Annotated in this window: 43 protein-coding genes, 1 tRNA gene, 1 other RNA gene and 2 pseudogenes (2 of these 47 only partly in view); 30 read left to right on the plus strand and 17 right to left on the minus strand. The window is 72.5% G+C overall.

The window, feature by feature from the left end; genetic code table 11:
- Together ACE4Q9_RS20525 and ACE4Q9_RS20530 are read right to left on the minus strand one after the other, a co-directional pair.
- On the minus strand, positions 1–1,575 hold the 5' portion of the coding sequence (locus ACE4Q9_RS20525) for a glycosyltransferase family 2 protein (protein ID WP_397987275.1). It extends 66 nt beyond the left edge of the window; only the first 1,575 of its 1,641 coding nucleotides appear in the window; it begins with the start codon at positions 1,573–1,575; its stop codon lies off the left edge, out of view.
- 44 nt (positions 1,576–1,619) lie between these two features.
- A complete protein-coding gene (locus ACE4Q9_RS20530) occupies positions 1,620–2,891 on the minus strand; it encodes a glycosyltransferase 87 family protein (protein ID WP_397985684.1) in 1,272 nt (423 codons plus the stop codon).
- Positions 2,892–3,071: 180 nt separating this feature from the next.
- Here ACE4Q9_RS20530 and ACE4Q9_RS20535 point away from each other — a divergent pair, with 180 nt between their 5' ends.
- Complete coding sequence (locus ACE4Q9_RS20535) at positions 3,072–4,910, plus strand: glycosyltransferase family 39 protein (protein ID WP_397985685.1); 1,839 nt, start codon at positions 3,072–3,074, stop codon at positions 4,908–4,910.
- Here ACE4Q9_RS20535 and ACE4Q9_RS20540 read toward each other — a convergent pair.
- On the minus strand, positions 4,855–5,340 hold the full coding sequence (locus ACE4Q9_RS20540) for a MarR family winged helix-turn-helix transcriptional regulator (RefSeq protein ID WP_397985686.1): 486 nt from the start codon (positions 5,338–5,340) through the stop codon (positions 4,855–4,857). The two genes, ACE4Q9_RS20535 and ACE4Q9_RS20540, sit on opposite strands and share 56 nt — an antisense overlap.
- Before the next feature lie 122 nt (positions 5,341–5,462).
- Between ACE4Q9_RS20540 and ACE4Q9_RS20545 the strand changes: the two genes are divergently transcribed.
- The gene (locus ACE4Q9_RS20545; protein ID WP_397985687.1) at positions 5,463–5,876 is read left to right on the plus strand and encodes an organic hydroperoxide resistance protein; all 414 of its coding nucleotides are present in this window, start codon (positions 5,463–5,465) and stop codon (positions 5,874–5,876) included.
- 76 nt (positions 5,877–5,952) lie between these two features.
- On the opposite strand, the gene ACE4Q9_RS20550 is transcribed toward ACE4Q9_RS20545, so the two are convergent.
- The 5 genes and pseudogenes from ACE4Q9_RS20550 to ACE4Q9_RS20570 all read right to left on the minus strand — a co-directional run bounded on the left by ACE4Q9_RS20550 (position 5,953) and on the right by ACE4Q9_RS20570 (position 13,896).
- Positions 5,953–8,157 (minus strand): CDP-glycerol glycerophosphotransferase family protein, encoded by a 2,205-nt coding sequence (locus tag ACE4Q9_RS20550; protein WP_397985688.1) that lies wholly within the window; start codon positions 8,155–8,157, stop codon positions 5,953–5,955.
- A 2-nt stretch (positions 8,158–8,159) separates the two neighbouring features.
- Positions 8,160–10,361 carry a CDP-glycerol glycerophosphotransferase family protein gene (locus ACE4Q9_RS20555; protein ID WP_397985689.1) on the minus strand — a complete coding sequence of 734 codons (2,202 nt, stop codon included), beginning with the start codon at positions 10,359–10,361 and terminating at the stop codon, positions 8,160–8,162.
- A gap of 179 nt (positions 10,362–10,540) precedes the next feature.
- A complete protein-coding gene (locus ACE4Q9_RS20560) occupies positions 10,541–12,790 on the minus strand; it encodes a CDP-glycerol glycerophosphotransferase family protein (protein ID WP_397985690.1) in 2,250 nt (749 codons plus the stop codon).
- Positions 12,791–13,137: 347 nt separating this feature from the next.
- A complete protein-coding gene (locus tag ACE4Q9_RS20565; protein ID WP_397985691.1) occupies positions 13,138–13,578 on the minus strand; it encodes a hypothetical protein in 441 nt (146 codons plus the stop codon).
- Between the two features lie 83 nt (positions 13,579–13,661).
- Positions 13,662–13,896 (minus strand): annotated as a pseudogene (locus ACE4Q9_RS20570) (DUF397 domain-containing protein).
- Positions 13,897–14,405: 509 nt separating this feature from the next.
- Here ACE4Q9_RS20570 and ACE4Q9_RS20575 point away from each other — a divergent pair.
- From ACE4Q9_RS20575 to ACE4Q9_RS20585, 3 genes are read left to right on the plus strand one after another with little or no spacing between them, the layout of a single operon-like run.
- Positions 14,406–14,660 carry a hypothetical protein gene (locus ACE4Q9_RS20575; protein WP_397985692.1) on the plus strand — a complete coding sequence of 85 codons (255 nt, stop codon included), beginning with the start codon at positions 14,406–14,408 and terminating at the stop codon, positions 14,658–14,660.
- The gene (locus tag ACE4Q9_RS20580) at positions 14,632–15,147 is read left to right on the plus strand and encodes a DUF6879 family protein (protein ID WP_397985693.1); all 516 of its coding nucleotides are present in this window, start codon (positions 14,632–14,634) and stop codon (positions 15,145–15,147) included. The genes ACE4Q9_RS20575 and ACE4Q9_RS20580 overlap by 29 nt, the downstream gene beginning before the upstream one ends.
- Before the next feature lie 14 nt (positions 15,148–15,161).
- Complete coding sequence (locus ACE4Q9_RS20585; RefSeq protein ID WP_397985694.1) at positions 15,162–16,010, plus strand: helix-turn-helix domain-containing protein; 849 nt, start codon at positions 15,162–15,164, stop codon at positions 16,008–16,010.
- A 67-nt stretch (positions 16,011–16,077) separates the two neighbouring features.
- On the opposite strand, the gene ACE4Q9_RS20590 is transcribed toward ACE4Q9_RS20585, so the two are convergent.
- Entirely contained in the window at positions 16,078–16,293 is a 216-nt protein-coding gene (locus tag ACE4Q9_RS20590) for a DUF397 domain-containing protein (protein WP_397985695.1), read from the minus strand.
- Positions 16,293–17,150, minus strand: a complete 858-nt coding sequence (locus ACE4Q9_RS20595; protein ID WP_397985696.1) for a helix-turn-helix domain-containing protein — start codon at positions 17,148–17,150, stop codon at positions 16,293–16,295. Before ACE4Q9_RS20595 ends, ACE4Q9_RS20590 begins: the two co-directional genes overlap by 1 nt.
- 244 nt (positions 17,151–17,394) lie before the next feature.
- Here ACE4Q9_RS20595 and ACE4Q9_RS20600 point away from each other — a divergent pair, with 244 nt between their 5' ends.
- Entirely contained in the window at positions 17,395–17,808 is a 414-nt protein-coding gene (locus ACE4Q9_RS20600; protein WP_397985697.1) for an ATP-binding protein, read from the plus strand.
- Positions 17,805–18,230, plus strand: a complete 426-nt coding sequence (locus tag ACE4Q9_RS20605) for a hypothetical protein (protein WP_397985698.1) — start codon at positions 17,805–17,807, stop codon at positions 18,228–18,230. The genes ACE4Q9_RS20600 and ACE4Q9_RS20605 overlap by 4 nt, the downstream gene beginning before the upstream one ends.
- A gap of 642 nt (positions 18,231–18,872) precedes the next feature.
- On the opposite strand, the gene ACE4Q9_RS20610 is transcribed toward ACE4Q9_RS20605, so the two are convergent.
- The 4 genes from ACE4Q9_RS20610 to ACE4Q9_RS20625 form a co-directional block, all read right to left on the minus strand.
- Positions 18,873–19,775 (minus strand): carbohydrate ABC transporter permease, encoded by a 903-nt coding sequence (locus tag ACE4Q9_RS20610; RefSeq protein WP_397985699.1) that lies wholly within the window; start codon positions 19,773–19,775, stop codon positions 18,873–18,875.
- Positions 19,772–21,115 (minus strand): carbohydrate ABC transporter permease, encoded by a 1,344-nt coding sequence (locus tag ACE4Q9_RS20615; RefSeq protein ID WP_397985700.1) that lies wholly within the window; start codon positions 21,113–21,115, stop codon positions 19,772–19,774. The genes ACE4Q9_RS20610 and ACE4Q9_RS20615 overlap by 4 nt, the downstream gene beginning before the upstream one ends.
- 7 nt (positions 21,116–21,122) lie before the next feature.
- Positions 21,123–22,499, minus strand: coding sequence for an ABC transporter substrate-binding protein (locus tag ACE4Q9_RS20620; RefSeq protein ID WP_397985701.1), 1,377 nt, complete (start codon positions 22,497–22,499; stop codon positions 21,123–21,125).
- 196 nt (positions 22,500–22,695) lie between these two features.
- On the minus strand, positions 22,696–26,133 hold the full coding sequence (locus ACE4Q9_RS20625) for an FtsK/SpoIIIE domain-containing protein (RefSeq protein WP_397985702.1): 3,438 nt from the start codon (positions 26,131–26,133) through the stop codon (positions 22,696–22,698).
- Positions 26,134–26,559: 426 nt separating this feature from the next.
- Here ACE4Q9_RS20625 and ACE4Q9_RS20630 point away from each other — a divergent pair, with 426 nt between their 5' ends.
- The 4 genes from ACE4Q9_RS20630 to ACE4Q9_RS20645 all read left to right on the plus strand — a co-directional run bounded on the left by ACE4Q9_RS20630 (position 26,560) and on the right by ACE4Q9_RS20645 (position 32,167).
- The gene (locus ACE4Q9_RS20630; RefSeq protein ID WP_397985703.1) at positions 26,560–28,278 is read left to right on the plus strand and encodes a serine/threonine-protein kinase; all 1,719 of its coding nucleotides are present in this window, start codon (positions 26,560–26,562) and stop codon (positions 28,276–28,278) included.
- Between the two features lie 112 nt (positions 28,279–28,390).
- Positions 28,391–29,632, plus strand: a complete 1,242-nt coding sequence (locus ACE4Q9_RS20635; protein WP_397985704.1) for a serine/threonine-protein kinase — start codon at positions 28,391–28,393, stop codon at positions 29,630–29,632.
- A 228-nt stretch (positions 29,633–29,860) separates the two neighbouring features.
- Positions 29,861–30,967, plus strand: coding sequence for a peptide chain release factor 2 (gene prfB, locus ACE4Q9_RS20640; RefSeq protein WP_397985705.1), 1,107 nt, complete (start codon positions 29,861–29,863; stop codon positions 30,965–30,967).
- 306 nt (positions 30,968–31,273) lie between these two features.
- Positions 31,274–32,167: a hypothetical protein gene (locus ACE4Q9_RS20645; protein ID WP_397985706.1), complete on the plus strand. Its 894-nt coding sequence runs from the start codon at positions 31,274–31,276 to the stop codon at positions 32,165–32,167.
- 110 nt (positions 32,168–32,277) lie between these two features.
- Here the strand turns inward: ACE4Q9_RS20645 and ACE4Q9_RS20650 are convergent, their stop codons facing one another.
- Positions 32,278–32,469: a hypothetical protein gene (locus tag ACE4Q9_RS20650; RefSeq protein ID WP_397985707.1), complete on the minus strand. Its 192-nt coding sequence runs from the start codon at positions 32,467–32,469 to the stop codon at positions 32,278–32,280.
- Positions 32,470–32,741: 272 nt separating this feature from the next.
- On the opposite strand from ACE4Q9_RS20650, the gene ftsE reads away from it, so the two are divergent.
- The 11 genes and pseudogenes from ftsE (at position 32,742) to ACE4Q9_RS20705 (ending at position 44,565) form a co-directional block, all read left to right on the plus strand.
- A complete protein-coding gene (gene ftsE / locus ACE4Q9_RS20655; protein WP_070022695.1) occupies positions 32,742–33,431 on the plus strand; it encodes a cell division ATP-binding protein FtsE in 690 nt (229 codons plus the stop codon).
- Between the two features lie 43 nt (positions 33,432–33,474).
- Positions 33,475–34,392, plus strand: a complete 918-nt coding sequence (gene ftsX, locus ACE4Q9_RS20660; protein ID WP_397985708.1) for a permease-like cell division protein FtsX — start codon at positions 33,475–33,477, stop codon at positions 34,390–34,392.
- Positions 34,393–34,459: 67 nt separating this feature from the next.
- Positions 34,460–35,629: a S41 family peptidase gene (locus tag ACE4Q9_RS20665; protein ID WP_397985709.1), complete on the plus strand. Its 1,170-nt coding sequence runs from the start codon at positions 34,460–34,462 to the stop codon at positions 35,627–35,629.
- A gap of 57 nt (positions 35,630–35,686) precedes the next feature.
- Complete coding sequence (smpB, locus tag ACE4Q9_RS20670; RefSeq protein ID WP_397987276.1) at positions 35,687–36,229, plus strand: SsrA-binding protein SmpB; 543 nt, start codon at positions 35,687–35,689, stop codon at positions 36,227–36,229.
- Positions 36,230–36,326: 97 nt separating this feature from the next.
- Positions 36,327–36,695, plus strand: a transfer-messenger RNA (tmRNA) gene (gene ssrA / locus ACE4Q9_RS20675).
- Between the two features lie 190 nt (positions 36,696–36,885).
- Complete coding sequence (locus tag ACE4Q9_RS20680; RefSeq protein WP_397985710.1) at positions 36,886–37,098, plus strand: hypothetical protein; 213 nt, start codon at positions 36,886–36,888, stop codon at positions 37,096–37,098.
- Between the two features lie 268 nt (positions 37,099–37,366).
- A pseudogene (locus ACE4Q9_RS20685) lies at positions 37,367–38,796 on the plus strand (FAD-binding oxidoreductase).
- Between the two features lie 105 nt (positions 38,797–38,901).
- A complete protein-coding gene (locus ACE4Q9_RS20690; RefSeq protein ID WP_397985711.1) occupies positions 38,902–39,462 on the plus strand; it encodes a CGNR zinc finger domain-containing protein in 561 nt (186 codons plus the stop codon).
- A gap of 373 nt (positions 39,463–39,835) precedes the next feature.
- The gene (locus tag ACE4Q9_RS20695; RefSeq protein ID WP_397985712.1) at positions 39,836–42,190 is read left to right on the plus strand and encodes a HelD family protein; all 2,355 of its coding nucleotides are present in this window, start codon (positions 39,836–39,838) and stop codon (positions 42,188–42,190) included.
- A gap of 368 nt (positions 42,191–42,558) precedes the next feature.
- Complete coding sequence (locus ACE4Q9_RS20700; RefSeq protein ID WP_397985713.1) at positions 42,559–43,974, plus strand: NAD-dependent malic enzyme; 1,416 nt, start codon at positions 42,559–42,561, stop codon at positions 43,972–43,974.
- A 309-nt stretch (positions 43,975–44,283) separates the two neighbouring features.
- Positions 44,284–44,565, plus strand: coding sequence for an HU family DNA-binding protein (locus tag ACE4Q9_RS20705; protein ID WP_014673024.1), 282 nt, complete (start codon positions 44,284–44,286; stop codon positions 44,563–44,565).
- 212 nt (positions 44,566–44,777) lie between these two features.
- Here ACE4Q9_RS20705 and murA read toward each other — a convergent pair whose 3' ends face one another.
- Entirely contained in the window at positions 44,778–46,118 is a 1,341-nt protein-coding gene (gene murA, locus ACE4Q9_RS20710; RefSeq protein ID WP_397985714.1) for a UDP-N-acetylglucosamine 1-carboxyvinyltransferase, read from the minus strand.
- Between the two features lie 271 nt (positions 46,119–46,389).
- Here murA and ACE4Q9_RS20715 point away from each other — a divergent pair, with 271 nt between their 5' ends.
- From ACE4Q9_RS20715 to ACE4Q9_RS20745, 7 genes are all read left to right on the plus strand, one after another.
- Entirely contained in the window at positions 46,390–46,962 is a 573-nt protein-coding gene (locus ACE4Q9_RS20715) for a YqgE/AlgH family protein (RefSeq protein ID WP_397985715.1), read from the plus strand.
- Positions 46,963–46,991: 29 nt separating this feature from the next.
- Positions 46,992–47,279, plus strand: a complete 288-nt coding sequence (locus tag ACE4Q9_RS20720) for a DUF3039 domain-containing protein (protein WP_397985716.1) — start codon at positions 46,992–46,994, stop codon at positions 47,277–47,279.
- Between the two features lie 189 nt (positions 47,280–47,468).
- A complete protein-coding gene (locus ACE4Q9_RS20725; RefSeq protein ID WP_397985717.1) occupies positions 47,469–49,136 on the plus strand; it encodes a beta-N-acetylhexosaminidase in 1,668 nt (555 codons plus the stop codon).
- Positions 49,137–49,414: 278 nt separating this feature from the next.
- Positions 49,415–50,308, plus strand: coding sequence for a xanthine dehydrogenase family protein subunit M (locus tag ACE4Q9_RS20730; protein WP_285562353.1), 894 nt, complete (start codon positions 49,415–49,417; stop codon positions 50,306–50,308).
- Positions 50,305–53,112: a 2Fe-2S iron-sulfur cluster-binding protein gene (locus ACE4Q9_RS20735; RefSeq protein ID WP_397985718.1), complete on the plus strand. Its 2,808-nt coding sequence runs from the start codon at positions 50,305–50,307 to the stop codon at positions 53,110–53,112. Before ACE4Q9_RS20730 ends, ACE4Q9_RS20735 begins: the two co-directional genes overlap by 4 nt.
- Positions 53,109–55,412 carry a xanthine dehydrogenase family protein molybdopterin-binding subunit gene (locus ACE4Q9_RS20740; protein WP_397985719.1) on the plus strand — a complete coding sequence of 768 codons (2,304 nt, stop codon included), beginning with the start codon at positions 53,109–53,111 and terminating at the stop codon, positions 55,410–55,412. The genes ACE4Q9_RS20735 and ACE4Q9_RS20740 overlap by 4 nt, the downstream gene beginning before the upstream one ends.
- 148 nt (positions 55,413–55,560) lie before the next feature.
- A complete protein-coding gene (locus ACE4Q9_RS20745) occupies positions 55,561–56,718 on the plus strand; it encodes an SUKH-4 family immunity protein (RefSeq protein WP_397985720.1) in 1,158 nt (385 codons plus the stop codon).
- Positions 56,719–56,739: 21 nt separating this feature from the next.
- Here ACE4Q9_RS20745 and ACE4Q9_RS20750 read toward each other — a convergent pair.
- Positions 56,740–56,811 (minus strand) — tRNA-Cys (locus tag ACE4Q9_RS20750).
- Between the two features lie 174 nt (positions 56,812–56,985).
- Here ACE4Q9_RS20750 and ACE4Q9_RS20755 point away from each other — a divergent pair.
- On the plus strand, positions 56,986–57,671 hold the start of the coding sequence (locus ACE4Q9_RS20755; protein ID WP_397985721.1) for an MFS transporter. 748 nt of this gene lie beyond the right edge of the window; 686 of the gene's 1,434 nt are visible here — the first part of the coding sequence; the start codon lies at positions 56,986–56,988; its stop codon lies beyond the right edge, outside the window.

Here is a 57,671-nt window from a genome sequence, read left to right on the forward strand (position 1 = left end):
GCGCAGCGCCAGCGCGCCGGAGTGCGTCGCGTACGGCTGTACGAGCAGCACGCCGTGCCGCAGGTCGGGCACGACACGCCGGCGCAGCCGCCCCGCGCCCGCGCGGGCGGCCGCCGTGACCTCGCGCTCCGCGCCGTCCGCGAAGCGCACGGTCAGCCGCAGGTCCCAGACGCCCTCGCCGAGCGCGCCGACATCGAAGGGCAGCTCGGCCGACCAGAGGTCCGGACCCGCGGGGACGAGTGCGGCCGTCGCGCGCCGCCGGGTCCGCGCGTCGTCCCGCGCGTCCCAGCGCACGTCCAGCTCGCGTGGCCCCGCCTCGGCCACCCTGCCGTACAGCTCGTGCAGGCGCAGCGTGAGGGTGCCGGTGCCCGCCCGCGGCCGCACCTCCGCGTCCAGCGCGAGCGGGAGCGCCTCGACGGGGCTGGTCAGAAAGGCGGCGAGGGAGACCTCGGGGAGGTCCTGCGACCAGACCGGGATGCCGTCCGGGGTACGGGCGTACGGCGGCAGCAGCCGGCCCGGACGCGCGGCGAGGTCCCGCAGCCGGGGCAGGTCGCGCGGCTCGGCCGACGCCAGGAGCAGCCGGCCCAGCAGCCGGCCGGGGGCGGCCGGGTCCTGCTCCCAGTCGGCGGCGTCGTAGCGCCCGAGGTAAGCGCGGGTGTGCGTCCACCACGCGCGCCGGTACTCCGCGTCGCGCAAGTCCAGCTCCCGCGCGTACATCCGCACGTCGTGGTCGAGGAACTTGGCCCGCGCCGCCCGCGCGAGCTCCTTCTGGCCGGCGGCCAGCAGAATGTCGTACGCCAGCGCGCACGCCCGCGTGCGCGCCTGCCAGTTGTCGATGTGCCCCCGGTCCAGGGAGAGCGACAGCCGCTCGGCGGCGCGGCGCACATGCCAGACGTAGACCCGGTCCGGCACCAGCGCGATGCGCGGGTCCGCGGCCAGGACGCGGGCGGTGAAGACGAAGTCCTCGTAGAGGAAGCGGCCTTCGGGGAAGCGGATGCCGTGCTCGCGCAGGAAGTCGGTGCGGTACAGCTTGTTGACGCACAGCGTGTCGTGGACCAGGCTCAGGCGCTCGGCGGGGCGCGCGAGGACGGAGTGCGCCGCGTAAAGGGGCTCCTGCCAGGGCTGTTCACGCCCCGAGGGCAGTTCCCGGCGCACGCACAGCCCGCTCGCCACCGCGGCCCCCGCCCCCTCGGCGGCGGCCAGCAGCGCGTCCACCGCACCCGGCGGCAGCACGTCGTCGCTGTCCAGGAACATCACGTACGGCGCCGTCACCGCGTCGATCCCGGTGTTGCGCGGACTGCCGCAGCCACCGCTGGTCTCGTCCCGCCGGATCACCCGGAGCCGGTCGTCGTCGGCGGCCAGCCGGTCGAGCAACTCGGCGCTGCCGTCCGTGGAATGGTCGTCGACCGCGACGACCTCCGCGACCGCGGGTCCCTGCGCGAGCGCCGAACGCACCGCGTCGGCCACATGGGCACGGTCGTTGTAGCCGATCACGACGACACCGACAGAGCCGGTGCGCCGTGCGCTCTGTGGGGTCTGTGTGTTCGCTGACTGGGCGGGCACGTCGGGAAGCATGGAGTCCACAGGCCGGGAGCGTAGAAATATTCGGTAATACCCCGTTAAGAGAGGCTTAGTGTTCGGTCTGGTAGACGGTCGGAATCGAGGCGGGGTTGTGCTCTTTGCTCATCCTTTACCTTCGTCGCGCCGGTGGCCCGCCACAGCCGGACGAAGGACAGCACCGCCGCGGCGGTCAGCAGCCCGTCGCGTCCCAGCATCAGCAGACAGCCGGCCCAACTGCCCCCGATCACCTGCCCGTAGCACAGCGGATACACCACCGTGCTCAGCGCGGACGCCGCCAGCACCAGCACCGCCACCGGGCGCTGGCCGGTGTGCCGCGAGGCCAGGCACACCGCGGCCAGGCCGAGCAGCCAGACCATGTACTGCGGGCTGATCACCCGGCTGGTCACCGTGAACAGCAGCACCGCGCACAGCGCCGCGTCGGCCGGTGTCGCCCCGGTCCAGCGCCGCGCCCGCACCCGCCACAGCACCAGCAGCCCGAAGGCGAGTGCCGTCAGCGCGAGGGACACGGCGGCGACGACGGGCACGTACGGGCCCACCAGCTCGATGGCGCCGTACTGGTAGTGGGGCCGCCCGGACCAGCCCGCGTGCCGGGCGAGGTTGAGCGCCGTACCGCCCAGCGACTCGATCTGCACCCCGCGCCCGCCCTGCTCAGCCAGGAAGGACAGCGGATGCCGGAACGCGACGGACAGCAGCCCCAGGACGACGGTCCCGGCAGCCGCCGCCCACGTCCACGCGCTGCGCGTCGCCGCCCCGCGGGGCGTGCCCAGCAGCACCAGCGCGGGCCAGCCCTTCACCAGCGCGCCGAGCGCCCCGAGCACCCCGCCCGCGCGCGGGGAGCGCGCCAGCGCCAGCAGGGAGAGCACGGCGAGGGCGGTGACCTGGACGTCGTAGCGCGCGAGCGGCAGATGCAGCAGCAGCGGCAGGCCGCCCGTCCACAGCGCCGCGCCGAGCAGGCTGCGCCCCGGCCCGCGCCCCGCGCGCACCAGCGCCCCCGCGATCAGCGCGTCCGCGAGCAGCGTGAGCGTCACGAACGCCTGGACGTACGACAGCCCCGGCAGCAGCCCCGGCGCCAGCAGCACCGCGCCCGCGCCCGGCGGGTACTGCCACAGCGTGTCGTGCACCGGGTAGGACCCCTGTTCGAGCACGCCGTACCAGTGGACGTACAACCGGCCCACCTCGCGCGCCACCGAACCGCCGCTGAGCAGCGGTGAACTGTCGTGCGCGAGCAGCCACAGCATTGACGCACGGGTGGCGAGCCAGCAGGCGGTGAGCCCGGGGACTGGGCCGGGGGTGACACGGAGACGCTTCATCGCGTTGGAGCCTAAGCCGGGTGGATGGAGTATCAGCGGCGATACGCCGCAATCACCCGCAAACATGGTGTCATCGCAAAAGATCGGGCCGTGGTGAACGTCGGGCTCCCTGTGGATGCTGTGGAAACCGTGCCAGCGCCGTCGCGGAAGCCGCCCGGAGCGTGGGGGCGGCGCGGGGTCGTGGTCGGGGTACCCGCGGCGGTGATGCTGACGCTCGGCCTGTGGGGGCTGGACCGGGGCGGCATATGGCGGGACGAGGCGGTCACCTTCCAGGTCGCGCGACGGACGGTGCCGCAGATCTGGCGGCTCGTGCACGGCGTCGACGCGGTGCACGGGCTGTACTACGTGCTCATGCACGCGGTGCTCGCCGTGCACGCCGACGAGGTGACGCTGCGCCTGCCGTCGGTGGCCGGGGCGGTGGTGGCGGCGGCCCTGGTGGCCGAGGTGGGGGCGCGGCTGGCGGGGCCGCGGGCGGGCCTGTGGGCGGGGCTGCTATACGCCGTGAACCCGATGGTCGGCCACTACGCGCAGGAGGGCCGCTCCTACGCGCTGGTCGCGGCCGGGGTGATGGGGGCGACGCTGCTGCTCCTGCGGGGGGTGGAGCGCGGCGGGTGGTGGGGGTACGGCCTCGTCCTCGGCGTCACCTGCTGGCTGCACGAGTTCGCGGTGCTGGTGGTGCCGGCCCACGCCGTGACGCTGGCGCTGGCCCGTGTGCGGGGGCGGGTGTGGCGGGGGTGGGGGTGCGCGGCCGGGGCGGTCCTGGTCTGTCTGCTGCCGATGGTGGCGGAGTCGCGGGCGCAGGCGGCGCAGGTGGCGTGGCTGCGCAGGCCGACGGCGGAGACGGTGGCGGGGCTGGCGCGGCAGTTCTTCGGCGTCTCGGAGGGGGTCTACTGGGTCTGCCTGGGGCTCGCGGTGACGGGCCTGCTGGCGGGGGCGGCGGGGGTGGTCGGGCGGAGGGAGAGGGGGGTGCTCGCGGGGGTGGCCGGGCGGAGGGGGAAGGTGGCGCTCGCGGGGGTGGCGGCGCCGCTGGCGGTGGTGCCGCCGGCCGTGCTGATGCTGGTCTCGCAGTCCTCGCCGCCGCTGTACGTCGACCGGTACGTGCTGTACGCGCTGGCGGGAGCGCCGCTGCTGGTGGCCGGCGGTGCGGAGTGGGTGGCGGGAGGGGTGGCCCGCCTGGTCGCCGCCGCCCGGTCACGAAGCCGCCGCCCGGTGGTGGGAGGTGTGGGTTACCTGCTGCCCGCCGGCCGGTTGCTAAGCCGCCGCCTGTCGGCGGGAGGCGTTGGCCGCCTGCTCACCGTCGCCCGGTCACGAAGCCGCCGCCCGGTGGCCGGAGGAGTGGGCTGCCTGGTCCCCGCCGCCCGGTCGCGAAGCCGCCGCCCGGTGGTGGGAGGGGCGGTCCGCCTGGTCCCCGCCTCTTGGTCGCGAAGCCGTCGCCCCGAGCACCGGCCCGAGCCGCACCCGGCGCACCTCTCGGCGCCCGCCCCCGCCACCCTCCTCGGCGTACTCGGCCTTCTCGCCCTCGCCCTCGTCCCCCTCCAGCAGTTCTCCCTCCTCCGGCAGGACCGGGACCCCGCCCGGCGCCCGGACGACCTCGCGGCGATCGCGCGGGCGGCGGCGCACGGGGTACGGAAGGGGGACGCGGTGCTGTACCTGCCGGCGTACACGCGCAACACCGAGCTGGCGTACCCGGCGGCGTTCCGCGGGACGCGGGATCTCGCGCTCGCGCGGGCCGGGGACGTGTCCGGGACCCTGTACGGGGTGGAGGTCCCCGCCGCGCGGGTGCGGCAGCGGGCGGCCGGGGTCCAGCGGGTGTGGGTCGTCGCCGACCGGGCTGTGCTGGCGGGGCGGTGGACCCCGCGCAACCCCGGTGAGCGGGCCAAACTCGCCGTGCTCCAGCAGGAGTTCACGGTGCGCGGCGAGGCCGTGCGCGGACGGACCGTCGTACGGCTCTATGTACGCCCCGTCAGTCTCGCGGGCTCCCGGCCTCCGTCGCCGCCGCGGCGTCCAGTGCGCTGGTGAGCCGGTCGAGGCGGGCGCGCAGGTCGGCGATCTCGGCGCGGTCGAAGCCGGTGGAGCGCATGACGCGGCGCGGTACCGCGAGGGCCCGCTCACGCAGGGCCGTGCCCTCCTCGGTGAGCAGGACCCGCACCGAGCGCTCGTCCTCGACGCTGCGCTCCCGGCGTACGAGGCCCGCCGCCTCCAGTCGCTTGACCAGCGGGGACAGGGTGCCGGAGTCGAGCCGCAGCTGTTCGCCGAGCTTCTTGACCGGCAGGTCGCCCTGCTCCCACAGCACCAGCATCACCAGGTACTGCGGGTAGGTGAGGCCGAGGTCCTTGAGGATCACGCGGTAGACGCCGTTGAAGGCGCGGGACGCGGCGTGCAGCGAGAAGCAGATCTGGTTGTCCAGGCGGAGCCAGTCGGTCTCGGTCCCGGCGGGAGAAGCGGTCATGGGTCCAGGGTAGCCCCTCGCCCGGCATTTGGTTGTGGGCAACTTAATTGTGTGCTTCACTTATGGGCGGGAACGCAAGCAAGCCCCACCCACGCAGGACACATCGAGAGGGATGGTTCGTCATGGACGCGCTCTACACCGCCGTCGCCACCGCCACCCACGGCCGTGAGGGCCGTGCCGTCTCCTCCGACGGCAAGGTCGACGTCAAGCTGGCCCCGCCGGTGGAGCTGGGCGGCAACGGCGAGGGCACCAACCCCGAGCAGCTGTTCGCCGCCGGTTACGCCGCCTGCTTCGGCGGCGCCCTCGGTGTCGTCGGCCGCCGGGAGAAGGTGGACGTCACCGATGCCGCCGTCACCGCCGAGGTCGGCATCGGCAAGGAGGGCGAGGGCTTCGGCCTGAAGGTCACCCTGCGCGTCGAGCTGCCGGAGACCGTGGACCGCGAGACCGGCCGCAAGCTGGTCGAGGCCGCCCACCAGGTCTGCCCCTACTCCAACGCCACCCGCGGCAACATCGAGGTCGACCTCGTCGTCGAGTAAGCCGGGCAGCCGCCGTGCCGGCCAGTGGCTCCCCGCCACCGGCCGGCACGGCGTTTCCCCTCCGGCCGTACGACGCTCACGCCGACGTCAGCGCATCCCGTCCCGTCGTCGCCTGTCCCGGCAGTCGGACCGGGTCCGGTAGTGGTTCGTTCAGCAGGAGGGTGTGGACGACGCGGGCGGCGGCTCGGCCGTCCTCGAATTCGCAGTAGCGGGCGCGGAAGCGGGAGCGGAGGTGGGCCGACTCCTCGTTCCGCCAGTCGCCCGAGGTGAACAGACGGGTCAACTCGTCGTACGAGTGAGCGACATGGCCAGGGGGGTCGGCCGGCAGGTCGAAGTAGGTGCCGCGTGTCTGGCGGAAGACCTCCCAGTCGTCGGCGTGGATCACGATCGGCCGGTCCAGGTTGGCGTAGTCGAACATCACGGACGAGTAGTCGGTGATCAGCGCGTCCGCCGCGAGCAGCACGTCCGGCAGATGGGGCTCGTCCGTCGCGTCGACCACGACACCGCGCCGGGCCAGCTCCGTGAGGCCCAGACCGCGGGCGAAGCCGGTCGCCAGCGCGGGATGCAGCCGGACCACCAGCGTGCGGCCCTCGCCGAGGTCGGCCGCGAGGCGGGCCAGGTCGATCCGGTCCACGTGCCCGCCCCTGCGGTAGTCCCGGCGGGTCGGCGCGTACAGCACCACCGTGTGGTCCCCGGGGATGCCGTGCCGTGCCCGGAAGTCGCTCGAACCGCCGTTGACCAGCACGTCGTTGCGCGGGCTGCCGGTGCGCGCCGAGGCGAAGTGGCAGGGGTAGGCCCGCTCGTACACCAGCTCCGCGTAGCGGCTCGCGACCAGGCTGTGGTCCCAGCGGTCGGCCCGGCGCAGCAGCTGCGGGACGTCCACGCCGAGCCGGGCGCCCGGCTTGTCCAGCAGATCGGCGCCGAGGTACTTCAGCGGGGTGCCCTGATGGGTGTGGATGTGCACGCTGCCGGGCCGCTTGGCCGGGACGCCGGTCCACGGCACGTCGTTCACCAGGTACGCGGCCCGCGCCAGGACCTCCGCGCAGCGCCGGGTGCCCGCGATCACATGCTCCACGTCCGGCGGCAGCCCCGCCGCCGTCTCCGCGTCCCGCACCACCCACACCCCGCGCAGCTGCGGAGCGATCCGCTGGGCCGCGCGGTAGACGGCCGCCGGGTCGCCGAGCAGGCCCCGGTGCGCGGACGACGAGTACACCACCAGCTCGGGGTCCAGCGGGCGGCGGGCGTGCAGCGTGGCCCAGCCGGTGCGGGCTCGCCCGGCCGCCGCGCGCCGTGCCGCGCCCGCCCGCCGGGCCGCCTCCCGCGCGGCCCGGCCCGCCTGCCGCCGCAGCCGGTAGGCCGCCCAGCTTCCCTCCAACGCGGATACCTCACCGCTCACTTGGGCGCCCTCCGGCTTCAGCCGGCGGAACAGGGCCGCCGTGCGGCGGAAGAACTCGGCCTTGTCGGCGGGCGGCAGCCGGTCCGGCTTGGCCAGGATGTCCAGGCAGTGCTCGCCCATCTTGCGGTGCAAGTAGGGCCGCCAGGCGTCGAGTTCGGGATGCTCGTCCAGGAAGGCGAAGACACGCTCGTACTGGTCGTGAACGTCGAAGTGCTTGCGGCTGGTGGTGGACAGGATGTTGCCCTGCCTGCGCTGGCGGTAGTTGAGGCAGATCCGGTCCAGCGCGGCGATCCGCCCGGCGCTGAGCATGACCGGGAAGGTCCAGGGGGTGTCCTCGTAGTAGCCGGGCGGGAAGGCGAAGCCCCGCGCCGCGACGAACTCCCGCCGGTAGACCTTGTTCCACACCACCATCAGCAGGTCCAGGATCCGCGGGTACCCGGCCGCCGTGAAGGTGTCCGGGCCGGCCCCGGCGAGCACCTCCGCGAGCGCGTTGCGCCGGGTGCCGCCCCACCAGTAGGTACGCGCGTAGTCGAACACCAGCACGTCCGGGTCGCCGCTCTCCGCCAGCCGCCCGGCGATCGCCGCGAGCCCGCCCGGAGTGAGGGTGTCGTCGCTGTCCAGGAAGAACAGGTAGTCCCCGGTGGCGTGCGGCAGCCCGGCGTTGCGGGCCCGCCCGAGGCCCACGTTCTCCGGCAGGTGCAGCACCTTCACTCGCCGGTCGCGGGCGGCGTACTCGTCGAGGATCGCCCCGCAGTCGTCCGGCGAGCGGTCGTCCACGGCGATCACCTCCAAGTCCCGGTACGACTGCCCCAGCACCGAGTCCAGGCACTCGCGCAGGTACGCCTGCACCTTGAAGCAGGGCACGATCACACTGAAGCGGGGCACGGTCAGCTCCTCACGAGGGTCACGGCGGCGGAGGCGGGGACGCGCTCGCCGAGCGGCAGCACCGGCGGCAGCGCCTGCGGCGGCTCGCCCAGCAGTACCCGCCGTACGACGCGCTCGGCGGCCCGCCCGTCGTCGAACTCGCAGAACTTCTCCCGGAACGCGGCCCGCAGCGCGGTCGACCCGGCGCCCGCGTAGGTGCCCTCGCGGAAGACGGCGGCCAGTTCCCCGGGGGTGCGGGCGACCGGCCCCGGCGGCTCGGCCATCAGGTCGAAGTAGACGCCCCGCGACTGCCGGTAGACGTCCCAGTCGTTGGCGTAGATCACGATCGGCCGGTCCAGGTTGGCGTAGTCGAACATGATGGAGGAGTAGTCGGTGATCAGCGCGTCCGCGGCCAGGCACACGTCCTCGGCACTGCGGTGCGCGGTGACGTCGATGATCCGGTCCGAGTTGCGGGTGCGGCCCTGGTCGTAGAAGTAGTGGGCGCGCAGCAGCACGACGACGTCCTCGCCGGCCGCCGCGCAGAACTCCTCCAGATCCAGGCCGGGTTCGAAGCCGCAGTGGTGGTCGCGGTGGGTGGGCGCGTAGAGCACGGCGAGCCGGTTCTCGGGGATGCCCAGCTCCCGGCGGACGCGGGCCACATCGGCGGCGGTCGCCGTGTAGTAGACGTCGTTGCGCGGATAGCCGTACTCCAGCGCCTCCCAGGAGCCGGGGAAGGCGCGCTCCCACATGCGGGTCGAGTGCCGGTTGGAGGAGAGGTTGAAGTCCCAGCGGTCCACCCGGCCCAGCAGCTTGGTGAAGCTGCCGGAGCGCGCGGCCACCACCGGGTACGTCGACTGGTCCACGCCCATCGTCTTCAGCGGGGTGCCGTGCTGGGTCTGGAGATGCACGCTGCCGGGCCGTTTCACCACGCCCTCCGCGAAGTTGGCGTTGTTGACCAGGTAGGTGGCGCGGGCCAGCAGCTCCCAGGCGCGGTGCGAGCCGAGCACCGCGTACTCCACGTCCTCCGGCAGGGTGTGCTCCTGCCCGGCCTCCACCAGGAACACCTGGCGCAGCCGCGGGGCGAGTTCGCGGGCCTTGGCGTGGATCGCGGCCGGGTTGCAGGCGTAGCCGCGGCCCCAGTAGGCGCAGTACACGGCGAGGTCGGGGTCGAGCGGGCGGCGCAGGGCGGCGCGGTAGCGCAGCCGGGTGCGGACCGCGTGCGGGCGCGGGACGCTCTCGGCGGCCCGGCCCGCGAGCCGGTTGGCGTCGCGCAGGGCGCGGAAGGCGTCGTACGCGCCGACCGCGAGCAGCCGGTGCTGCACCCCGAGGCTGCCGCGCGGCATCCGGTGCCCGTCCGGCCGGAACCGGCGGTACAGACGGGCCGCGCGGCGGAAGAACGCCCGGTGCCCGCGGGCCAGCCGCTCCGGCCGGGCCGCGGTCTTCAGCACCAGCGCGAACAGCTGGTCGAAGAGGGGCCCGGTGCGCTCGGCGGGCAGAGCGTGCTCGGCGGCCCGCGCGAGGACCAGCTCCACCTGGTCGAGCAGGGCGTGCTGGTGTTCGCCGGGCAGGTTCAGCCGGCTGCCCTGCCGGCGCAGCCGGTGCCGGACGACCACCCGGCGCAGTACGGCGATCCGCCGGGCGGCGACCGTGGTCAGGCCGCCCCAGCCGAGGTCCGTGAAGTGGCCCTCCGGGAAGGCGAGTTCATGCCCGGTGAGAAACGCGCGGCGGTACACCGCGCTCCACGCCGGGAGCGCGGCGCCGGTCAGCCGCGGCAGCGCGGCGGGGGCGAAGGCGCCCTGCGGGGCCCCGGCGAACAGCGGTGCGACCGGGTTCACCGGATCGCCCTCCCACCAGGGGGTCCGCTCGTGCTCCACGTACAGCACGTCCACCCCGCCGGTCCCGGTCAGCCGGGCGTCCACGGCCGCCAGCGCGCCCGGCAGCAGCAGATCGTCGCCGTCCAGGAACAGCACGTACGCGCCGTTCGCCGCCCGCATCCCGGCATTGCGCGCCCCGCCGAGCCCGGCGGACGGCGGTGAGTGGACCGGCATCACCCGTGGGTCCCGCCCGGCGTACCCGGCGGCCACCTCGGCGGCCGGGGCGTCGGGCGCGTCGCAGACCGGGATCAGCTCCAGGTCGCCGAAGGACTGGCCGAGGACCGAGTCCAGCGCCTGGGACAGCCGGCCGGCGACCCCATGGGTGGGGACGATAATGCTGAAGCGGGGCATTCTGCTCTTTCTGTCGTTCTTCCTGTCGTCCTGCGGATGCGGCGCTACGGCTGTCGTCCTGCGGACGTGGCTCTACGGCGTCGTGCGCATCCGCCCCGGCCGGCCCGCCGGGCGCCAGGTGGGCGGCCGGCTCGGGGCGGGCCGCGTCGAGCCGAGGGGCAAGGGAACTCCCGGTGATGTCAACGGTGTTCGGCGATCCTGGTGACGGGTCGGTGGCCGGCCGGGTGCGGCACGGTGGCCAACGGGGTCCGTGCCGGGTGCGGGGTGCCCGCCGTGGCCGGGCGGACCGGGTGGCGCGCGCTGAGCGGCACCACCGGGGACGGCTCGGTGCGGCCCAGCACGATGTGCCGTACGACGCGTTCGGCGGCGCGCCCGTCGTCCCAGGGGCAGAACCGCTCCCGGAACGCGGCCCGCAGCAGCGCGGCCCGCGCGCCGTCCCAGTGGCCCTCGGTGAACACGCCGATCAGTTCGTCCTCGTCGCGCCCCACCGCGCCGGGCGGGGCACCGGGCAGATCGACATAGGCGCCGCGGACGGCCTGGTACGTCGCCCAGTCCCCGGTGTGCAGCACGATCGGCCGGTCGAGCCCGGCGTAGTCGAACATGAGCGGCGACTGGTCGGTGAGCAGCGCGTCCGCGGCCAGGCACAGGCTCGCGGGGCAGGGGTGCGCGGAGACGTCGATGACGCGGGCGCCCTCGACCGGCGCGTCCCCGTGGGTGCGGGCGAGCAGCACGAAGCGCGGGCCGAGTCCGTGCGCGAGCCTCGGCAGGTCCAGCGGGAGGTGCTGGGTGCGGCGGTGGTCGCGGCGGGCGGGGGCGTAGAGGATCGCGACGGCGCCCGCGGGGATGCCGAGGGTGGCGCGCAGCCGGGCCACGTCGTCCGGGGTGGCCCGCTGGAAGACGTCGGTGCGCGGGCTGCCGTACTCCAGGGCGGTCCAGCGGCCCGGATGGACGCGCTGCCAGGTCAGGGTGGAGTGCCGGTTGCCGCAGACCACGTGGTCCCACTGGTCGACGTCCCGCAGCAGTGCCGCGGGGTCGGTGTCCGCGGCGGCCGCCGGACGCTCCACGAGGTCGAGTCCCGTGTGTCCGAGGGGGGTTCCGCCGAGGGTGCGCACGAGGATCTGCCCGTCCCGCTTGCGCAGCCCGCGGGTGAGGTGGGCGTCGCCGAACAGGTACGTGGAGCGGGCGAGCGCCGTCCAGTGGGCGGCCGTGCCGGGAGCGACGAGGCGCGGTCCGGCGGGAAGCGGGTGCGGGTGCGCCGGGTCGGCGATCCAGGTGGTGCGCACATGCGGGGCGTACCGGCGCATCGCCTCTTCCAGCGCGGCCGGGTCGCCGCCGTACCCGCCCTGGGCGGCGAACACCGCGCGCTCGGGGCGCAGCGGCAGCCGCCGCTGGACGCGGTAGTGCAGCCGCAGCGCGCCGGAGCGCACGGCGCGCGCCGGGCCCAGCACGAGCGCCCGCAGGCGGCGGCGGGCGGCGGCGGCGTACCGCAGGGCCCGGAAGGTGCGGTGCAGCCCGAACCGGATCAGCAGATGCCGCCGCCGCAGCCGCGCCTTCGGCACCCGGTAGCGGCGGTAGTGGTCGCGGGCCCGGCGCAGGAACTCCCCGTGGCTGCCGCGCGGCAGCCGTCCGGGGCGGGTGAAGACCACGCCGTAGTGGTCGATCATCCGGCGGAACAACTCGGGCTTCCAGAAGGCCAGTTCAGGGTGGTCGGCGACATAGGCGAAGACCCGCTCGTACTGGTCGAACAGATCGAAGTGCTTGCGGCTGGTGGTGGACAGGATGCTGCCCTGGCGGCGCTGCCGGTAGTGCACGCACACCCGGTCCAGCGTCGCGATCGAACCGGCCGCCATCAGCACCGGGAAGGTCCAGGGTGTGTCCTCGTAGTAGCCCGGCGGGAAGGCGAAGCCCTGCTCCGCGACGAACTCCCGCCGGTACGCCTTGTTCCAGGCCACCATCAGCACCCGCAGCAGCCCCGGCCGGTCGGTGAGCCGGAAGGGCGCCCGGCCCCACTCGCTCAGCTCGGCCGCGAGATGGTTGCGCACCCGCCGGCCGTCCCAGTACGTGCGCTCGTAGTCGTACACCAGCACATCCGGTCCGCCGGTCGCCTCGATCCGCTCGGCGATGGCCGCGAGCGCGCCCGGCGTGAGGGTGTCGTCGCTGTCCAGGAAGATCAGGTACTCGCCGGTGGCCTGCGCGATCCCGGCGTTCCGGGCCCGCCCGAGCCCCCGGTTCTCGGTCAGGTGTAACGGCTTGACCCGCGGGTCCCGGACCGCGTACTCGTCGATGATCTCCCCGCACGCGTCCGGCGAACGGTCGTCCACGGCGATCACTTCGAGATCCGGGTACGACTGCGACAGCACGGAGTCCAGGCACTCGGAGAGATACGCCTGGACCTGGTACACGGGGACGATGACACTGAACCTGGGCACGGGACATCCATGGGTCTCTCGGCGCGGGCGTTCTGCCCGGCAACGGCCGAAGGAGTGACGGGGTTACGGCCCGTACGGCATTCGGGGGACATCCGGTGAACGGAGAGGGGCGGTACGGTCTCGGTCGACGTCGGTCCAACGCGCTTTCTGAGTGGCTGCGTTCATCTCTCGCCCGCCACACGACGACGCCCCCGCGCGGACAGAGCCGGCGGGAGCTGTCGTGTCGGTGCCGGCGGCGCTGCGCCTGCTACGGATCGGGGCCGCTCCGGGAAGGAGAGGTCGCGTTTCGTGTGCGGACTACCCCGCTTCGGTGTAACGAACTACCTTATTGGACACCGGAGTTCGGGCTACGAGCGATTCGGACAGCACGTCACCGCGGCCAGGGACAGGTAGGAGGGGCGTTCGAGGTAGAAGCCGTACGACACATCGGCACCTGAGCGCAGTCGTTCGGCGGCCGTGTTCATCAGCCGGGCGAGACGATCAGCGTCTCGATCTCCCTCGGTGGCGAAACGGGGGGAGTGGGCGGCCAGTTGCTCACCAAGCCAAGAGGCCGCCGCGTACGCCTCGCCCCATGTGCCCCTGACCATCGAGGGTGGCTTGATGAGCCAGTACGCCGTTTCCAGGGGCGGGAGGCTGGACGCCGGGAACTCCATGGCCACCTCGCGGTACCGCTGGATCAGCTCCGGCTTGCTTCCGGCAGGGGGCGACTCGGGGTGTGGAGGACGCCGTAGAGCCTCGTGGTCGAACTGCTCTTTGGGACCCGTCCACAGGTAGCCGTGGTGATGCAACGATTGTTCCCGTTCCAAGAGGTGCCGACCGGATCGGGCCCTGGAAGAGGGGGTGGCCCCGGTCCGGCCGGCATGAAGGGGGATCAGACGTTCAGGCCGAAGCGCGCGGGGTCGATACCGGCGGCGTCCAACTCCTTTGCGGTGAAACGCAGCGGCTGTGTGTCCGGCCGCTTGCTGTCCCCCAGGGCCCAGGCGCCGTCACCGATCCGGGCCAGGGTCACGCAGGCTTCACCGTCCGGGTGAGTGTTCCCCCCCGCACGCCTTCACGAATGAGGCCCCGCTGATGTCGAGCGCGTACAGATCACTTCCGTCCAGCATCACTGCACCTTCCTGCCCAACTGTTCGCGGCCATGGCTGACCGCCGCCGCCCACTTCGGGCGGGAGTTCAGGTGGCCCCTCGGCCAAGGTCCGTCGAAGGGCGTCGTGAGTCCGGGCACTTGAGAGTTCCGCGCCGGCACCGGGGCCAGTCCAGTGCAGAACCGGGGGCCATGTCGGCACCCTCCGGGCCGGGAGAACTCTTCTGCACCATGACCGCGCCGCCCACGCCGAACGCTTCGGATAGACGGGAGAGGAACTGCCTGGCCTCGCTCCCACCCGAGCGGAAGGCCGATTCGGTTTTCTGAGTGCTGCCCTCGTCCATCGCCACGTGCCTTCTCACTCGATTTCGCGTCGATGCGGCGACCGTAGGAGGCAGACGGTGACGTGCTCCACGAACTTGCATGAGTTTGCATGGCAATTGGTGTGGCTGATAGCTGTATGGACACTGTCTCACCAGGCCAACGAAGCTGCTGCAAGTCCGAGCAAGTACTCAGATCATGGAGTCAGCAATGGCCGTAGAGTTCATTGGAATCGACCCCGACACGGACCGGGACCACTGCCCCACCGTGTGGGCGGACGTGGAAGCTCAGGAGATCTTGTTGCAGGGCTGGAAGCCGAGCGCCGAGACTCAGACGGAGTGCGAGGCGAGCAGCCCCGCGAACGGATCAGTACCTGACAGTGAAGCCATCGTCAGGATTCCGGCCCGTATGATCCCGATGATCAGGGAGGCCTGTGATGCCGTCGAGCGTGCCCAGCTTCGCTGAGCTGCTTGGCCAGTGCGAGCGGTCCGCCGTCCACCTGGAACTGCGCGACTCCTACGCCCCGACGGACCGGTTCGAGGCATGGAAGGGAGGCGAACGGATCAACTGGGAGGACCAGGCATCCTGGTGGCACCCCTACGACCAGTTGATCAAGGACACCGTGGGCCGTGGTGTGGCGATCCGTCGGGCCCGAGTGATCTCCGAGCCTGTATCGGAGTACATCCGCTGGGAGCACTACGTCACGCGCGCCAACATCACGGCGGGCGAGGAAGTGCGCTGGTTGCCACGGCGACGGGCCACGAGTATCGCCCTGCCTGGCAATGACTTCTGGCTCTTTGACGGCTCCCTACTCCGGGTGCATCACTTCTCGGGTGACGGAGTGGTGGTGGAAGACGAGATCACGACGGACCCGCAGGCCTTGAAGCTGTGCTCCGCGGCCTTCGAAGCGGTCTGGGAGCGAGCGATCCCGCACCACCTGTACGAGATCTGACGAAAGCCGGCTCCATGCCTCCGCACCCCTCCTCACGCGTTCAGAAGGCCCGTGAAGAACTGGCTGGCCGTCTGCGCGAGATCCGGAAGGACGCGGGACTCAGCGGGCGGGAGCTGGCCGTCAGGTGCGGCTGGTCGGAGTCGAAGTCATCCCGGATCGAGAACGCCAAGACTCCTCCCTCCGACGCGGATATCAAAGCCTGGTGCCGTGCCTGCGCCGCCGATGACCAAGCCCTCGACCTGATCGCCGCCAACAGGCAGTCCGCAGATGCCCATGTGCAGTGGAGACGACTTCAGCGAAGCGGTCTCCGCCACTTGCAGGAGTCCGCAGGAGATCTGTACCGACAGACGAAGATATTCAGGGTGTACGTCTCCGATGTCATCCCCGGCTTCCTCCAGACGCCGGGTTACGCCGCTGCCCTGCTCTCTTGCATCGCACGCTTCCGGGGGACTCCAGACGACGTGAGCGATGCCGTGATGGCCCGTTTGAGGCGTAACGAGGTGCTGAGCAATGCCGCACGCCGGTTCTCGTTCGTGCTGGAGGAGTCAGTGTTGCGCTATCGGCTGTGCAGTGCGGAGACCATGGCGGCACAGCTTGGCCACCTGCTCGGGGCCATGGATCTCCAGAACGTAGCCGTAGGAGTCATCCCGTTCTCGGCGCAACGGAGCGTGTGGCCCATGCCGACGTTCACGATCTTCGACAGCAGCAGGGTGCACGCGGACACCCTGGACGCTGCCGCCACTCTCACGCAGCCCAGCCAGGTCGAGTTGTACGCCCGAGCCTTTGACCGGCTCTCACAGGTGGCCGCGAGGGGAGCAGCGGCACGATCCCTGATAGCGGATGCGGTGGCCTCCCTCAGGTGACGACCGATGCCGTGAAACGCCTCCCGCATTGACTATGCGGGAGGCGTTCTGTCGTTGTTGCGGCGCCTTACGCCTCGAAGCCGCGCATCCGGATACCGCTCACCACCCTGGCAAGGCTCGCCCGTGACAGAAGCAGCGCGGGCCCGGTCGGCCACTTGCTGTCCCGTACCGCGATCGTCTGCTCATCGACGATCCCGCACTCGACGCAGTCGGACTGCGTACCACTGGCCGACGACTTCCACCACGTCACGGGCAGGAGCGACGAGTCTTCAACGTGGGCCATCAGTGATCTTCCCTTATCTGTTCGATACATTCTGCGGACAGCTCGACCGACAGCGCAGCCGCGCGCAGCCGTTCGAACGCGTCCCGGTACACGCCGACCTGCCCGCCGTCCTCGACGTACAGAGCAGAGGTCAAGCTTTCGACGTGCACGACGTCGAGGTCTGCGTAGTCCTCGAATCCGAGGACCGAATACGACCCCATCTGCCCTACGTGAGGTGGGGAGTCGGAGGGGAGCACCTGAATCGTCACGTTCGGCCGCCGGCCCCGTTCGAGTAGGCGTCCGAGCTGATCGCGCATGACGCCGGTGCCGACGCATCGCGTGCGCAACGCGCTCTCGGCGATGATGGCCCACAGGTTGACCGGAGTCTCGCGGGTGAGTACGGCCTGCCGGGCGAGGCGGACCTCGACCAGGGCGTCGACCTTGGCCTCTACCGCTTCCGACATGCCGATCGACGTCATGAGCTCACGGGCGTACTCACCTGTTTGAAGCAGGCCCGGAATCACGCCGATCTGCCACGTACGGACCGAGGTTGCTTCGGCCTCCAGGCTGATCAGGTCCTCGTACGCCGGCGACAGAACACCCTTGTACGACTGCCACCAACCAGGTCGCGCGCCCTCGCGGGTGAGCGCAAGCAGAGCCGTCCGCAACTCACTGTCCTCAACGCCGTAGAGGTCGAGCAGGAACTCGACGTCCGGTGCTTTGGCCGCGCTCCGAGCCGTCTCCAGCCGTGAGAGCTTCGCCGTCGTGATCCCGCCGTTCGACTTCTCGGCGACCTCTTCGAGGGTGAGGCCGAGCACGTCACGCAGCGCGCGAAGCTTCGCCCCGAGTCTGCGCCGACGCACCGTTGGTGTGCTCACCAAGCCCCCTCTTGAGTCTGACTTCCCAATGACAGTTTGCCGCTTGCCCGCAGGCGGTGTCACCTGAGCATCGCCCCTTGTGTTCAGCCACTCTCATCGAAAGGTGCAAATTCTCATTTCACTCTTGAGAGGGTTGCACGGCTGGCTTGATCGAGAGCATCCTGGTGTGACGAAGCGTGATCGTGTCGACGTATTGCGTTACTAAGCGCCGCGCCAACTGGCGTCTGATGGTTAGGGAGTTTGCATGGAGCCGGACGCGTTTCCGACGAACTGCGATCCCCCCGCCGGGCCCCCGGCCCAGGCCGTCTATCCAGCGGGTCCCGAAGCTCCGGGACAGGCCCGCACGTATGTGCGTGAAGTGCTGACGTGTGGTGAATCACCGGTTGCCACTGACTGCGTGGACACCGTGGTACTCGTGACGAACGCCTACCGCTACGGCGCCGAGCCGGGCGACTCGATCCTTGTCGTGGTCAGTACGACGTCCGATCGTGTACGAGTCGAGGTGCACGACCCAAGGCGACGCCGCCCCCGGCTCCGTGAGGCAACGGGTGAAAGCATCCGAGGACGCGGCCTGCACATCGTCGGTGTCCTCGCGGAGCGGTGGGGTGTGGACGACAGGCCGTTCGGCAAGAAGGTATGGGCCGAGGTGACCAGGTGACCGATGCTGGTCCCACGATCCGGGCCGTACCCGGCCTCGACTTCATCGCCGGGTGCATCGTGTCGACGTGGCTCGACACGGCCGCCTTTCTGATGATCGGCCACCCTCCGCCGCGATGTCCTGGCGAGACGGCCGAATCGATCGAGGTCGGTTTGATAGGCATGGTCGACGCCATGGGGCTGCGCTCTGCCCCCGAGACCGTATCGACCGTCGGGCCCCGAATCGTGATGCGGGGTGCGTACGTCGTCCTAGACTACGGGCACCCGAAACCCTTCGTGCAGGTGCCCGATCCCGGTGACGCGTGGCGGTCACACGTCAATCGTGGTTACCCGGCCCTGCTCATCGTCGCTCTCGACCCGATCCCACCGGGCGCCGGCCCCGACGCCCTCGCGCATTACCCCGACCGCGTCGTCTCCAGGTGACGGGCCTACGCGGGCGCAACAACTCTCCGGAACTGGTGATGTCCCAGGAGCGGCAGGAGGAGGCCGACGAACGGCCTCTGCTGCGCCGGTCAAGTGGTCGTGCCCCGTCTGCATGGAGTGTCTGGGCACACGATCTCTTCTTGCCGCGGTGGCGTGCCCGTCTGGTGTAGGTGATGGCCGCGGCGCTGATCACCAGTCCCACGACGAACCCTCATCGTCCGTCCTGCAAGCCTGACGCCCCGTGGCAACGGCTGGCTGACACTGCGGAGGAGACGAACCGGAGTCCACCCTCGTCTGTGCACCGGTCCTCCCCCCGGGGCCCGTTGTCATTGGAGCCCCGCAATTCGCCGGTCCCTCCGTGATCGTCCCGCTGCGGGACCCGCGCGGACAGGGGCCGTATCCTCCGGGGATGTCCACTCGAATACGGCGGGTGGGGGTTCGGTGGACGTCGACGCTCGGGCGCTCGCCGGGGTTGTTGTGTTGCGCCGCTCCGGTCACGAGGGTCGGTCGCGGGCGCCTGGTGCGTGGTTGGCTGGGGCAGGTGAAGGCGGTCTGACTGTCGCGTCGTGACCCTGTGGCGTCGGAGACGGCCCCGGCCCCCGCGAGCGGGATGCCAGAGCCGTCGACTTCCTCGGGCGGCGTCTACTTCACCGCCCCCGCCATCACCCCCGACACGAACTGCCGCTGGAAGGCGAAGAACACGGCCAGCGGGATGACCATGGAGATGAACGCGCCGGGCGCCAGGACGTCGATGTTGTTGCCGAACTGCCGTACCTGGGTCTGGAGTGCGACCGTGATCGGCTGGGTGCCGGACTTGGTGAAGACCAGGGCGACCAGCATGTCGTTCCACACCCACAGGAACTGGAAGATGCCGAGGCTCGCGATGGCCGGGCCGCCCAGCGGCATCACCACGCGGGCGAACAGGCGCAGCTCGCCGGCGCCGTCCAGGCGGGCCGCCTCCAGGAGTTCGCGGGGGATCTCCGCGAAGAAGTTCCGCAGCAGGAACACCGCGAACGGCAGTCCGAAGCCGGTGTGGAACAGGACCACGCCGAGGATCGTCCCGAACAGGCCGATCTTGCCGAAGAGTTCGGCGATCGGGATCAGCGCCACCTGCACCGGCACCACCAGCAGGCTGACCACGCCGATGAACCACCAGTCCCGGCCCGGAAACTCCATCCAGGCGAACGCGTAGCCGGCGAGCGAGCCGATGACGACGACGAGGACGGTCGCCGGGACCGTGATCAGGAGCGAGTTCAGCAGGGAGTGGGTGATGTCCCCGTTCTCCAGCAGCTTCCGGTAGCTGTCGAAGGTCAGCTGGGACGGCTTGGTGAACACCGTCCACCAGCCGCTCGCGCTCATGTCGTCGGGGGAGCGCAGCGAGGAGATCAGCAGGCCGATGGTCGGCACCAGCCAGAACAGGCCGACCAGGACGAGGAAGACGCGGACCAGGGTGCCGCCCAGCTTCTCCGTGATCCGGGCGCCGAGCGGCGTCCGGGCCGCGGGGGCGGGCGGGGTCGTGCGCGTATCGGTGGCGAGCGCCGTCATCGCCGTACCTCCCGCCGGAGCCGTCGGACGTTGAACAGCATCACCGGGATCACCAGCACCAGCAGGAACACCGCGATCGCGCTGGCGACACCCGGCTGGCCCTCCGCGAAGCCCCGGCGGTACAGCTCCAGGGCGAGCACGTTCGCGTCGTCCTGGGAGGAGCCGGGGGCGATGATGTACACGAGGTCGAACACCTTCAGCACATTGATCATCAGGGTGACGGCGACGACCGCGAGGACCGGCGCGAGCAGCGGCACGGTGACCTTGCGGAACACCTGCCACTCGGTGGCGCCGTCCACCCGCGCCGCCTCCAGCAACTCCCTTGGCACGCCCGCGAGTCCGGCCGCGATCAGCACCATCGCGAAGCCCGCCCACATCCACACGTACGCCCCGATGATCGCCGGGGTGACCAGCGCCGGGCCGAGCCACTCCACGCCGTTGTACGGCTCCTTGAAGTTGCTCGCGGGCAGCCGCAGCCGGGCTCCGTCGGCCGCCGCGGGCAGCGTGAACGTGCCGTCCGCCGCCGCCTTCGTGGACGTCACCACCTTGCCGCCCTTCACCGCCTCGATCCGCATCCCCGGATAGCCCAGCTCGGACGGGTCGGGTGCGCCGAGCCGGCCCACCCCCTTGCCGCGGGTGAAGTCCTGCCAGGTGGTGCCGGTGACCTTGCCGGGCTCCGCTCGCGCGGCCGTCGCCCGCTTCGCGTCGCCGGGCATCTCGTCCGGGGCGACCCCGACGAGCGGCAGGGTGACCGGCTGCCCGGCGTGCACCGCGGCCCTGGTGACGAAGCCGCCGCCCTGCGGGACGAGCGGCGACTCACGCCCCGGATGCGCCTTCGGGAACGCCGAGGACCGCGCGAAGGTGTCGTGCACCGACACCCACGCCGCGTTGGCGACGCCCTTGTCCGGGTCCTGGTCGTACACCAGCCGGAAGATGATCCCGGCCGCCAGCATCGAGATCGCCATCGGCATGAAGACGACCAGCTTGAAAGCCGTTCCCCAGCGCACCCGTTCGGTCAGCACCGCGAAGATCAGCCCGAGCGCGGTGGAGACGGCGGGCGCGAACACCACCCAGATGACGTTGTTCTTCAGAGCGGTGAGGATGCCGTCGTCCGTGAAGACCGTCTTGTAGTTGTCGAATCCGGCGAACCCGTGCCCGGAGTCGGTGCCGAAGCTGCGGACGACCGAGTACCCGATCGGGTAGACCACGAGCGCGCCCAGCAGTACCAGGGCGGGCAGCAGGAACAGCACTGCCACGGCCCTGCGGGTGCCGGTCACGCTCTTGCGCGAGGGGGGCGCGGCGGGACCCGGTGGGGCCCCGGCCGCCGCTGCCGACGCCATCGCCGGCTCAGCTCCCGCTTCCGTACGCGGCCGCCGCGTCCTTCTCCAACGCGGCCTGGGCGCCCGCGACATCGCCCGGATTCCTCAGGAAGTCCTGGAGATCCTTCCACTCGCCCTTGCCGGGGGTGCCGCCGAAGGCCTGCGGGGCCTGGTCGGACATGTCGAAGCGGAAGTCGTCACCGGACGCGATCAGCGACTTCGCGATCCGCTGCTGGACGCTGTTCGGGTACGCCGAGACCGGCACGTTCTTGTTCGGCGAGAGATAGCCGCCCAGCTTCGCCTGGATGGTGGCCGCGTCCGGGGAGGCGAGGAAGGTCATCAGGGCCTGCGCCGCCTTGGAGTCCTTCAGGACGACCGCCGCGTCACCGCCGGAGACCACGGGCGCGCTGGCGCCGACGGCCGGGAACGGGAACACCTTGGCGTCCGTGCCCACCTTCGCCTTGGTCTCACCGATGTTGACCTGCACGAAGTCGCCCTCGTAGATCATCGCGGCCTTCGGCTGGTCGCCGCCGGTGAAGGTCTGGGTGACCGAGTTCGGGAACTCGGTCTGGAGCGCGCCGTCCTGCCCGCCCGCCAGGTAGTCCTTCTTGCCCCAGATCTGCGCCAGTGTCTGGAGCGCCTGCTTCACCGAGGGATCGGTCCACTTGATCTTGTGCTGGGCGAGCTGGTCGTACTTCTCCGGGCCCGCCTGCGACAGATAGACGTTCTCGAACCAGTCCGTCAGCGGCCAGCCGTCCGCGCCCGGCACCGAGAAGGGCGTGACCCCGGAGTCGTAGACGGCCTGCGCGGTCGTCAGCAGGTCCTTCCACGTCTTGGGCTCCTTGGCCCCCGCGTTCTCGAAGACCTTGGCGTTGTACCAGATGAGCGACTTGTTGGCGGCCTTGTAGTAGACGCCGTACTGCTTGCCGTTCACCTTCCCGATGTCCTGCCAGCCCTGCGAGTAGTTCTTTTGGACCTCCTTGAGCGCGTCCGGTCCGACCGGCTTGGCCCAGCCCTTGTCCACGGCCTGCTTGATGGCGCCGGGCTGCGGCAGCAGCGCGATGTCCGGCGGCTGTCCGCCCGCGATCTTCGATCCGAGGAAGTTGATGATCGGGTCCTGCGCGGGCACGAAGGTGACCTTCGCGCCGGTGCGCTTCTCGAACTCCGCCAGGACCTTCTTGAAGTTCGTCTGCTCCTGCCCGGTCCACACGGCCGCGATCTCCAGGTGCGCGCCGTCCAGCCGGGGCAGGGCGACCGAACCGCCGGCGGCGGGCGAACTCCCGCCGCCCTTCTTGCCGTCGCCGCCCCCGCCGGAGCACGCGCCGAGCACAAGGGTCCCCGCGAGCAACGCGGCGACCGCGCCGGCGGCCCTGCCGGTCCGGATGGTGCTGCTCTTGCTGCGCATCACTTCCCCGTTCGTCGTTCTGCGTCCTGCCGTGAACGTCCGTGCGCGTGAACGCCGGAACACTGTTCGTGCGCTCCGGTGTACGCGGGCCGCCGGGGCGGGGCAAGAGCGCCTGCGTCCGGGAAGGGGCGATCGTGACCGGGTCGTGATCATCGGCGTATGCGCCCGGACACGGGGGGAGTTGACTCCGCGGCCTCTACAGCAGCGAGGGCACCCGTGCCGCCGCGACCTGCCGGGCGGCACGCTCCACGGCGCTCGCCAGCAGCGCCAGGTCGGTGGGGCCGTTGCCGAGTTCGCGCACCGGGCGGCGGGCCGGGGGGTCGCCCATGCGCTGCCAGTCCAGCGGGACGACCGTGGGGCGCTGGGTCGCGGTACGGGGGATGCGGCCGGTGACCCGGCCGGCCTGGAACGCCACCGAGGGTGCGCCCGGACGGGCCAACTCGCCCCGCCCCGGCGCCGGTTCCTCCGGGCCCTGCCGAGGGGCCGCGAGCCTGATGCGGAGACTCGCCCGGCGGGCCGGTTCGCTGTCCGCGGTACGGCCGTCCGTGCCGGCCGCCGCCACCAGGTGCACGCCGAGCCGCTCGCCCTCGCGGGCCACCGCCTCCAGGGCCCGCATGACCGAACCCGCGGCGGGCCGGCCCGGAGCGCCGAGCGCGGGCGAGACCAGCGCGTCCAGGTCGTCGACGACCACCACCAGCCGGGGCAGCGGCGGTACCGCCTCGGCGCGTTGGCGTGCCGCGGCGCCGGGGCGCAGCCGCAGCGTCGAGCTGGGCGGCGCCTCGATGTCCCCGGTGCCCGGCGGGGTGCGCTGTGCGACGACCCGGCCCGGCTCCGCCCGCCCCGCGTGCCACTGCGCGAAGTCCGTCCGGCCCAGCAGCTCCGCGCGCCGCTTCAGCTCCGCGCTGAGCGACTGCGCGAACTCCCGCATGCGGACGGGGTCGTTGGCGAGCAGGTGGGTCGTCACATGGGGTATCTCCACGCAGACCCGCAGCCCCTCGTTGCGTCCGTTGCCGGTGCCCACGCCGTCCCGGCCGTCGATGAGCACCATGCCGAGCCGGTCCGGCCGTTCGGCCGCGGCCAGCGACGCCACCACGGCCCGCAGCAGCTCGGTACGGCCGCTGCCCGCCGGGCCCTCGATCAGCAGATGCGGTCCGTCGGCCACCAGGTCCGCGGTCACCGGGCCGTGCGGTCCGGCGCCGAGCACGGCACGGGCCCGGCCGCCCAGTGCCTCCGGGTCGTCGGCCGCGTCCGCCCAGCGGGCCATCAGCGAGGCCGGGGTGGCACGGGCCAGGCCCAGCTCGTCCAGCAGCCGCGCCGACTGCGGCAGCGGCGCCGCCACCCGCGTGTGCCCCGCGCCGGCCGGGCCGTCCGGCCGCAGCGGCGCCAGCGCCCGCGCGAACCGCTCCGCCCACGCCGGGGACACCGCGTCCACGGTGGCGGGCACACCGGGCGCCACCGGGCCGCCCGGCGCGATCCGCAGCAGCTGGAGGGTGCCCGCCACATCGCCGCTGAGCAGGGCCACGGCCCCGCAGTGCCGGAACGTGGGGGCCACGGTGCACGCCGTGTCGTACGTACGGGTCACGGGTGAGGCCGCCGAGGCGGCGGTGACCTCGGCCAGGCACAGGACGTGCACCCCGGCCCGCGGGCCCACGGCGGCCAGGCGGGCCAGGGCCTCCTGGAGTCCGGTCCCGCCGGGGTCGCCGTCGACCACGACCACCGTGTAGGGGCCGGGGAATCCGGTACCGCCGAGGTCGGCCTCCGCCCTGGCCCAGGAGGGACGGCGGGCACCGCGGGGCGGCGCGCCGAAGGCGGGGGAGAGCGTGCCGGGGGCCGGGGCGCCGAGGGGCCCGGCGGGGGCACCGGGCACGCTCGGGCCCGGCGGCCGGCGCTGGTCACCCGGCCCCTGCCTCCGGTCGCCCGGTCCGTGGCTCCGGTGGTCCGGCGCCGGGCTCGGGTGGCCGGGGCCCTGGCTCTCATGGCCGGGGCCCGGGCTCCGGTGGCCCGGTCCCTGGCTCTGGTGGGGGATCAGCGGGGGGTCGTACGGCGTCGCGTACGACCGCGACCCGGAGCCCCCGGTGTTCTGCGCCGGGATCGGGTGGGGACGGCGGCCGGTGAGGTCGTCCACCCGGCGCAGCAGTTCCTCCGTGCGGGCGGCGGCCTGTTCGCGGTCGTAGGCCAGCAGGAGGCGGCAGTCCTGCCCGTGGTTCGGACGGACGTGCGGCAGCCAGCCCAGCCAGGACCACTCGGCGGTGCGCTCCGCCACCGGACGGGAGGCGTCCGCGCTGATCAGCACGATCTCCAGCAGGTCGGGGGAGTGCAGCGCGGCGAGCTGGGCCAGCACCGCGCGGGCCAGCCCGGACAGCCGGGGCCGGGGCCCGGCGAGGCCCAGCGCGCCCGTCTCCCGCAGCGCGGCGGTCACCGGTACGGCGGGCAGCAGGCCCGAGCCGTCCGGCGTGCTCCGGTCGGCCGTACCGAGCCGTACGGTCAGCGCCTCCGGGTGGCCGGGCCCGCGCTCCCACAGCCGGGGGCCGGGGCCGAGCGCGGTGAGCAGCAGCGCGGCGGGGTCCGGCCAGGTGTCGGGCCGCTGCGGGACCCCTGCGTCCGGGGCGCCGGGCGGGGCCGTCTCGTCGTACGACCGCGCGCCCTCCGCCGGCTGCTCCGCGCGCCCGCCGGCCAGCCGCCGGGCCCAGGCACCGAGCCCCCGCCGCCGGACGCTCTGCGCTCCGCCGACCCCGGACCGGCCCGCGTGGGTGTCTCCGTCGCGCCCGGCGGGTCCCGCGTCCGCGGCGCCCCAGGAGGCGGAGCCGTAGGCGTGCCCGGTCCCTTCCGCGACGCCGGTTCCCGAGCCGGGGGGACCGGCCCAGGTCCCGCCCGGCGCCGACGGCGGCACAGGTGACGCGGGCGGTGCCGGCGAGGTCGGAGTTGCGGGCGCCGCGGGCGGGAGTCCGGCATCCGGCGCGTCCGCACCCGGCCCGACGCGCAGGCAGCCCTCCCCGTCCGCGACCACCGGCACCCGCGCCCGCGCCCGCGGCCCGCCGGGCGCGACCCGCAGCGCCGACTCCCCGATCCGCAGCAGGCCCCCGGCGGGCACCCCCACCGCCCGCTCGCCGATCCGCGTGCCGTCCAGCGTCGTACCGTTCGTGGAGCCCAGGTCCGCCACGGACACCCGGCCGTCCGCGCCCACCGTCACCGCGCAGTGCAGACGCGAGACGTCGGGATCGTCCAGCGGCACGTCCGCGTCCGCGGAGCGCCCGACCGTGATCCGGCCGCCGTGCAGCAGATGGACCCCGCCCGCGTCCGGCCCGGCCACCACATGCAGCTGCGTGGGCGCCTCGTCCAGCTCGGGATGCGGTTCGGCGGCGGCGGGCGCGCCCAGGGCCAGCACGGCGCCGTCGACCAGCGGCGGCTCCCCGAGCACGGCGCGGCGCGGGTCCAGCCGCTCGGCACCGGCGTACAGCACGACCGCCGCGCCCCCGGTGTCGCGGCCCGCGCCCTCCCCGGTGACCGCCCCGGCCAGCGCGGCGGCGACCGCGGCGAGGTCGGTGCCCGCGGGCGCCGTGACCAGCACGTCGCGGCTCGCGCCCCGCTGTGGGGGCGGGCCCAGCGGGTCTACGACGGTCAGCCGGATCTGCATCGGCGTCAGCGGTCCCTTCTGCGCGGGTCTGCGCGGGCGCGGACTACCCCCCACCCCACACGAGCACGTCGGCCAGTACGGGGAGCATCCTCGCACCTGCCACCGACACCGTGCCCGTCACCCGGTGCGAAGTGATCTTGATTGGTCGGCTCTGACCCCAAAAGTGCCTGACATGGACCACCCCGACGATCAGTTGAGATCGGTCACGTCCCCTCTTATGGCCCCCTTCAGTCGGCTTCCGTCGGCTGCCACCGGCGTCCGCGGCGGCGCACGGCGAGCGCGGGCAACCACGGGCGAAGGACACGCGTCTTTCCTTCGGACCTGCCCGCGAACGCTTACGTGGCGCCCCACCCGGCACCACTACAGTGGTCCGGAACACCGGGAATGCAGGCAAGCAGCATCAGCAAGCAGCAGGGAGCGCGTGACGTGCGGCCAGTCGGCAGCAAGTACCTGCTTGAGGAGCCGCTCGGACGCGGCGCCACAGGCACCGTCTGGCGTGCCCGCCAGCGCGAGACCGCGGGCGCGGAGGCGGCCGTCCCCGGCCAGCCGGGGGAAACGGTCGCGATCAAGGTCCTGAAGGAGGAGCTGGCGAGCGACCCGGACATCGTGATGCGCTTCCTGCGCGAGCGCTCCGTCCTGCTCCGGCTCACCCACCCGAACATCGTCCGGGTCCGCGACCTGGTCGTGGAGGGCGAGCTGCTGGCCCTGGTCATGGATCTGGTCGACGGCCCCGACCTGCACCGCTACCTGCGCGAGAACGGCCCCCTGACGCCGGTCGCCGCCGCCCTGCTGACCGCCCAGATCGCCGACGCGCTCGCCGCGAGCCACGCCGACGGCGTGGTCCACCGCGACCTCAAGCCCGCCAACGTGCTGCTGCGCCAGCAGGACGGCGAGATGCACCCGATGCTGACCGACTTCGGCATCGCCCGCCTCGCCGACTCTCCGGGCCTGACCCGCACCCAGGAGTTCGTCGGCACGCCCGCGTACGTCGCGCCCGAGTCCGCCGAGGGCCGCCCGCAGACCTCCGCCGTGGACGTCTACGGCGCCGGCATCCTGATGTACGAGCTGGTCACCGGCCGTCCGCCGTTCTCCGGCGCCACCTCCCTGGAGGTGCTGCACCAGCACCTCAGCGCCGAGGCGCGCCGGCCCTCCACCGTGCCGGACCCGCTGTGGACGGTGATCGAGCGCTGCCTGCGCAAGAACCCCCTGGAGCGGCCCAGCGCCGAGAACCTGGCGCGCGCCCTGCGGGTCGTCGCCGAGGGCGTCGGGGTGCACGCGAACTCCGCCCAGATCGCGGCGGCCGAGGGCGTCGGCGCGCTGCTCGCCCCCGACCCGGCCCCGGCCCCGGTGCCGGGCGAGCCGGGCATCGCCGGTGCGGCGGACCCCACGCAGGTGCTGCCCACGAACGCCCCGCAGGGGTCGTACGACCCGAACGGCGCCACCAGCGTCCTGCCGCCCACCGCGGGCCCCGCCGGCGCGGCCGACCCCACCGCCGTGCTGCCGCACACCGGCGCGGCCGACCCGACGGCCGTGCTGCCGAGCACCGGCGCCGCGGATCCGACGGCCGTGCTGCCGAACACCGGGCCGGGGGGTCCCGGACCCGAGCAGCCGCACCCCTGGCAGAACCAGCTGCGGGCCGCCCGTGACCGCAACGAGCAGACACAGATCCAGTACCTCTCCCCGGAGGACGACCCGCTGCACCACCGGCCCCAGCGGCAGGTGGCCCGCCCGCAGCAGCCGCGGCCGGCAGCGCAGCCGCGCCGGCAGCAGCCGCAGCAGCGCGGTCGGCAGCAGGGGCAGCCGGGGTACCAGCAGGGCGGCTACGGCTACGCACCCCAGCAGCCTCAGCAGCACCAGCCGCAACACCGGCCCCAGCAGTACGCGCCGCCCCAGCAGCCGCAGCGGCCCGCGCGTGAGCCCAGGGCGCCGCGGCAGCGCAGCGCCAACCCGATGAAGATCCCCGGACTCGGCTGCCTGAAGGGCTGCCTGTTCACGATCGTCATCCTGGTGGTGGCGAGCTGGCTGATCTGGGAGCTGACGCCGCTGCACACCTGGGTCGGACAGGGCCGGGGCTACTGGCACGAGCTGAGCCACTGGGCCGGCCAGGTGAGCCGCTGGGCCAAGGACCTGGGCAGCGGCAACTGACCCGCTGGATAGGGGATTTGTCGACATCTGACGGGTGATTTCCGTCTCCGCGGTGAAGGTTGGCTCGCCGGACGCGTAGTTTTAACGACAACACGCGTCTGTAGGAGCAGTCTTGGCACGGAAGATCGGCAGCCGGTACACCGCGAACCAGATCCTGGGGCGGGGCAGCGCCGGCACGGTGTGGCTGGGCGAGGGGCCCGAGGGCCCCGTCGCGATCAAGCTGCTGCGGGAGGACCTCGCCTCGGACCAGGAGCTGGTCGGGCGCTTCGTCCAGGAGCGCACGGCGCTGCTCGGGCTGGAGCACCCGCACATCGTCACCGTGCGCGATCTGGTGGTCGACGGCAATGACCTGGCCCTGGTGATGGACCTGGTGCGCGGCACCGATCTGCGCACCCGGCTGGAGCGGGAGCGCAGGCTCGCGCCCGAGGCCGCGGTGGCGATCGTCGCCGACGTCGCGGACGCGCTGGCCGCGGCGCACGCGGCGGGGGTCGTGCACCGGGACGTCAAGCCGGAGAACGTACTGCTCGACATGCAGGGCCCGCTCGGACCCGGTGGGGCGCATCCGGCGCTGCTGACCGACTTCGGGGTGGCCAAGCTGATCGACGCGCCCCGGCGGACGCGCGCCACGAAGATCATCGGCACGCCGGACTACCTGGCCCCCGAGATCGTGGAGGGGCTGCCGCCGCGGGCCTCCGTGGACATCTACGCGCTGGCCACGGTGCTGTACGAGCTGCTGGCGGGCTTCACGCCGTTCGGCGGCGGGCATCCGGGCGCGGTCCTGCGCCGTCATGTCACCGAGACCGTGGTCCCGCTCCCCGGCATCCCCGAGGAGCTGTGGCAGCTGATCGTGCAGTGCCTCGCCAAGGCGCCCGCGTCCCGGCTGCGGGCCTCGGAGCTGGCGGCGCGGCTGCGGGAGCAGTTGCCGATGCTGGCCGGGCTGCCGCCGCTGGACGTGGACGAGCCGGATCTCTCGGAGGAGAGCGCCGAGGAGGAGCCGGCGGCCCCCGTGGCACCCGCGGCCTCCGTGCAGGGTGCGCCGGTACGACGACGGGGCGCGGTCTCCCTCGTGCAGGGCGCCCGGCCCGACTCCAACCGCGACACGCACACCTCGATGCGGGTCCCGGCACCGGACGAGCTGGCCGGCGGCGCGCACGGGACGGCACGCGCACCCCGGCCCACGGGCGCGCCCCGGCCGGGCTCGGCGAAACACCGTGCCGCGGTGCGGCGCCGTCGGATCACGGTGGGGGTGGCGGGGGTGGCCGTGGCGGCACTGGTGTCGGTCGGCGCGTGGTGGGCGACGTCGGACACCCCGCCGGACTCCCCCCACCCGGCATCGACCTCCTCCACCCCCTGACCCCCCTCCTTTCCCACCGCCCACCCGCCTCGGCCGGCTGGAAGGCCCGCCTGCCCGCCCGCCTGAGCCGGCTGGAAGGCCCACCCACCCGACTCGCTCGCCCGGAAAGCCCCACCGCACGGTCTCGGCGGCCCGCGGCAGCCACCCGAGTCCAGGTGGGCCGGTGCGCGGAAACGGTGAGAGCGCAGCGCGGCGATGGTCGCTTGCCACAGCCGTTACGCTTGAACCGTGGCAGTCGTCGATGTATCCGAAGAGCTGAAGTCCCTCTCCTCGACCATGGAGTCGATCGAGGCCGTCCTGGACCTCGACAAGATGAGGGCAGATATCGCCGCGCTCGAGGAGCAGGCGGCAGCCCCGTCCCTGTGGGACAACCCGGACGAGGCGCAGAAGATCACCAGCAAACTCTCCCACCTCCAGGCCGAAGTCAGGAAGGCGGAAGCACTGCGCGGCCGCATCGACGACCTCTCGGTCCTCTTCGAGATGGCCGAGGAGGAGGACGACCCGGACACCCGCGCCGAGGCCGAGTCCGAGCTGACCGCCGTGCGCAAGGCGCTGGACGAGATGGAGGTCCGCACCCTCCTGTCCGGCGAGTACGACTCCCGTGAGGCCCTGGTCAACATCCGCGCCGAGGCCGGTGGCGTGGACGCCGCCGACTTCGCCGAGAAGCTCCAGCGCATGTACCTGCGCTGGGCCGAACAGCGCGGCTACAAGACGGAGCTGATCGAGACGTCGTACGCCGAAGAGGCCGGCATCAAGTCGACCACCTTCTCCGTGCAGGCGCCGTACGCCTACGGCACCCTCTCCGTCGAGCAGGGCACCCACCGCCTGGTGCGCATCTCCCCCTTCGACAACCAGGGCCGCCGCCAGACGTCCTTCGCCGGCGTCGAGGTGCTGCCCGTGGTCGAGCAGTCCGACCACGTCGAGATCGACGAGTCCGAGCTGCGCATCGACGTGTACCGCTCCTCCGGCCCCGGCGGCCAGGGCGTCAACACGACCGACTCCGCGGTCCGCATCACCCACCTGCCCACCGGCATCGTGGTCTCCTGCCAGAACGAGCGGTCGCAGATCCAGAACCGCGCCACCGCGATGAACGTCCTCCAAGCCAAGCTGCTGGAGCGCCGCCGCCAGGAGGAGCAGGCCAAGATGGACGCCCTCAAGGGCGACGGCGGCAACTCCTGGGGCAACCAGATGCGTTCGTACGTGCTCCACCCGTACCAGATGGTCAAGGACCTGCGTACCGAGTTCGAAGTCGGCAACCCCGAGGCCGTGTTCAACGGCGAGATCGACGGTTTCCTGGAGGCCGGCATTCGCTGGCGCAAGCAGCAGGAGAAGTAATTTTGTCGACATGACAACTGCCGCCCGCGTGGCGGCAGTTGTTGTTTTGTCCGGCTTTTACGTCACAATCACATGCTTCAAATCCCCCCGAAGGCCCTTCTGTCCGGGCAAAGCGACCAGAACGCTCTTGACGTTGCTTTGAAAAATCGGAAGGGTGAGCGTGGCATGCGTGTATCTGGGGCGCATGTGAACCGGGGGTGCCGAATCACTCGATCTTGATTCGGGGTTCGTCAGCTGCCTCCGTCGATCACGGCCAGCCCCACTGCGCGGCCTCATTGACGAACAGCTACTGGGGGTAGCAACCATATGACGAAGAAGACGCGGATCCGGGTCGCGCGGATAGCCGCGGGCGCCGTGATCGCGGCCGGTGCGTCCCTGACCGCGGCCGGCGCGGCCTCCGCCCTGGACCTCGACGTCCACGCGGGCCCGATCAACCTCGGTGCGAGTGTCAACGGCCACGACGACGGTGGCGACACCGATGGCGGCTGCCCGATCGCCATCTGCACCGATGGCGGTCAGACCGGCGGCGGCAACGACACCACCACCGGTGGCGACCAGACCACCGGTGGAGACGACACCACGACGGGTGGCGACCAGACCACCGGCGGGGACGACACCACGACCGGCGGTGACCAGACCACGGGTGGCGACCAGACCACCGGCGGGAACGACACCACGACCGGTGGCGACCAGACCACGGGCGGCGACCAGACCACCGGCGGGAACGACACCACGACCGGTGGCGACCAGACCACGGGCGGCGACCAGACCACCGGCGGGAACGACACCACGACCGGCGGTGACCAGACCACCGGTGGCGACCAGACCACGGGCGGCGACCAGACCACCGGCGGCCAGGGCAATTCCGGCGGCAACAGCACCGGCGGCACCGGCGGCGGCCACCACGGTGGTGGCACCGGCGGCGGTCACCACGGCGGCGGTACCTCCGGCGGCTCCGGCACCGGTGGCGACAGCCCCCAGGGCGGCGGCAACGACAACGCCTCCCAGGAGGAGGGCTCCTCGGCCCTCACCGACACCGGTTCGGACAACCCGCAGCCGCAGACCGGCGGCAAGCAGCTCGCCGAGACCGGTGCCGGGCAGACCTCGTTCCTGATCATCGGCGCCGCGACGATGATCGCCGGCGGTATCGGCTTCCGCATCCTGCCGCGCCTGGCCGGCCGGGGCGGCGCGGCCGCCTGACGGTAGCCGCACGGCAAGCGTCCGCGTACCCCGCGTACGCAAAGGGCCCGGAGCCTTCGCTCCGGGCCCTGACGTTTTTCCGGGGATTTTCCCGACCGCTTCTTACCTGGTCAGGTGGTCTGGTGCGCCAGTAGCACCACCGCGGCGATCAGCACCGCGAGGAGCGCGATCAGCGCCGTCGGGTTGACCCCGCCCAGGAAGCCCTCCTGCTGAAGACGCTCGCGGTTGGCACGGCACACCGGGCACCGGCCCTCGCTCACGGGCGCCGCGCAGTTCGCGCACACCAACCGGTCGTACGTCATGCGCTCGCCCTCCTCGCACCGGCCGTATCACTTAGTACAACGCTCACAGGAACGCGAACGTTCCCCTCCCACTGTGCCAGTTTCCGCGGCGCCGTGCGCGGGGCCCCTGCCGCGGCGCCCGGAAAGGCCGTCGCGGCGCCCGCCTCGGTGCCCGTTCCAACGACCGGTGCAAAAGCGTACAAGTCTTGCCCAACCTAAGCCTGCGCCTGCGCTTGCACACCCGGTTCGCGTATGGTCACGCTCATCTACCCCCGGCGACCCGTGGTGCATCCGTGATCCGATTCGACAATGTCTCCAAGGTCTACCCCAAGCAGACCCGTCCCGCACTCAGGGATGTCTCCCTGGAAGTGGAAAAGGGCGAGTTCGTCTTCCTCGTGGGGTCCTCCGGCTCCGGAAAGTCCACCTTCCTGCGGCTGATCCTCCGCGAGGAGCGGTGCAGCCACGGCCAGGTGCACGTGCTGGGCAAGGACCTCGCCCGCCTCTCCAACTGGAAGGTGCCGCAGATGCGCCGCCAGCTGGGCACCGTCTTCCAGGACTTCCGCCTGCTGCCCAACAAGACGGTCGCGGAGAACGTGGCCTTCGCGCAGGAGGTGATCGGCAAGTCCCGCGGCGAGATCCGCAAGTCCGTGCCCCAGGTGCTCGACCTCGTCGGCCTCGGCGGCAAGGAGGACCGGATGCCCGGCGAGCTGTCCGGCGGTGAACAACAGCGGGTGGCCATCGCGCGCGCGTTCGTCAACCGGCCCAAGCTGCTGATCGCCGACGAGCCCACCGGCAACCTCGACCCGCAGACCTCCGTCGGCATCATGAAGCTGCTCGACCGGATCAACCGGACGGGCACCACCGTCATCATGGCGACACACGACCAGAACATCGTGGACCAGATGCGCAAGCGCGTCATCGAGCTGGAGAAGGGCCGCCTCGTCCGCGACCAGACCCGCGGCGTCTACGGCTACCAGCACTGACCGCGCGCCCCAGTTCGTCCACGGAAAGGCACAACCCGACGCCATGCGCCCCCAGTTCGTCCTGTCGGAGATCGGTGTCGGTCTCCGCCGCAATCTCACGATGACCTTCGCGGTCATCGTCTCCGTCGCCCTGTCCCTGGCCCTCTTCGGCGGCTCCCTGCTGATGAGCGACCAGGTGAGCACCATGAAGGGCTACTGGTACGACAAGGTCAACGTCTCGATCTTCCTGTGCAACAAGCACGACGCCGAGCAGGACGTGCACTGCGCCAAGGGCGCGGTCACCGAGGACCAGAAGAAGCAGATCCTCTCCGACCTGCACAAGATGCCGATCGTCGAGAAGGTGTCGTACGAGTCGCAGGACGAGGCGTACAAGCACTACAAGGAGCAGTTCGGCAACTCCCCGCTGGCCGGCTCGCTGACGCCGGACCAGATGCAGGAGTCGTACCGGATCAAGCTCAAGGACCCGCAGAAGTACCAGGTGATCGCGACCGCGTTCAACGGGCGCGACGGCGTGCAGTCGGTGCAGGACCAGAAGGGCATCCTGGACAACCTCTTCCAGCTGCTGAACCTGATGAACCGCGGCGCGCTCGGCGTGATGGCGCTCATGCTGTTCGTGGCGCTGCTGCTGATCGTCAACACCGTGCGCGTGTCGGCGTTCAGCCGCCGCCGGGAGACCGGGATCATGCGCCTGGTCGGCGCCTCCGGCTTCTACATCCAGGCGCCGTTCATCGCCGAGGCCGCGGTCGCCGGGCTCATCGGCGGCGGTCTCGCCTGCGTCTTCCTGGTGGTCGGCCGGTACTTCACCATCGACCACGGCATGGACCTGTCGCACAAGCTGACGCTGATCAACTTCGTCGGCTGGGACTCGGTACTCACCAAGCTGCCGCTGATCCTGGCGACCAGTGTGCTGATGCCGTCCCTGGCCGCGTTCTTCGCGCTGCGCAAGTACCTGAAGGTGTGATGCAAACCAAGGCGGTGGGCGGGGCAACGGGCCGTGACGGCGGGCCCGTTGTCCTAGACTCACCGCCATGTCCGGCCGCGACCCGCTCTGTCCGCCTCACCGCGCCCGCCAAGGGGCCGCGCTGACCTTGGTCTTCGCCGGAGTCATCGTCGCCGGGGCGGTCACCGGCGCCTTCCCGGACCCCGACCACCCGGCACCCCGGACCACCACCCCCGTGCCCGTGAGCGCCGTACGCGACGAGTCCGTCCGGGACGCCGCCGCCCGCGCGATGGCCGACGGCACCTCCCCGATGGAGGCCGCCGAGCGGGCCGTCAGCCGCAGCGGCGACCGCTGGGGCGCCGTCTACTCCGAGGGCGAGTACCAGGAGTTCCAGGACTCCCTCGACGGCCGCTACACCGGCGTCGGCCTGTCCACCGCGCGCGAACAGGACGGCCGTATCGAGGTCACCGGGGTGCGGCCCGGCTCGCCCGCCGCCGCGGCCGGCATCCGCACCGGCGACCGGCTGCGCAGCGTGGACGGCGTCCGCGCCGACGGCCTGCCGGTCACCGAGGTGGTCGCCCGGCTGCGCGGCGACCCCGACGACGCGCCCGCCGGTACGACCGTCACGCTCGGCCTCCAGCGCGGCACCCGCGCCTGGACCCGGACCCTGCGCCGGGCCACCCTGACCACCGACTCGGTGAGCGTCCGCCGGCTGTCCGCGCGGGCCACCCTGATCCGGGTCGCCGCCTTCACCAAGGGCACCGGCGCCCGCGTCCGCGAGGCCCTGCGGGCCGCCCCGGCCGGCGCCGGGATCGTCCTGGACCTGCGCGGCAACTCCGGCGGCCTGGTCACCGAGGCCGTGGCCACCGCCTCCGCCTTCCTCGACGGCGGCCTGGTCGCCACCTACGACGTGGACGGCGCCCAGCGCGCCCTGCACGCCACGCCCGGCGGGGACACCGGGCGTCCCCTGGTCGCCCTGGTCGACGGCGGCACCATGAGCGCGGCCGAGCTGCTCACCGGCGCGCTCCAGGACCGGGGCCGCGCGGTGGTGATCGGCACGCGCACCTTCGGCAAGGGCTCCGTCCAGATGCCGACGAACCTGCCCGACGGCTCGGTGGCCGAGCTGACCGTGGGCCACTACCGCACCCCGTCCGGGCACGCGGTCGACGGCCGGGGCATCACGCCGGACCTGGAGGCGGGGGACGGCGTGCTGCGACGCGCCGAGACCGTCCTCACCGGCCTGGGCGAAGCGGATTAAAGGCTGGCCGTAGGACCCCCGCGTAGTGCGAAAATGGACGGCACTATGAGCAAGGGAATGTACGTACCCAAGGAGTCCCAGCCCAAGCAGGGCGGCGGGGCGGGCAAGGCCAGGGACGGCGAGAAGGGCGGCAAGCGCAAGATCGTCGCCCAGAACAAGAAGGCCCGGCACGACTACGCGATCATCGACACCTACGAGGCCGGGCTCGTGCTCACCGGCACCGAGGTCAAGTCGCTGCGCGAGGGCCGGACCTCGCTGACCGACGGCTTCGTCCAGATCGACCGGGGCGAGGCGTGGCTGCACAACGCCCACATCCCGGAGTACCACCAGGGCAGCTGGACCAACCACTCCGCGCGCCGCAAGCGCAAGCTGCTGCTGCACCGCGAGGAGATCGACAAGCTGGAGTCCAAGGCCCAGGAGACGGGTCACACCATCGTGCCGCTCGCCCTGTACTTCCGGGACGGCCGCGCGAAGGCGGAGATCGCGCTGGCACGGGGCAAGAAGGAGTACGACAAGCGGCAGACCCTGCGGGAGAAGCAGGACCGGCGCGAGTCGGAGCGCGCCATCGCGGCGGCGAAGCGGAGGCAGCGCGGGGTGTAGCCCCTCCGGGGAATACGCTGGCATCGACCCGCGTTGGTCCCGTACGATGGCAGCAGCACCGGACGCGAGCCCGGTGCGCACCTTGAAAAAACAACATGGGGATGATCGGTTTCGACAGCGGCTGTCGAAGCAGGGGAAGCGTGTCGAGGAAGCGGCCATGATCTCGTAAACCACAGGCCGAAAAAAATAATCGCCAACACCAAGCGCGATTCCTTCGCCCTCGCTGCCTAAGTAGCGACTTGCGAAGTGTCAGCCCGGGGCTGTTCCCGACCCGGATCCTGGCATCAGCTAGGGGACTAAACCTTGATCCCGGTCACGGGGTGAAGAGGGAAATCAAACAGTGACTGAGCCCGTCGGCGACTTGTTCGCGTGATCGCCGGGGCTGAGAAAAGCACAGCGAACTGCACACGGAGAAGCCCTGATTCCGCACCGTTGGACGCGGGTTCGATTCCCGCCATCTCCACGAACCCCTCCGGGGGTACCCCATGTGGGCAAAGGCCCCGTCGCTTGTTGAAGCGGCGGGGCCTTTGCCATGCCCGCATATCGCTGGCTCCGCTTTGCCTTTTTCACCGCGATCCTGATGGGGGACCGCCATCTTCATCGAGTACGGGCCGATCTCCAAGTGGCCGTGAAAGCGCATAGTGTGGTAAGCGCAGATGCAGCCGACCTCCAGGTTCGAGGAGTCCGACTGGGTCACTCTGCACCTGGACTTGGCGTCCTGTGTTGCCGAATTCCTCATCCGGAAATACGGTGCGCATTGGACCGTCGTGAGCGATCCAACCGGACCGGTCGGGTTCCGCTACGCCATCGAGGCGAACGGAATCGACGGACAGACCCGTCGGGTCGACCCCATCGATGTCGTAGCGTGAGCAAGGTGCGGACATAGCCCGGAGCAGCGAACGCTCGCGCGGGGAGTCCCCGCTCGGCGACGGCACCGACCCCGCCGCCTGGCAACGCCTGCGCCACATCGACGCACACCTGAACCGTGGAAGCGCACCCGCAGCGTGAGCGCGTCGGCGCGGCTGTCTCCCTGAAGGCGTCGCACGGACGCCGGTCCCCGGCGTGCGGGAGCCGGCCTGTCGGCGGACAATGTTCGCGGCGGCAGAAGTTCCGTTGGGTGGACCGAGGTGTTCGGCCATGAGCGTCATCGGTGAGGTCGCTCTGGGCAGGCTGCGGGGGACGGTGCGGGGAGGCGTCGTCGGGCCGGGGGACGGCGGGTACGACGAGGCGCGGGGGATCTACAACGCCATGATCGACCGGCGGCCGGCCGGGTTCGCGCGGTGTGCGGACGTGGCGGACGTGCGGACCGTGCTCGCATTCGCGCAGGACCACGGCGTCGCGGTGGCCGTGCGCGGGGGTGGGCACAGCGGGCCGGGGCTGTGTCTGGTGGACGGCGCGCTCACTCTGGATCTGGCGCCCATGCGCTGGGTCCACGTCGAACCGGCGGCCCGTACTGCCCGCGTGGGCGGCGGGACCCTGCTCGGCGATCTCGACCACGCGGCGCACACCTTCGGCCTGGGCGTGCCCTCCGGGATCATGTCCACCACCGGTGTCGGCGGGCTCACCCTCGGCGGTGGACACGGTCACCTCACCCGCCGTTACGGCCTGACCATCGACAGCCTGCTCTCCGCCGATGTGGTGCTCGCCGACGGCAGCCTCGTCACCGCCTCCGCCGACGAGCACCCCGACCTGTTCTGGGCGCTCCGGGGCGGCGGCGGCAATTTCGGGGTCGTCACCTCCTTCGCCTTCCGGCTGCACCCGGTGGACACCGTCGGGGTCGCGATCACCCTGTGGCCGGTCGACCGGGTGCGCGAAGTGCTGTGCTGGTACCGGGAGTTCCTGCCCGCCGCGCCGGACGAGCTGAACGGGTTCTTCGCACTGCTGACCGTCCCGCCGGGCCCGCCGTTCCCCGAACCGCTGCACGGGAAGAAGATGTGCGGGGTGGTGTGGTGCCACACGCCGGGGCGCGCCGGGACGTCCGGGGAGGCGGACCCCGCGGAGGACGAACAGGAGCGGCTGGAGCGGGCCGTCGCCGCCGTGGCCGCCGCCGGGCAGCCCGCCTTCCACTTCACCGCGGTGATGCCCTATCCCGTTCTCCAGACCATGTTCGACCAGCTGCTGCCCAAGGGCCTCCAGAGTGGTACTGGCGCGGGGACTTCTTCGACGCCATCGGTGACGACGCCATCGCCGTGCACGAGAGATACGGCCGGGACCTCCCCACCGGCCTGTCCACCATGCACCTCTACCCGGTGGACGGGGCGGCCCACCGGACCGGACCCGACGAGACGGCCTGGGCCTACCGGGACGCCCGGTGGTCCGGCGTCATCGCGGGCATCGACCCCGACCCCGCCAACGCCGCCCGGATCACCCGCTGGTGCGTCGACTACTGGAACGATCTGCACCCGTACTCCATGGGCGGCGGCTACCTCAACTTCCTGGGCGAGGAGGAGCCCACCGACCGGGTCCGGGCCGCCTACCGCGGCCACTACGATCGGCTGGCCGCGGTCAAACGCGCCTACGACCCCGGCAACTTCTTCCACGCCAACCAGAACATCCCGCCCGCTTGAGGGCGACCGGTGCCGGCGCGAGGGGTTCCGGCGGGTCGGTCGGGCGGGCACTGTGGGAGCAAGCGGTCTGTACGACTCCCCGTATGCCTAGGCGGTGACAGGCACATGGTGCTGCGGTTCGATGCCGGACGGGTATGTCTGGATCTGTTGGCGACCAGCCATCCCGGTGAACGGCTCGGTTCCGTCGGGGCGTTGTGCGTCTGGATCGAGGAGGCCGGGCTGGTTCCGGCCGGTACGGGGCTCGCGCACGCCGATGAGTCGTGGGTGGCGCGGTTCCAGGAAGTGAGAAGGGACATAGGGCAGTTGGTGCGGCGCGCCGGGGGCCCGGTGTCGTACGGGAGAGCGCTGGCGCGGGTGAACGAGGTGGCCCGTGGGGTGCCCCCGGTGCCCTGTGCCGTACGGCGCGGCGACGGGGTGCTCGTGCGCGAACTGGTCGCGCCGCCCGGACCCGCCGCCCTGCTCGCGCTGCTCGCCCGCGACGCCGTGGAGCTGCTCACCGACCCCGTCGCGCGGGCGGCCCTTCGCGAGTGCGAGGGGGACAACTGTCCGCTCCTCTACCTCGACACCTCCCGCGGACGCCGCCGGCGCTGGTGCTCCAGCGAGGTGTGCGGCAACCGGGAGCGGGTCGCCCGACACCGCCGCCGTGCCGCCCTCACCCGCGCCTGAGCACCCACGAGACCACAGATGTGAGACCGCAGATGTGAGACCGCAGACGGGTATCCGTGCCCGAGCATCCGTGGCCCGTGCCTGACCGCCCGTGCCTGACCGCCTGTGCCCGCGCATCCGCGACCCGCCCTGACCGCCCGTGCCGAGCACCTGCGACCCGCCCCTGAGCACCCGCGCCCCGCGACCCGCCCCTGAGCACCTGCAAGCCCGCGCCCGCGCCCCGCGCCTGCGCGCTCGCAAACCCGCACCCGCGCACCCCCGTCCAAGCACCCCCGCCCCCCACATCCACGCACCCGACCGGTGGGTGCCGTAGCCTCGCCCGGCCCCCTTCGCGTACGGTTGACGGCTGCCCAGCACGTCAGAAGGGGGCCCGGTGGCCGCTCAGGTTCAGCATTCCGCGGTCGGCTCGGAACACGGCGCACAGGACTCCGTGCGCGACCGAGAGATCAGCGTCGAACAGGCACACCTGGACCGGGTGTACCGGCGGCTCGAGGAGAAGATCCACGAGGCCGAGTTCCTGATGAACGACGCGGCCCAGCGCGGCCAGGTCGGCACCCCCGGCGCGCTCGCCGAGCGGGACGCGCAGGTCTTCCGCGCCGGTGTCCACCTGAACCGCCTCAACAGCGAGTTCGAGGACTTCCTGTTCGGGCGGATCGACCTGCTGCTCGGCAAGGACGGAAAGAAGGGGCCCGACGGGGCCTACACGGCGGTCGAGCCGGCCGAGGGCGCGGTGCGCGAGGACAACACCGCCGACATCGCCGAGACCCTGCACATCGGGCGCATCGGCGTCCTCGACGAGGACTACGCGCCGCTCGTCATCGACTGGCGCGCCCCCGCCGCCGCGCCCTTCTACCGGGCCACCCCCGTGGAGCCCGGCCGGGTGGTGCGCCGGCGTGTCATCCGCTCCAAGGGGCGCCGGGTGCTCGGCGTCGAGGACGACCTGATGCGGCCCTCGCTCACCGCCTGCCTCGACGGCCGGGAGCTGGCCGTCATCGGCGACGGCGCCCTGATGGCCGCCCTCGGCCAGGCCCGCGGCCACACCATGCGGGACATCGTCTCCTCCATCCAGGCCGAGCAGGACCTCGTCATCCGGGCCCCCGCCGCCTCGATCACGTACGTCGAGGGCGGCCCCGGCACCGGCAAGACCGCCGTCGCCCTGCACCGCGCCGCCTACCTGCTCTACCAGGACCGCAGGCGGTACGCGGGCGGCATCCTCATCGTCTCCCCGACCCCGCTGCTCGTCGCCTACACCGAGGGCGTGCTGCCCTCGCTCGGCGAGGAGGGCCAGGTCGCGATCCGGGCGATCGGCTCGCTGGTCGACGGCGTGGAGGCGACGCTGTACGACTCCCCGTCCGTGGCCCGCGCCAAAGGCTCGTACCGGATGCTGAAGGTGCTGCGGAAGGCCGCCAGGGGCGCCCTGGAGCTGGGCCCGGCCGTCCGGGCGGCCCACGACGAGGACGACGACGCGCCGCGGCAGGCCGCCGACCCCACCCGCCTCCGTGTCGTCGCCTTCGGCCGCCGGCTCGAACTGGAGGCCGAGGAGCTGGACCACATCCGCCGTACCGCCCTCGGCGGCACCGCCCCCGTCAACCTGCTGCGCCCGCGCGCCCGCAAGCTGCTGCTGGACGCCCTGTGGGCGAAGTCCGGTGCCGGCGCCCGGCACACCGACCCGGAGCTGGCCGCCGAGCTGCGGAGTTCCTTCGACGAGGACATCACGGGCGAGGACGCCTTCATCGGCTTCCTGGACGCGTGGTGGCCGGAGCTGACCCCGGCGCGGGTGCTCGACGCCATGGCCGACGAGAAGCGGCTCGGCCGCTGGGCGCGCCGCATCCTCAACCCCGGCGAGGTGCGCAAGGTGGCCCGTTCGCTCAAGCGGGACGGCCGTACGGTGCACGACATCGCCCTGCTGGACGAGCTCCACGCGATCCTGGGCGCCCCGGCCCGGCCCCGCAGGAAGCGGGAGCTCGACCCGCTGGACCAGCTCACCGGCCTGGAGGAGCTGATGCCGGTGCGCGAGGAGACCCAGCGGGAGCGGGCCGAGCGGCTGGCGCAGGAGCGCACCGAGTACGCGCACGTCATCGTGGACGAGGCGCAGGACCTCACGCCGATGCAGTGGCGCATGGTCGGCCGCCGCGGCCGGCACGCCACCTGGACGGTGGTCGGGGATCCGGCCCAGTCCTCCTGGTCCGACCCGGACGAGGCCGCCGAGGCCCGCGACGAGGCCCTGGGCAGCCGCCCCCGGCGCCGTTTCCAGCTCACCGTGAACTACCGCAACCCCGCCGAGATCGCCGACCTGGCCGCCCGCGTGCTCGCGCTCGCCATGCCCGGCGCCGAGTCGCCCAGGGCCGTGCGGTCCACGGGGGTCGAGCCGCGCTTCACCGTCGTGGGGGAATCCCTCCAGGACACCGTGCGGGCCGAGGCGGAGCGGCTGCTGGGGCTGGTGGACGGCACGGTCGGCGTGGTCGTCGCGATGAACCGGCGCGAGGAGGCGAGACGCTGGCTGGCCGGGCTCGGCGACCGGGCGGTGGCGCTCGGCAGCCTGGAGGCCAAGGGCCTGGAGTACGACGCGACGGTCGTCGTCTCGCCCGCGGAGATCGCCGACGAGTCCCCGGCCGGGCTGCGCGTGCTCTACGTGGCGCTCACCCGCGCCACCCAGCAGCTCACCGTGGTCTCGGGGGAGCGGGACGAGCCGGACGCGGCCGGGGTCCCGGACCTGCTGCGCGACTGAGTTTCCGGCGAACTCCCGCTAGGGGGAATGGCATCCGGCATCCGTTTGTTAGCCTGGGTACGGCACCGGCTCGATCCAAGCCCCCGGGCCCAACCTTCGTCCCTTCGAGGGACCACTTGCCGCGAGGCGAGCATGGCGGGCCGGTGTCGTCAGCGTGGGAGGCCCACGTCACGATCAAGTGGCGTGGGCCTCTTTCTTATGCCCATCAACTCTCGTATGGTGGAAGTCGTTTTCCGAAACTGCGTACCGACCGGTCATCGAGCGTGTACAAAACGTCCGCAACCGAGGGCGACTACCACGTACTGATCGGTAGGTGCGACGATCGGACGGCACAACTCGCGACACGGTGAAAGCAGAGGAAGTCGGCCATGGCAACGGCGCCCAGCGTCTCCTACTCGATGACCATCCGGCTGGAGGTGCCCGCGAGCGGAACCGCCGTCTCGCAGCTCACCAACGCCGTGGAGTCCTCCGGAGGCTCGGTGACCGGCCTCGACGTCACCGCGTCCGGGCACGAGAAGCTCCGTATCGACGTCACCATCGCGGCCACCTCCACGGCCCACGCCGAGGAGATCGTCGAGAAGCTGCGCGGCATCGAGGGCGTCACCCTCGGCAAGGTCTCCGACCGTACGTTCCTGATGCACCTCGGCGGCAAGATCGAGATGCAGTCCAAGCACCCCATCCGCAACCGTGACGACCTCTCCATGGTCTACACGCCGGGTGTGGCCCGCGTCTGCATGGCGATCGCCGAGAACCCCGAGGACGCCCGTCGCCTCACCATCAAGCGCAACTCGGTTGCGGTCGTGACGGACGGCTCCGCGGTGCTCGGCCTCGGCAACATCGGCCCCAAGGCCGCGCTGCCCGTCATGGAGGGCAAGGCGGCTCTCTTCAAGCGCTTCGCCGGCATCGACGCCTGGCCGCTGTGCCTGGACACCCAGGACACCGACGCGATCGTGGAGATCGTCAAGGCCATCGCCCCCGGCTTCGCGGGCATCAACCTGGAGGACATCTCCGCGCCCCGCTGCTTCGAGATCGAGGCCCGGCTGCGCGAGGCCCTGGACATCCCGGTCTTCCACGACGACCAGCACGGCACCGCCATCGTCGTGCTGGCCGCGCTGACCAACGCGCTGCGCGTCACCGGCAAGGCGATCGAGAACATCCGGATCGTGATGTCCGGCGCCGGCGCGGCCGGTACGGCCATCCTCAAGCTGCTGCTCGCGGCGGGCGCCAAGAACGCCGTCGTCGCCGACATCCACGGCGTGGTGCACGCGGGCCGCACGGACCTGGTGAACGCCCCGGCCGACTCGCCGCTGCGCTGGATCGCCGACAACACCAACCCCGAGGGCCTCACCGGGACCCTGAAGGAGGCCGTGCGCGGCGCGGACGTGTTCATCGGCGTCTCGGCCCCGAACGTCCTGGACGGCGACGACGTGGCCGCCATGGCGGACGGCGCGATCGTGTTCGCGCTCGCGAACCCGGACCCCGAGGTGGACCCGGCGATCGCCCGCCAGACGGCCGCGGTGGTGGCCACCGGCCGCTCGGACTTCCCCAACCAGATCAACAACGTGCTGGTCTTTCCGGGTGTCTTCCGTGGCCTGCTGGACGCGCAGTCCCGTACCGTCAACACCGAGATGATGCTCGCCGCCGCCAAGGCACTCGCCGACGTGGTCGGCGAGGACGAGCTGAACCCGAACTACATCATTCCGAGCGTCTTCAACGACAGGGTCGCGGGCGCCGTCGCCGGCGCGGTCCGTGAGGCCGCCAAGGCGGTCGGCGCAACCGCCTGACCAGGGAAGACCGCCCGACCACGGCGTGTCGTACGGTGCCGGGGGCTGTGAGGATCACCACGGTGGCCCCCCGCACCGGCGCGTCGTGGAACCACCTGGTACCGGGAGCCCTCTAGGGTGACGCCGATCAGGCGCTTTTCGTGTGACTCCCCAGGGTGTTCTCACGACTCCTACGGGTGCCGGATTGGCTTTACCGCCGCAGGTAGGGGCAGGATGCGTCCCTGGGCGCGAGCGCATCGGCATCGCAGTGCCGCGGGCATGACCGCCGCGTGGCACACCCCAACGGCAAGAAAACACGGGAGTAACAACATGAACCGCAGTGAGCTGGTGGCCGCGCTGGCCGACCGCGCCGAGGTGACCCGCAAGGACGCCGACGCCGTGCTGGCCGCGTTCGCCGAGACCGTCGGCGAGATCGTCGCCAAGGGCGACGAGAAGGTCACCATCCCCGGCTTCCTGACCTTCGAGCGCACCCACCGTGCCGCTCGTACCGCGCGCAACCCGCAGACCGGCGAGCCGATCAACATCCCCGCCGGGTTCAGCGTGAAGGTCACCGCGGGCTCCAAGCTCAAGGAAGCGGCCAAGGGCAAGTAAGCGCTCCGCTTTGAGCGCCGGTCCACTGGAGCGCCGTTCGAGGTGAGCGCCGTGGGTGACTGACGGGCCGTCGTGGCTGGTCACGCCCGCGCGGCGGGGCCGCAGATCCGATGCGGCCCCGCGCCCCTTCGGGCGCGGCCCGGTGAGCGATGCAAACAGGGCGGTCCCCCTCTCGTCGAGGGGGACCGCCCTGTTTGCTTGTTTGCTGGGGGTCAGCCGAGGGCCTTGCCCGGCAGTTCGACCTTGGCGCCCAGTTCCATGAGCTTCTCCATGAAGTTCTCGTAGCCGCGGTTGATCAGCTCGATGCCGTGGACGCGGGAGGTGCCCTCGGCGGCCAGGGCCGCGATCAGGTAGGAGAAGCCGCCGCGCAGGTCGGGGATGACCAGGTCGGCGCCCTGGAGCCGGGTCGGACCCGAGACGACCGCGGAGTGCAGGAAGTTGCGCTGGCCGAAGCGGCAGTCGGAGCCGCCCAGGCACTCGCGGTAGAGCTGGATGTGGGCGCCCATCTGGTTGAGCGCCGAGGTGAAGCCGAGGCGGGACTCGTAGACCGTCTCGTGGATGATCGACAGGCCGGTGGCCTGGGTGAGCGCCACCACCAGCGGCTGCTGCCAGTCGGTCTGGAAACCGGGGTGGACGTCCGTCTCCAGGGCGATGGACTTCAGCTGGCCGCCCGGATGCCAGAAGCGGATGCCCTCGTCGTCGATCTCGAAGGCGCCGCCGACCTTGCGGTAGGTGTTCAGGAACGTCATCATCGAGCGCTGCTGGGCGCCCCGGACGTAGATGTTGCCGCCGGTCGCGAGGGCCGCGGAGGCCCAGGACGCGGCCTCCAGGCGGTCCGGCAGGGCCCGGTGGGTGTAGCCGCCGAGTTTGTCCACACCGGTGATGCGGATGGTCCGGTCGGTGTCCATCGCGATGATCGCGCCCATCTTCTGCAGCACGCAGATGAGGTCCTCGATCTCCGGCTCGACGGCCGCGTTGGACAGCTCCGTGACGCCCTCGGCCAGTACGGCCGTCAGCAGCACCTGCTCGGTCGCGCCCACCGACGGGTAGGGCAGCGTGATCTTCGTACCGCGCAGGCCCTTCGGCGCCTCCAGGTACTGCCCGTCCGCGCGCTTCTCGATGCTCGCGCCGAACTGCCGCAGCACGTCGAAGTGGAAGTCGATGGGCCGGCCGCCGATGTCGCAGCCGCCGAGACCGGGGATGAACGCGTGCCCGAGCCGGTGCAGCAGCGGGCCGCAGAACAGGATCGGGATACGGCTGGAGCCGGCGTGGGCGTCGATGTCGGCCACGTTGGCGCTCTCGACGTACGTCGGGTCGAGCACCAGCTCGCCGGGCTCCTCACCCGGACGGACCGTCACGCCGTGCAGCTGGAGCAGCCCGCGCACGACGCGCACGTCACGGATGTCCGGAACGTTGCGCAGCCGGCTCGGCCCGCTGCCGAGCAGCGCGGCGACCATGGCCTTCGGTACGAGGTTCTTCGCACCGCGGACACGGATCTCGCCCTCAAGCGGGTTTCCGCCGTGGACAAGCAGGACATCGTCGTTGACGGTCATGAATCTCGCGTTCCGATCAGATGGGCATGGGGGCCGCCGATCACGGACGGGCCGTGGGACAGGGTAATCGCCGATCACCCCCCGTTCGTAAGTCCGCGTGCAGCCCCGTCGCGTCATGGGTGTGTCACAACACGAACCGTTTGCAATCGGACACATGGGGTCACCGCGGGTGAGCGTGCGCCGGTTCTGCTTCCACGCTCCCTGAGCTGCGTTCACCCGGGCACTCCGATTGGCTCCCCACCGCGGGGGAAGATGCGGGATCATGTCTGGCATGACCGAGGTGTCCTCGCTCACAGGGCGGCTGCTCGTGGCCACCCCCGCCCTGGCGGACCCGAACTTCGACCGCGCGGTGGTGCTCCTCCTCGACCACGACGAGGAGGGCTCCCTCGGTGTCGTCCTCAACCGCCCCACCCCGGTGGGTGTCGGGGACATCCTGGAGGGCTGGGCCGACCTCACCGGCGAGCCCGGCGTGGTCTTCCAGGGCGGCCCGGTCTCGCTGGACTCCGCGCTCGGCGTGGCGGTCATACCGGGCGGGGCGAACGGCGAGCGGGCCCCGGTGGGCTGGCGGCGGGTGCACGGCGCGATCGGCCTGGTCGACCTGGAGGCGCCGCCCGAGCTGCTCGCCCCGGCCGTCGGCTCGCTGCGGATCTTCGCCGGGTACGCCGGCTGGGGGCCGGGCCAGCTGGAGGAGGAGCTGGCCGAGGGCGCCTGGTACGTGGTGGAGTCCGAGCCCGGTGACGTGTCCTCGCCTGAGCCCGAGCGGCTGTGGCGCAAGGTGCTGCGCCGCCAGCGCAGCGAGCTGGCGATGGTGGCCACGTATCCGGACGACCCTTCGCTCAACTGATGCCCCGGCGCTTCAGTACCCTGGGCAATATGAGCACTCTTGAGCCCGAGCGCGGGACTGGTACGGGGACCCTCGTAGAGCCGACGCCGCAGGTGTCCCACGGCGACGGCGACCACGAGCGCTTCGCCCACTACGTCCAGAAGGACAAGATCATGGCGAGCGCCCTCGACGGCACCCCCGTCGTGGCGCTGTGCGGCAAGGTCTGGGTGCCGGGCCGCGACCCGAAGAAGTACCCCGTGTGCCCCATGTGCAAGGAGATCTACGAGTCCATGGGCAGCGGCGGCGACAAGGACAAGGGCGGCGACAAGGGCAAGTAAGGCCCCGCCTCACACGGTGACCCGCGAGGGCCCCGGCGCGCTCCGGCGTGCGCCGGGGCCCTTCGCCATGCCGGATTGGTCGAGACCTCTTGTGGGCGGGTGCCGGTCCACCTAGCCTCCGTACCGTTCGGCTGGTTGTGCGGAGCGAAACGGCCGTTGCGCAGGGTGCAACGCGGGCGGGGAGGTCACATGGGTGAGATCGGCGGCGCGGGGACGGACCCGGCCGGGGAGGTGGCGCTGATCCCGGCGCCGGACGAGGTCGCGGTGTCGGGTGCCCGCTGTGTCGTGGACGCGGACACCGGGATCGAGGCCGCCGAGGGCACCGAAGGGGTGGCGCGCTGGCTGCGCTCGGCGGTCGGCGCGGCGACCGGGCTGCCCTTCGCGCCGTACCGCGAGGGCGAGAGCCGGGTACGGCTGCGGATCGTGCCCGCGCTCGCGGGGGAACTCGGCGGCCCGGAGTCGTACCGATTGACCGCCGAAAACAGGGTGGTCACCCTGGAAGGGGCGAGCGAGGCCGGACTGTTCTGGGCCGCCGGCACCTTTCGGCAACTGCTCGGACCCGAGGCTTTCCGGTGCGCTCCCGTCAGTGATCGCCGGAGCTGGGAATTCCCGGCGCTCACCGTGCGCGACAGCCCCCGGTTCGGCTGGCGCGGGCTGCTGCTCGACGTGGCCCGGCACTTCATGCCCAAGGACGGGGTGCTGCGCTATCTCGACCTGATGGCCGCGCACAAACTCAATGTGCTGCATCTGCACCTGACGGACGATCAGGGCTGGCGGATCGAGATCAGGCGGTATCCGGAACTGACCGAGACCGGCTCCTGGCGGGCACGGACGAAATTCGGTCACCGGGCCTCGCCGCTGTGGGAGGAGAAGCCGCACGGGGGTTACTACACCCAGGACGACATCCGGGAGATCGTCGCCTACGCGGCCGGGCGGCACATCACCGTCGTACCGGAAATCGATGTGCCGGGGCATTCGCAGGCCGCCATCGCCGCGCATCCGGAACTCGGCAACACCGACGTCGTCGACACGAACGCACTCTCCGTCTGGGACACCTGGGGGATCAACCCCAACGTACTGGCCCCCACCGACACCACCCTCCGGTTTTACGAAGGGGTGTTCGAGGAGGTCCTGGAGATGTTCCCGTCACGGTTCATCCACATCGGTGGCGACGAATGCCCGAAGGACCAGTGGCAGAAGTCGCCGGCCGCCCAGGAGCGCATCGCCGGTCTGGGCCTCGGCGACGAGGACGGGCTCCAGTCGTGGTTCGTGCGGCACTTCGACACCTGGCTCGGGGCGCGCGGGCGCCGGCTGATCGGCTGGGACGAGATCCTCCAGGGCGGCCTCGCGCCAGGTGCCGCGGTCTCCTCCTGGCGCGGCTACGAGGGCGGGGTCACCGCCGCGCGCGCCGGACACGACGTCGTCATGTGCCCCGAGCAGTACGTGTACCTGGACCACCGGCAGGCCCCCGGCGACGAGGAGCCGGTGCCGATCGGCTTCGTGCGCACCCTGGAGGACGTCTACCGGTTCGAACCGGTTCCGGCGGCGCTCACCGAGGCCGAGGCGCGCCATGTGCTCGGCACTCAGGCCAATGTGTGGACCGAGGTCCTGGAGGACGCCCGGCGCGTGGACTACCAGGCGTTTCCCCGGCTCGCCGCGTTCGCGGAGGTCGCCTGGAGCCGGCTGCCCGCGCCCCCTGAGCGGGACTTCGCGGACTTCGAGCGCCGGATGGCCGCGCACTACCGGCGACTTGACGCGCTGGGCGTCGCCTACCGGCCGCCGGCCGGACCCCGGCCCTGGCAGCGGCGGCCCGGCGTACCCGGCCGCCCGATCGACGGACCGCCGCCCACCAGGTGATCCCGCCGGGTGTACCCCAACAGGCGTGCCGCGCAACGGGGATAGAACAGATAGCGGAAAAACCCCGGCAGCTTCACCGAAGAGTGGCAATTCGCACGCACCGGTGAAGCGGTGCGAAAACGGACCATCTCCCCGGTGAGGTGGGCGAATGCCTCCTAGCGGACCCCCGCGTTCGAGCCCTGCGAAGATGTGCCAGAGTTGCCACGTCCGCCCTGTCAGCACGTACCGTACGGCGCAACAGGCGGGACCAGGTGGGACAGCGGGAAGGGGCAGCCGGGTTGACCACGCACGCACCGCAGGCGGGGCAGGCCGTCACGCTGCCCACGACGCTGGACGAAGCGGTGGCGGCACTCGCCGCGATGCCCACCGCCGTCCCGGTCGCGGGCGGCACCGACCTGATGGCAGCCGTCAACTCCGGGCAACTGCGGCCCGCCGCCCTGGTCGGTCTCGGCCGGATCAGCGAGATCCGCGGCTGGCAGTACCAGGACGGCCACGCGCTGCTCGGCGCCGGACTCACCCACGCGCGCATGGGCCGCCCCGACTTCGCGGCCCTCATCCCGGCGCTCGCCGCCGCCGCGCGCGCCGCGGGCCCGCCGCACATCCGCAACGCGGGCACCCTGGGCGGCAACATCGCCTCCGCCGCGCCCACCGGGGACGCGCTGCCGGTGCTCGCCGCGCTGGAGGCGACGCTGATCGTCGCCGGGCCGGGCGGGGCGCGCCGGGAGGTCCCGGTCTCGCACCTGCTGGCGGGCGTGGAGATGCTGGGCGCCGGCGAACTCATCGGCTTCGTGCGGGTGCCGCTGCTGCACGCCCCGCAGGTCTTCCTGAAGGCGACCGGGCGCACCGGACCCGGCCGCGCGCTGGCCTCCGTGGCCCTCGTCCTCGACCCGGCGCGGCGCGGAGTGCGCTGCGCGGTCGGGGCCATCGCGCCGATGCCGCTGCGGCCGCTGGAGGCCGAGCAGTGGGTCGCGCAGCTCATCGACTGGGACAACGACCGTGCGCTCGTCCCCGAGGCGCTCAGCGCCTTCGGCGAGTACGTCGCCGCGGCCTGTATCCCCGACCCGGCGCCGGAGGCGGACGGTACGGTGCCGTCGCTGCCGCCCGCCGTACTGCACCTGCGGCGCACCGTCGCCGCGCTGGCCCGACGAGCACTGGGGAGGGCGCTGTCGTGACCGACGACCGGCACGGAGAGGGCACGCCCGAGGGCGGCGGCCGCTGGAACCCGCTGCCCCAGGGCGACTACGACGACGGCGCCACCGCCTTCGTCAAGCTCCCCGAGGGGGGCATAGACGCCCTGCTGTCCGGCGACAGCCCGCTGGCCGCGCCGGGCCACGGCTATGTGCCGCCGCGCATTCCGGGGGCACCGGCCGAGGGCGGTCAGGGCGGCTGGCCGGCGCCGCCGAGCGCGGCGCAGTGGCCCGACGCCGACGGCGGTCAGGGCGGCGGCCAGTGGGCCGACCCGAGCGCCGGGCAGGGGGCGACGCAGGGCGGCGACCGTTTCACGTACGACCCCGCGGCCACCCAGCACTGGAACTTCGAGGAGCCCCCGGCGCCCGCCGCGCCCGGCCATGACGTCACCGGGCAGTGGTCCATCCCGGTCGTCGGCGGGGAACTGCCGGACGAATCCGGCGAGTTCACGACGTCGTCCCTGGTGGAGCAGTGGGGCGGCACCCCGCCCGCCACGCTTCCGGGCGGCGCGCCCGCGCCCTGGGCCACCGACGCCGGCCGGCCCTGGGGCGACCAGGGCGAGGCCCCGCACGGACCGGACACGTACGGGTCCGGCGAGGGGTTCGGGCATGAGGCGTACGGCTCCGAGACCGCCGAGGCGTACGACCAGGGGGGCGCGGACTTCACCGCCGGGACCGCGGAGGGCGCGGCGCAGGGAGATGTCGGCAGCGCGCGGGCACGCCGCCAGGCCCGCGCACAGGCCGCCTACGAGCAGTCCGGGGCCGGTCAGGGCGGGTACGAGCACGCGGGCCCCGAGCAGGGCCAGGCCGCAGGGGAGCGGCAGGGCGTGGCGCCGGGTGCGCACCAGGACGCCGCCCCTTACGGGCAGGACGCTCACGGACACACCGGTCCCGTACCGGGCGCGCAGGAGCAGGCCGTTCGCGCGCCGGAGCAGACCGGTCCCGTGCCGGGCGCGTACGACACGCTGGGGCGCGACGCGTACGAGCAGGGCGGCGCCGGTCAGGCGGCGGCGCCGGGCGCGCACGAGCCCGCTGGGCACGCGCAGGGCGCGGACGCTCGGGATGTGTACGAGCAGGGCGGCTACGAGCAGGGCGGCTCGGGTCGGGCGGAGGCGGCGCCGGGCGCGCACGAACCTGCCGGACACACGCCGGGCGTGGACGCCCGGGCTGCGTACGACCAGGGCGGGTACGAGCGGTCCGGGCAGGCGGACGGCGCAGGCGCCCAGGGTCCGGTCGGCGCCGGGGCGCAGGAGCACGCCGCGCACGGGCAGGACCAGCGGATAGACGACCACCTCGGCCGGGCCGGGCACGGGCAGCCGGGGCACCCGGACGCCGCGCACGGACAGCTGCCCCAGGCGGGGTACGCGCCGAGTCCGCACGGGCAGGCGGGCCACGAGCAAGGGGCCCAGGAGCAGCCGGCCCACGAACAGCGGGGCCACGAACAGGGCGGCCACGAACAGGGTGGTCACGAACGGGTCGGCCACCCCGATGCGGCGCACCCGGAGCCGGGCCACACCCAGCCGGGCCACGCCGCCTCCGCTCACCTCCCCGCGCCGGTTGCCGAGCCGTCGTACCCCGCCCAGGACCACCCCCGGGCCGACGCCGGGGCGGAGCACCGTACGCCGCCCGCCGGGGTCCCCGTCGGACCGGACGAGCACGGACCGGCCGATCCGGCCGCGACGTCCGGGCACCCCGTCGACGGCCCCGCCGAACACACGGAGCAGGCCGCCGCGCCCGAGGCCGCCACGCCGCCGGACGCGGAGCCCGGCCCGGCCACCACGCCGGCGCACGGCACCCCGGTGCCCCCCGGCGACCCGGCGGTACCCGTCGTACCCGAGCAGCGCTCCGGCGCGGGCGCACCCGTCGTACCCGGACAGCGGTCCGACACGCCCGTGCCGGCGCCCGCCGGGCCCGCGGAGCCCGCTGCGGCGCACGACGGCGACACACCGGTCCCCGCGCCGGACGCGTCCGGACACGCCGACGCCGGGCCCGCAGGGACCGAGACCCGCGGCGCACTCGAGGCACCCGAAACCTCCGAGGTCCCCGGCGCACCCGAAGCGCCCGCGGCCCCCGAGGAGCCGGAACCCGCCCCCCTCTCGCCGCACGACGACCATCCCCTCGCCTCCTACGTCCTGCGCGTCAACGGCGCCGACCGGCCCGTCACCGACGCCTGGATCGGGGAGTCGCTGCTGTACGTGCTGCGCGAGCGGCTCGGTCTCGCGGGCGCGAAGGACGGCTGCTCCCAGGGCGAGTGCGGTGCCTGCAACGTGCAGGTCGACGGGCGGCTCGTGGCCTCCTGCCTGGTGCCCGCGGTCACCGCCGCCGGCACCGAGGTGCGCACCGTGGAGGGGCTGGCCCAGGACGGGCACCCCTCCGACGTACAGCGGGCGCTGGCCCGGTGCGGCGCCGTGCAGTGCGGATTCTGCGTGCCCGGCATGGCGATGACCGTGCACGACCTGCTGGAGGGCAACCCCGCGCCGACCGAGCTGGAGACCCGGCAGGCCCTGTGCGGCAACCTGTGCCGCTGCTCCGGTTACCGGGGCGTCGTCCAGGCCGTCCAGGAGGTCGTCGCCGAGCGCGAGGCCGCGCACGCCCCCGAGCCGGAGGCGGCCGGTGCCGCCGACGACGCGCGCGTACCGCACCAGGCGGGCCCCGGCGCCGGCGGCGCCGGCCCGTCGGTGTTCGAGGCGCCGGGCGTGTTCGACACACCGCCCCCCACCCCCGACGGCTACGGCGACACGCCCGGCCCGTACGACCAGCACTACGGCCAGGACGGAGGCCAGGCGTGAGCGACGAGACCGTCACCGCCACCGCGGAACCCGCCCCCGAGCCCGAGCCGGCACCGCACGGCCTCGGCGTCTCGCTGCCGCACGCGGACGCCCGCGCCAAGACCGAGGGGACCTTCCCCTACGCCGCCGACCTGTGGGCCGAGGGCCTGCTCTGGGCGGCCGTCCTGCGCTCCCCGCACGCGCACGCCCGGATCGTGTCCATCGACACCGCGCACGCCCGCGAGATGCCCGGCGTGCGTGCCGTCATCACGCACGAGGACGTGCCGGGCACCCCCCGCCACGGCCGGGGCACCCCCGACCGGCCGGTGTTCGCCGCCGAGGTCGTACGGCACCACGGCGAGCCCATCGCCGCCGTCGCCGCCGACCACCCGGACACCGCGCGGATGGCCGCGGCGGCGATCATCGTCGAGTACGAGATCCTCGACCCGGTGACCGACCCCGAGCAGGCGTTCGAGGCCGAACCCCTGCACCCCGACGGCAACCTGATCCGGCACATCCCGCTGCGCCACGGCGACACGGACGCGGTCGGCGAGGTCGTGGTCGAGGGGCTGTACCGGATCGGCCGCCAGGACCCGGCCCCGATCGGCGCCGAGGCCGGTCTCGCGGTGCCGCGCCCCGACGGCGGGGTGGAGCTGTACCTGGCCTCCACCGACCCGCACCACGACCGCGACACCGCCGCCGCCTGCTTCGGGCTGTCCCCGGATCGGGTGAAGATCGTGGTCACCGGGGTGCCCGGCGCCACCGCCGACCGCGAGGACCAGAGCTTCCAGCTCCCGCTCGGCCTGCTGGCGCTGCGCACCGGACTGCCGGTGAAGCTCACCGCGAGCCGCGAGGAGTCCTTCCTCGGGCACGTCCACCGCCACCCCACCCTGCTGCGCTACCGCCACCACGCGGACGCCGAGGGCAGGCTGGTGAAGGTGGAGGCGCAGATCCTCCTCGACGCGGGCGCGTACGCCGACACCTCCGCGGACGCGCTGGCCGCCGCCGTCTCCTTCGCGTGCGGGCCGTACGTCGTGCCGAACGCGTTCATCGAGGGCTGGGCCGTACGCACCAACAACCCGCCCTCCGGCCATGTGCGCGGCGAGGGCGCGATGCAGGTGTGCGCCGCCTACGAGGCGCAAATGGACAAGCTGGCCCGGAAGCTGGACCTGGACCCGGCCGAACTGCGGTTGCGCAACGCCCTCGCGACCGGTGACGTACTGCCCATCGGCCAGACCGTGACCTGCCCGGCCCCGGTCGCCGAACTCCTCCAGGCGGTACGGGACTTCCCGCTCCCGGCGCTGCCCAAGGACACCCCCGAGGAGGACTGGCTGCTGCCCGGCGGTCCCGAGGGCGCGGGGGAGCCGGGCGCGGTGCGCCGAGGCGTCGGCTACGGCCTCGGCATGGTGCACATGCTCGGCGCGGAGGGCGCCGACGAGGTGTCCACGGCGACGGTCAAGGTCCACGACGGCATCGCGACCGTGCTGTGCGCGGCGGTGGAGGCCGGCCAGGGATTCACCACGCTGGCCCGGCAGATCGTGCAGGAGACCCTGGGCATCGAGGAGGTCCGCGTCGCCCCGGTCGACACCGACCAGCCCCCGTCCGGACCGGGCAGCCGGGGCCGGCACACCTGGGTGTCGGGCGGCGCGGTGGAGCGGGCCGCGAAGATGGTCCGCACCCAGCTCCTCCAGCCGCTGGCCCACACGTTCGGCATGTCGACCGAGCTGCTCCAGATCGAGGACGGCAAGATCACGTCGTACGACGGGGTGCTGTCGACCACCGTCACCGAGGCGCTGGACGGCAAGGAGCTGTGGGCCACGGCGCAGTGCCGCCCGCACCCCACCGAGCCGCTGGACGCGGTCGGGCAGGGCGACGCGTTCGTGGGCCTCGCGTTCTGCGCGATCCGCGCGGTGGTGGACGTGGACATCGAGCTGGGCTCGGTGCGGGTGGTGGAGCTGGCCGTCGCTCAGGACGTGGGCCGGGTGCTCAACCCCGCCCAGCTGGCGGCCCGGATCGAGGCGGGCGTAACCCAGGGCGTGGGCATCGCGCTCACCGAGAACCTGCGCACCCCGCGCGGCCTGATCCGGCACCCCGACCTGACCGGGTACGCCCTGCCGACCGCGCTGGACGCGCCGGACATCCGGATCGTCAAGCTGGTGGAGGAGCGGGACGTGGTCGCGCCGTTCGGCGCCAAGTCGGTCAGCGCGGTGCCGGTGGTGACCGCCCCGGCGGCCATCGCCTCCGCCGTCCGCGCGGCCACCGGCCGCCCGGTCAACCGGCTCCCGATCCGCCCCCAGGCGGCCGTCGTCACCGACCGCTGACCGCCGCCGCGCAACGCGTCGCGCCCGTCCGGCGTCTTCCCACCACGGGGGCGTTGTCAGTGGGGCCGCGTAGTGTGCTCGGCGGTGGGGGAGCCGTCGGTGCGGGCGCCCGTACTGTGCCACGCACGGGCGAGACCGCGGGGGAGCGATGGGTACGACGACGGATGCCGGGGCGGCGATCACGCTGACCGAGGCGGAGCTGGGCCGCCATGTCACGCATGCCGCGACGCGCGGTCTGCTCGCGGGCGCCGGGCTGCCCGCCGTCACCGATGTGCTGACCTTCTCCCCGCTGCGCGCGCACGGCCTGCGCACCCTCGCGGACGCGGCGGACGCCCCCTTCCACCTGGCGGAGGAATTGCGGGACCGGCTGGTGATAGGCGAGCTGCTCAACCCGCCCGGCATGGAGCGCGAGTCGATCCTGCTCGACGGCGACACGGGCGAGGTCACGACGGCGTACCTCCGCGACCCCTCGGCGTGGCGCCCCTTCGCGCCGTCTCTGGCCACGCTGCTGCGCTTCGCCGCCGTCACGGAGGAACTGGCGGGCCTGCGCGGCCGGTTCGCCTCGCTGGCCGCTCAGTACGGCCCGCGGACGGCCGCCGAGGCATCCCGCCGGCTGCTGGGCCTGTTCGCGGAGGGCACGGACGGCCGGGTGCCGCCGTACTGGAAGGCGGCGGCCCTGATCCGCCCGCTCGCGCTGGCCGCGGGCCCCGGTACGGCGTCCGGTCTGACCCTGGACATCCCCGCGCGCGTCCTCGACCAGGAGTTCGGGCAGGGCAGGGTGGCCCGCTTCGAGGACGTCGACTTCCCGGCCACGCTCACCCATGAGCCGACCCGCCGCTTCCTGCGCGAGACGGGGCTGCCCGAGGAGGCGGTGCTCTTCTTCACCGACCCGGACGCCCCGCTGCCGACCCTGCGCGAGTACGTCACGGAGGAGGGCGCCGACTACACCCTCACCGAACTCCCGGCCCACTGCGACCACTTGATCCGCCTCGGCCGCCTGGCCGAGGACAACAGCCTGGTGGTCGACGGCCGCACCGGCGCGGTCCTTACCTTCTCCGCCCCCGAGGCCGCGCTCCACCCCCTCAACACCGACGTCTCCACCCTCGCGTTCACCCTCTGGCTCCTCCACCACGAACGCACCATCGACCAGCACCTCGCCCACGAACTGACGAGCACCGCCTACGATCAACTGGCCGCCGCCATGCTCCACACCCTGACCACCCTCGACCCGACGGCCACCCTGCCGGACACGGCATGGCACTACTGGACGGAGTCCTTCCGGGACGAGGCGGGCGGGGCGCTCTGAGGACACCCCGCCCACAAGAAGAGGCCGTGGCGGGATTCGAACCCGCGTAACTCGCTTTGCAGGCGAGTCCCTGAACCACTCGGGCACACGGCCGTGTCGGTGGAATGACCGTAGGGCGGGGGTGCGGCGGCGCTCAAGAGGGGCCGTGGGGATGCAATGTGACTGCCACACGGCGTTCATGGGAGACGGGGCGTAGGTCAAAGGTCGCAGGGGAGAGGGGGCCTTTGACAGGGGTCAAACTCGGGATCGGGCCTTACTCTGGCGGACATGAGTGTGCTGGGGTCCCGTGCCGACGACGTCGTGGTGGAGGAAGGCTCCGAGCCGGAAGGCGGGGTGCTCGGCCGGGCCTACCGTGCGCTGAGCGTCGGCATCGTGTCCGTCGTGTTCCTGATCGCCTTCGAGGCGACCGCCGTCGGCACCGCCATGCCCGTCGCGGCGCGCGAGCTGCACGGCGTGGCGCAGTACGCCTTCGCGTTCTCCGGCTTCTTCACCACCAGCCTCTTCGGCATGGTCCTGGCCGGCCAGTGGGCCGACCGCCGCGGCCCGCTCGCCGCGCTGACCACCGGCATCGGCGCCTTCGCCGCGGGCCTGGTGATCGCCGGGACCGCCCAGTCCATGTGGGTGTTCGTCCTCGGCCGGGCCGTACAGGGGCTCGGCGGCGGGCTCGTCATCGTCGCCCTGTACGTGGTCGTCGGCCGCGCCTACCCCGAGCGGCTGCGCCCCGCGATCATGGCGGCGTTCGCGGCCGGCTGGGTCGTACCGTCCATCGTCGGCCCCCTCGCCTCCGGCGCCGTCACCGAACAGCTCGGCTGGCGCTGGGTGTTCCTCGGCATCCCCGTCCTCGTCGTGCTCCCGCTGGCCCTCGCCCTGCCCCAGATACGCCGCCGGGCGTCGGGACCGGTCGACGCGGAAGCCGCCGCGGCCCCCCTCGACCGCCGGCGCATCCGGCTCGC

Origin of the sequence: Streptomyces sp. AM6-12 (genome assembly GCF_044327085.1) — a bacterium.
Lineage (GTDB): Bacteria > Actinomycetota > Actinomycetes > Streptomycetales > Streptomycetaceae > Streptomyces.

What these genes read in the sequence shown, in the direction of transcription:
- ACE4Q9_RS20530 (WP_397985684.1), bottom strand. Translation starts at nt 2,891, where the DNA reads ATGAAGCGTCTCCGTGTCACCCCCGGCCCAGTCCCCGGGCTCACCGCC.
- ACE4Q9_RS20540 (WP_397985686.1), bottom strand. Translation starts at nt 5,340, where the DNA reads ATGACCGCTTCTCCCGCCGGGACCGAGACCGACTGGCTCCGCCTGGAC.
- ACE4Q9_RS20545 (WP_397985687.1), top strand. Translation starts at nt 5,463, where the DNA reads ATGGACGCGCTCTACACCGCCGTCGCCACCGCCACCCACGGCCGTGAG.
- ACE4Q9_RS20555 (WP_397985689.1), bottom strand. Translation starts at nt 10,361, where the DNA reads ATGCCCCGCTTCAGCATTATCGTCCCCACCCATGGGGTCGCCGGCCGG.
- ACE4Q9_RS20575 (WP_397985692.1), top strand. Translation starts at nt 14,406, where the DNA reads ATGGCCGTAGAGTTCATTGGAATCGACCCCGACACGGACCGGGACCAC.
- ACE4Q9_RS20580 (WP_397985693.1), top strand. Translation starts at nt 14,632, where the DNA reads ATGCCGTCGAGCGTGCCCAGCTTCGCTGAGCTGCTTGGCCAGTGCGAG.
- ACE4Q9_RS20585 (WP_397985694.1), top strand. Translation starts at nt 15,162, where the DNA reads ATGCCTCCGCACCCCTCCTCACGCGTTCAGAAGGCCCGTGAAGAACTG.
- ACE4Q9_RS20590 (WP_397985695.1), bottom strand. Translation starts at nt 16,293, where the DNA reads ATGGCCCACGTTGAAGACTCGTCGCTCCTGCCCGTGACGTGGTGGAAG.
- ACE4Q9_RS20600 (WP_397985697.1), top strand. Translation starts at nt 17,395, where the DNA reads ATGGAGCCGGACGCGTTTCCGACGAACTGCGATCCCCCCGCCGGGCCC.
- ACE4Q9_RS20610 (WP_397985699.1), bottom strand. Translation starts at nt 19,775, where the DNA reads ATGACGGCGCTCGCCACCGATACGCGCACGACCCCGCCCGCCCCCGCG.
- ACE4Q9_RS20615 (WP_397985700.1), bottom strand. Translation starts at nt 21,115, where the DNA reads ATGGCGTCGGCAGCGGCGGCCGGGGCCCCACCGGGTCCCGCCGCGCCC.
- ACE4Q9_RS20620 (WP_397985701.1), bottom strand. Translation starts at nt 22,499, where the DNA reads ATGCGCAGCAAGAGCAGCACCATCCGGACCGGCAGGGCCGCCGGCGCG.
- ACE4Q9_RS20625 (WP_397985702.1), bottom strand. Translation starts at nt 26,133, where the DNA reads ATGCAGATCCGGCTGACCGTCGTAGACCCGCTGGGCCCGCCCCCACAG.
- ACE4Q9_RS20645 (WP_397985706.1), top strand. Translation starts at nt 31,274, where the DNA reads ATGACGAAGAAGACGCGGATCCGGGTCGCGCGGATAGCCGCGGGCGCC.
- ACE4Q9_RS20650 (WP_397985707.1), bottom strand. Translation starts at nt 32,469, where the DNA reads ATGACGTACGACCGGTTGGTGTGCGCGAACTGCGCGGCGCCCGTGAGC.
- ftsX (WP_397985708.1), top strand. Translation starts at nt 33,475, where the DNA reads ATGCGCCCCCAGTTCGTCCTGTCGGAGATCGGTGTCGGTCTCCGCCGC.
- ACE4Q9_RS20665 (WP_397985709.1), top strand. Translation starts at nt 34,460, where the DNA reads ATGTCCGGCCGCGACCCGCTCTGTCCGCCTCACCGCGCCCGCCAAGGG.
- smpB (WP_397987276.1), top strand. Translation starts at nt 35,687, where the DNA reads ATGTACGTACCCAAGGAGTCCCAGCCCAAGCAGGGCGGCGGGGCGGGC.
- ACE4Q9_RS20680 (WP_397985710.1), top strand. Translation starts at nt 36,886, where the DNA reads ATGCAGCCGACCTCCAGGTTCGAGGAGTCCGACTGGGTCACTCTGCAC.
- ACE4Q9_RS20690 (WP_397985711.1), top strand. Translation starts at nt 38,902, where the DNA reads ATGGTGCTGCGGTTCGATGCCGGACGGGTATGTCTGGATCTGTTGGCG.
- ACE4Q9_RS20700 (WP_397985713.1), top strand. Translation starts at nt 42,559, where the DNA reads ATGGCAACGGCGCCCAGCGTCTCCTACTCGATGACCATCCGGCTGGAG.
- ACE4Q9_RS20705 (WP_014673024.1), top strand. Translation starts at nt 44,284, where the DNA reads ATGAACCGCAGTGAGCTGGTGGCCGCGCTGGCCGACCGCGCCGAGGTG.
- murA (WP_397985714.1), bottom strand. Translation starts at nt 46,118, where the DNA reads ATGACCGTCAACGACGATGTCCTGCTTGTCCACGGCGGAAACCCGCTT.
- ACE4Q9_RS20715 (WP_397985715.1), top strand. Translation starts at nt 46,390, where the DNA reads ATGACCGAGGTGTCCTCGCTCACAGGGCGGCTGCTCGTGGCCACCCCC.
- ACE4Q9_RS20720 (WP_397985716.1), top strand. Translation starts at nt 46,992, where the DNA reads ATGAGCACTCTTGAGCCCGAGCGCGGGACTGGTACGGGGACCCTCGTA.
- ACE4Q9_RS20725 (WP_397985717.1), top strand. Translation starts at nt 47,469, where the DNA reads ATGGGTGAGATCGGCGGCGCGGGGACGGACCCGGCCGGGGAGGTGGCG.
- ACE4Q9_RS20745 (WP_397985720.1), top strand. Translation starts at nt 55,561, where the DNA reads ATGGGTACGACGACGGATGCCGGGGCGGCGATCACGCTGACCGAGGCG.